Source organism: Marinobacter zhanjiangensis, assembly GCF_014651935.1.
GTDB lineage: Bacteria > Pseudomonadota > Gammaproteobacteria > Pseudomonadales > Oleiphilaceae > Marinobacter > Marinobacter zhanjiangensis.
Genome location: NZ_BMXV01000007.1, coordinates 115,343 through 172,308, shown reverse-complemented (window position 1 = coordinate 172,308; position 56,966 = coordinate 115,343). Strand labels below are relative to the sequence as shown.

Here is a 56,966-nt window from a genome sequence, read left to right as displayed (position 1 = left end):
TGCGAATTTGCACCTCCTGACTGACTTCCAGGGTTTCTGTACTGCCAGGAGTGGCCAGATCAAAGGAGAAACTCACCACTGCCGCCCGCCTGAGAGAAATCGGCTTTACGAAAAACTCAGCAGGCCCCTTAAGGTTCGCTGCCAGAACGTCACGGTTTCCACGGTCGTATGAAGCGCCAACGTTATACCCACGATAGAGAGCGAGTTCTTCAAACTCTCCATCGGGCTCCGAACACAGGGCTTGTGGCCGGGACACCACATATAGTCGGCGGGCCGGTGATTTCGCGGAGAAACGATGGGGAGCGTCCAGATTGATGGAAACCGGCACCGTGGAATTGTCGATAGGTTTGACAATCTCAGGTGAAATGGGGCCCGGATTCTGGAGCGCCGACTGATAGAATTTGGCTGCAACGTCATCCGCAGAACCGCCATAGCCATAGACGACGGCTCGCACACTATCGTCGTCTGGTGTCCGGCTAAAGGGTACAACCTCAATCGTACTGCCCCCGGCTTTAGGCAATTCGGTATAGCGGGTCGCGCCCACAATAGGCAGCCACTCGATGCAGTTATCTGTGGGACCTGTCACCCTGACCGACAACGGAAAGGCTTCCCGCAGCATGCGGGTAATCTGTTCACTGACCACCACTGCCTTGAGTGCACGTTGCTGGCGGTCACCGGTATCGATGGCACCCTGGGTGGACAGTGCCACAAACTGGACGGAGATGGTGGCCACAATAGCCAACAACACGATAACCATCACCAGTTCGACCAGCGTAAACCCTGCCGCGCGACGCATCAGAAATTCACCCGGTAAGCGGCAAAGACGTAGTCGTTATCCGAGGGGTCAGTAATGGTTACCCTGATCCTCTTGGCCTCTACATCGGCATTGAGTTCCGAGGATGGATTTGCCACGCAGTCCACATCGACGGTGACGGAGAACTGATCATACCCTTCCTCCGGGTTACCGGCGCCGGTCCAGTATTCGGACGGGGCTTCATCCACGATAGCGTCGTAGTCGTCTACATCTTCGTATTCGTCACGACTACGACCGTCGACCACCGTCTTGCGGCAGCCGCCGTCGTAACGCTGCCCGGGTCTCGCATCCTCATCAAACGGCTTTGCCAAAATCTCGTCCATGTAGCGCTGGGCCAAAGCAACCGCACGGGTCTGGTTCAGCGGGTCAGCGCTCCGCCCGGCAATCAGGGAAAAGGCGCCCACCACGCCGGCAATGGCGACACTGATAATGACGATGGTCATCACCAACTCAACCAAAGTGGCGCCTTGCTGGCCATCATCAAGCTTTCTCATCAACACCCACCCCTGTATATGGCTCCGAGGGGGCTGAGGCAAATCTGATAATTGCTATCTCCGGAGATACGAAATTGATATCCCATCATGGCAACAGGCGAATTTACACGACCGAAAGAGTCAAACCCTATTGTTAATCCGGAAGCACCGATTGCCTGGTAGGACGACTGATCTTCTCGTCGGTAAGTTATAGAGGCGCCTTCGCGACTGATGCCAAAACTGCTGCCCCCAGCCTGGAATTGAAAGTCTTTAGTCGTTTGGGAAATGGTTAGCGAGTTTGAGGAATTACCCGCCAGCGCTGCCTGTTGGGCAAGCAGCGTGGCGGATTCGAGTTGCTGGGTCGCCAGCAGGGGGGAGAAGGAGGAGCTTCTGGTTAAGAGGCCAACTCCCAGAGCGGAGAGTATTCCGATCAGGATTATGACCATTACCAGCTCGACCAGAGTAAAGCCCGATGAACTCGGGGTGGCCTGCATTATGATGCCCCTCTCCCGGACTTACGTCTATCCATTCAACGTGGGCTGATTAGGTAAGGCGCATTCCTATGTTACGCAGAACTAGTAATCGGCCTTATCGAATTAAGCCTTGTTGAACTAGCCTCCGAAACCAATTCTTATCTCTCAACATTCGCCGTCGGTATCTGTAATTGCAGTAATCTCAGGGGGAGCATCGGTCGTAGCTTCGGTGTAATCAAAGGAACAGCCGCCATTTGAAATGGTTAATGTAGAGCCCGTAAATGCAAGTCCAAAGTCATTTCCATCTAGTTGCGCCGCTTCAGCGATACCATTTGTTGTTGTCGCCTCAGTAGCAGTAGCTCCATCCGCCTGAGGATAGCCGTTCACCAAAGTGATATCTGTCCCTTCCAATGTAACGATGGTTGGCTCGTCACCATCAGCTAAAAAGGCAGCATGAGTTATAGCAGATGCTGACTTGACGCTCCCTCTCGCGCCTTCTAATGATGCACGTCTAGCATCACCGCCCAGATCCGCAAACCGCGGCAACGCAAACGCCGCCAGAATACCAAGAATCACAATTACCATAACCAGTTCGATCAGGGTGAAGCCTTTCTCTTTTCTTGATGTGATTGCATTTATAGCTGTCATGGTTTTACTCCAACTTTTAATTGACTGATCTATTCAAATTTTTAATTGATGGTTGTGTCGATTTCGCCAGTAGAAACGTCATAGGCGATGGTATTGGTCTCATTGTCAGGCTGATAAGTGTAGGTGCAGACTTCGCTATTGGTTCCGGTTACCGTAGCTATGTAGTCAACATCTGTCCCTGTGGTCGCTACGTCCGGTGCATTCGCCTGCAAAAGTGCATCCCAGACACTTACACAGCGATCACCTGTCATGGTTTCGTCAATGGCGGTTTGGCCCCCTGCAGATACGGGCCAGCCTTCAGCCGACATGTTCACGGTCCCGTCTCCAAAGCCTTCAAGGTCTTGAGTCGCAGTCGTGAACCCATTGCTGACCCATTGGGCACGTGTCAGAGCAACACCGGCGGAAAGAGCTCCCGCCGTCCCTTCGATACTTGCGTTATGCGCCTGCTCCGAAAGCGACGCAAACCGCGGCAAGGCAAATGCCGCCAGAATAGCCAGAATGGCAATTACCACCACCAGTTCAATCAGGGTGAAACCCTTCTGTTTTTGCTTACTGCTCATTTGTCGCTCCTCGCAATGTTGCGATATTTTAATGATTGTCTCATGCAGGCACTTTAACGCGATCTACTCATTTTCGCTTATTTGATGGCGATCCACCTCCACCAGTTTGAGACCCGTCGCGCGTTTGCCGTTGTTTTTGCCTTGTTTGACAGTTCCGGCATAGCTCACCCGAACTTGCCACGCGAAAGGTTCGCCCGCTTCCCTTTGGCGGCCCTCCATATCCAGCGGCTGGCCGGGCTGATACACCAGCCAGTGCCGCTCACTGTCGAAACACCAGCCCCGTTCATCCGGCGCCAGGGTCGTGCAATTCTCTTCCGTCAGGGGCTGCTCCCCTTCCCATCGCAACAGTGGCAATGGGTTGAGCCCCTGCAACGACTCCAGGGTCTCGTCCCGGGCCAGCATGGCCTCGGCGCCTCGCACCACCAGGGCGCTGCGCACCTGGTTCAGCATCAGCTTTACTGATTGCTGCTCCGCCCTTTCCACCGTGTCTTCCAGGGCATCCAGCAAGAACCACACCGCAAATGCCAGAACGGTCAATGCCACCAGCCAGCGGAACCGCCGGTGGCTGTCGGCCAACACAGGACCTTCCGCCCCCATGCGGTTCTAGCCCCGCCCCATGGCGGCCGCCCCCAGGTCCCAGATGGGCAGGAATACGCCCAGTGCAAGGATCAGGACCAGCACCCCCATGGCAACAATCAATATCGGCTCGATGGACTCCGCCAGTCGTTTGAGGCCGAAATCCACGTCCTCGTCGTAGAAGTCCGCCACGTTGTACAGCATCTCGTCCACGGCACCGGTCTCTTCGCCGACGGCAATCATCTGCAGGATCAGCGGCGTGAACATGCCGCTGTGGCGGGCGGTACGCAGCAGGCTTTCACCCCGCTCAATACCATGCCTCATCTCCCGGATATGGATGGCGATCCAGGCGTTGTCAGTAGCGTCAGACACTACGGTCAGGGCGTGGGTGACCGGCATACCGGCGGCCAGCATGGTGGCAAAGTTCCGCGAGAAACGGCTCAGGGTAATCAGCTCCAGTAGCGGGCCGATAATGGGAATCCTGAGTTTGTAACGGTCCCAGGTCTGCCGGCCCTGCTCGGTCTGCTTCCACTGGCGTATCAGCAGGCCGGCGGCGGCAATGGCAAACAGCATGATGTACCAGTAGTTCAGCAGGAAGTTGGAGGTGCCCACCAGCACCTGGGTGAGGAACGGCAGGTCCGCCCCCAGCTTGTTGAATACCGCCGAGAATTTGGGAATCACCAGGAAGTTCACCACCATCAGGGCCGCCAGCAATGCGACCACGACAAACGTGGGGTAGCGCATGGCCTGCTTGAGGCGACGTTTGGTGTCCCGCTCCAGCTCCAGGATGTTGGACAGGCGCTTGAAGGCATCGTCCAGCATACCGGTGTTCTCGCCCACGTGGATCATGGCGATGAACATGTCGGAAAACACCTTCGGGTGAGCCTGCATGGCCGTGGCCATATTGGCGCCCCCCTCCAGGCGGTCGGTGACATCGTCCAGGGTCTCCGCCAGTGCCGGTGACCGGGTGGTTTCCGCAAGCCCGCGCATGGTACGGATCAGCGGGATACCGGCCTTGGTCAGGGCGTACATCTGCCGGCAGAACACGATGAGTTCGTCCAGGGTGACGCGGCGACGGAACAGGGGTATCTGTTCGAACCGGTCCGACAGCGAGGTGGTCTCCTGCTGCTCCTCGATGGCCAGGGGCGTGATTCCCTGGCGCAACAGTTCGCCGGCGGCGGCATCCGCTGTCGGCGCTGCCAGGTTTCCCTGACGCACTGTGCCGGCGCTGTCCTTGCCTCGGTAGCGGAACTGCATCAGTACTCCTCCGCCTTGTCCGTGGCTTCCTGCAACGCCCGTTCAGCGATGGCGGCGTCCGTCTCGTCCAGGGAGACATCGGCCTCAGAGGTGGCCGCAACACGGGCCACTTCCGACAGGCTGGTGATGCCTCGCAGGGCATAGTCCATGGCGCATGAGCCCAGCGGGCGGTACAGCCGGCTTTCACGGGCAGCCCGAGTGAAGCCGGACACATCCTGCCGGCGCAGGGCATCCAGCATGGCCTCGTTCATTTCCAGCATCTCGTAGACGCCGATACGGCCCTTGTAGCCGGTATTGCTGCACTGGTAACAGCCGCGACCACGGACAAAGCCCGCCTCCAGGTCCAGCGGGTCCAGGTCAAAGGCTTTCAGCCAGACCCGCTCCTGTTCCGTTGGTTCGTAGGCTTCGCGGCAGTTGTCGCACACCTTACGCACCAGCCGCTGGGCCACGATGCCCAGCAATGAGCTGGCCACCAGAAAGGGTTCCGCCCCCATATCGATGAGGCGCATGGCGCTGGAAATGGAGTCGTTGGTGTGCAGGGTGGACAGCACCAGGTGGCCGGTCATGGCCGCGCGCAGGCCGATTTCCACGGTTTCGTTGTCCCGCATCTCACCCACCAGGATCACATCCGGGTCCTGCCGCAGGGCGGACCGCAACACATTGGCAAACTGCAGGCCGATGCGGGGGTTTACCTGCACCTGGGTGATGCGCGGCAGGCGGTATTCCACCGGGTCCTCGGCGGTGATGATCTTCACTTCCGGGCGGTTCAGCTCGGTCAGTGCACCATAGAGGGTGGTGGTCTTGCCGCTGCCCGTGGGGCCAGTGACCAGTATCATGCCATGGGGTTTGTGGATCAGGCGGCGGAAGTTGACCAGCAGGTGTTCCGGCATGCCGGTGCTTTCAAGGTCCAGGGTGCCGCTGCTCTGGTCCAGCAGACGCATGACCACCGACTCGCCGTACTGCACCGGCATGGTGGACACCCGCACGTCGATGCTGCGGCCCTTGACCCGCACGTTGAAGCGACCGTCCTGGGGCAGGCGCTTCTCGGAGATATTGAGCCCGGCCATCAGCTTCAGGCGCAGGACCAGCGCGGCGTTGACCCGCTTCTCCTTCATCACCTGTTCCTGCAGCACGCCGTCCACCCGCTGGCGAATGCGCACTACCGTCTCGTCAGGCTCGATATGGATATCGGAGCTGCGGGCCTGCACGGCATCCTCGAACAGGGTCTTGAGCAGCTTGACCACCGGGGCTTCCTCGCTCTCGGACTCGGCGGAAAGGTCCGCCAGGTCGAAGGCGTCGTCGCCCAGCTCGTCTTCCAGCTCCTCGGCAAGGGAGGCAATCTCCTCGGTGCGCCGGTAGACCAGGTCCAGGGTGTTGAGTAGCTCGCTCTCCCGCACCACCGCCTGCTTGACCGGCTGCTTGAGCACCCGCACCAGCTCGTCGTAGGCAAAGATATCCAGCGGGTCGGCCATGCCCACCAACAGCTCGCCGCCCTGCTCCGCCAGCACGATGGAGCGGAACCGCCGCGCCATGGCTTCCGGCAGTTTTTTCACCAGGTTCTGGTCGAACTGGTAGTTACGCAACTGAACGAAGGGCACGTCCAGTTGGCGGGAGAGGATATTGAGCAGGCTATCCTCTTCCACATAGCCCAGATCGATCAGCGTACGGCCCAGCTTGCGCCCGGTGTTCTTCTGCTCCTTCAGGGCGGTCTGGAGTTGCTGATCGGTGATGACCTCGTTCTGGACCAGCAGGTCACCAATCCGGATTTTGCGTTTCGGCTCGGCCATGGTCATCCGGCTCCCAGTATCTGAAGGCGCTGGCGCACGTAATCCGCCAGCGATGGTGCCAGCCCCGGCAGGGCAGCCGCCTGTTGATAGGCGCGGCGGGCCGCGGGCACATCACCACGGCCCTCGAGGGCAATAGCCAGACCCACCCACCAGGGGGCCCGGCTATCGTCCATGGCGATCAGCTCGGCCCAGTGGTTTGCGGCCTGGTCACTCTGCCCCTGTTGCTGAAGCAGCGTGGCCAGGGTCACCCGGTACTCCACGTTGTCCGCCACCGGCGGTACGCCGGAGCGGAGCGTGGCCACGGCCTGATCCAGGTCGCCACCGGCCAGCAGCGCGCGGGCACGAATCAGGCGCAGGTCCGGGTAGCGGGCGGCAAGGTTTTCGGGTACCCATTCCAGGGCACCGTCAACATCGCCACGGGCCAGCACCGCCCGCGCAAAGGCGTAGCGGCTTTTGGGTGCCGTCTGGGTATCCGTGAGCCGGGTGAGCGTTGCTTCCGCTGCTGCCAGCTCACCATTGGACACCTGTGTGCGGATCGCCTTGCTGGCATCCCGGTCCCGTTGTTCCGGCGACTGTCGGGCCTGTTTGATGTTGGCGTCCGTCGTGGCCTGCTCTGCCGGGGGCGTTTTACTGGTCTGGGTGGTCTCCGGTTCAGCCGGGGGCTGTGGCTCGTTCCCGGTCGAACTGGCTGTCTGCGCAGGCGGCTGCGGGCCTCTCGGCGCGGGCTGGGGTTCTGCCCCCTCCGACGCTGCCGTATTTTCGGTAGTGCCCGCCGACGCCGGCTCTGGTGCAGGGGCCGCGGCAGTCGTCACCTCCGGCTGCTCCATGGCTGGCTCCGCCTCTGGTTCCCGAGAGCTCTGCATCACAATGTCAGCGGCGCCCTGATCCCGGTCAGCCGGGGTGTCGATTACCTCGCCAATCTCCTGCTCCTCGATGGGCTGTTGAACGGTTTCCTCTGGTTCCGCAGCCGATGTCTCCGTTGTTTCCTCAGCAGACGAGGAAGCGGATTGGTTATTCCCGGCGTCCGGGACCACGGAAACCGGCTCTGTCTGACCGGCAGCCGTTGTGGTCGCCGGCGTTGCCCAGTACAGGTACAGGTAATAGGCGCCGGCCGCCAGAATCACCAACAATACGATACCCGCCAGCACCTTGCCGATGTTGCCGCGCCGGGCGGATGCGGCCATGCCCTGGCCGGTATAGGGCGACGGCGCGTGCCGGTCCTGGCGCTGTTCGGCGGCCTTGAGGGCATCATTGAGCAGGCTCATAACCACCTCGCCAGCAGCCCGGGCGAACGGGCGCTTTCGGTGTCTTTCACGGCGCTGAGCACATGCCCACGCTCCACCTGCCGGTCGCCATTGCCCCACGCCGCCAGCATGGACTTGTGGGCCAGCACGTTGACCAGGCGGGGGATACCGCCAGAGGCCCGGGTGATCACCTTCAGCGCACCCGGCCGGAACACATCGGCACCGTTGTAGCCGGCCAGGGCCAGCCGGTGGCGCAGGTACTGGGCGACCGACTCCCGGCCCAGGGGCTCGATACGGTAGTGGAAGGTGATGCGCTGCTTGAGCTGGCGCAGGCTGTCCCGGCTCAGCAAGGTGTCCAGCTCCGGCTGGCCGAACAGGACCACCTGCAGCAGCCGGGTGCTCTCGGTTTCCAGGTTGGTGAGCAGCCGCAGGGCCTCGATGGTGGCTTCCGGCATGGCCTGGGCTTCATCGATGACCAGTATCGCCGGCTTCTGATCCATGGCCAGGTCGATCAGTTTCTCGTTGAGAGACTTGAGCACCTGATGAGTGTTCGCGCCCGGCTGGACTTCTGCCCCCAGCTCTTCCGCCACGGCTTCATAGAGCGCTTCGGGGGACAGGTGAGGGTTGGGGATATAGGCGGTATGGGCCTCTTCCTCCAGCTCGTTCAGCAACAACCGGCACAGGAGTGTCTTGCCGGTACCCACCTCGCCGGTGATCTTGATGAAACCTTCGCGCTGCCGCAGCGCCACTACCAGCAACTCCAGAGCATCACCATGGCTGGGCGCCCGCAGGAAGTAGCGGGTGTTGGGCGTCAATGCAAACGGTGCTTCCTGCAGTCCGAAGTGGGCTTCGTACATGTCAGCGTGGCCCGCCCTCCGGCTCGGGCGTTGGTGATTCCGATGACTGCAGCAGTTCCCGCAGCACCTGCATGCGCTCACGGCTGGCGGAGATGTCAGCACTCATGGTTTCCACTCCCACCACAATCGGCCGGATCAGGATGACCAGCTCGCTCTTGCGGGACTGGAAGTTACGCTGGCGGAACGCCTCCCCCAGTATGGGAATCTCGCTGAAGAACGGGACTGCTGCATTGTCGTCTTCGCTGATGTTCTGGATCAGGCCGCCAATGACCACAATCTGCCCGCTCTCGGCGCGGATGACGCTGTCGGTTTCGCGCACGGTGCTCAGCGCCAGTGGCAGGGTCACATCCCGGTCGCCAACGGTAATGACCTTCTGCTGGTCGTCAACCTCGCTGACGGCCGGGTGCACGTGCAGGGTCACCGAACCGTCTTCCGCGATCTGTGGTGTCACATCCAGGGAGATGCCCGAAAAGAAAGGCGTCAGCTCGATCGACGTCGAGGTACTGTCCGAGGGGTTGAGCGAATTGTTATCCTCGTCGAAATCAATATCGGTCACGAAGAATTCGTCCGTCCCTACCTTGATTACCGCCTTCTGGTTATTCACCGTGGCGATACGCGGGCTGGAGAGGGTCTGCACATTGCCCTGTTCCCCCAGCAACTGGATCAGACCGCTGAAGTCCCCGGCGCTGACCGCGGCCGAGAAAACCCCGCCGATACCACCCGAACGAATAGTCTGACCATCCAGGGACTGCGAAGTAAAGTAGTCGGCGCGCCCGGCGGAGCTCTGTACATCGGACCAGTTGATACCCTGCTGATAACCTTCGTTTAGCGCGACCTCCAGTATCTTGGCCTCCAGTACGACCTGTCGCTGCATGATCAGCTCGGTACGCTCAAGGTAGTCCTGCACCTGGCGCAGGGTTTCGCCGTTGGCGCTTACCATCACCAGACCGGCACCGGGATTGGTAATTACCTGATGGTTGTCGCCAGTGCCGACAAGCATGGTCAACGCCTGTGACAGGTCGCGCCAGAAGTCGGACTCGGTTTCTGTGGAGATGCGTGTGCCCACCAGGTTGCGGCTGCTGCCGGAATCCTGGTCTGCCCTGTCACTGCCGCCATCGGAGTTACCGCTACTGCGGGTACTGCTCACCTGGCCCGAGCTGACACGGGTCTCGGAGCTACCGCTGCGCTTGAAGTCGAGGTAGTTGATAGGAAACAGGCGGGTCTGCACCCGGTCAGCATCCACCTGGAACAGCCGGCCCTTGCGCTGTATCGAGAGACCGTAAACATCCCGGGCGATATCCATGACCTCGGGCACGGTGACGTCGTTCAGCCGCAGATCGATGGTAGTGCTGACACCCGGATGCACCACCACGTTATAGCCGGTGCCTTCCACCAGTGCCTCGAAGAAACTCCTGGCCTCCACGCCCCGGGCGTTGACGTCGAAACGCTGTTCGGCCTCTTCAGGTTGCTCCAGCGGAGGCAACAGGGCGGCACTGACGTCAGCCGGCAGGTCTGGTGCGCTGCGCTGGCGTGCCTGCTCCTGGTCGGCCTCGGCCTGCTGCTCGGCCTCGCCCAGGGCCTCATCGATGGCGCGGGCAGACTCCGTGGAGGTCGCCTGCCCCGTTCGCATCGACGGGTTGCTGGCACAGGCTGTCAGCGTCAGTGCCAGTAGCGCCAGGGTACCGTATCTTGTCAGTGTCATAGCCACTCGCAACTCGGTTACTTGGAAGTCCGGATCGACGGCAGTGCCGTCAGGCGCACTTCACGCACCTGACCCTGCACCACCAGCTCTACCCGGGCCGGGTAAATCCGCCGCAGGCGAACCCCGTCGAACGTATCGCCTTCACTCCTTGGCACTCCATCAATGACTGCCACCCGGCGCTGCGGCCCATAGAGAATCGACGACAGCGCAAACTGCCGTGACTCTGCCGCCGCTGGCGCCGGTGTTGTCTGCTGGCCGGATGGCCGGGTCGGATCCTGCAGCGCCATAGCGGCGCCCGGCCCGACCAGTAAAAGAATCACAATCAGCAAACGCGCCATGTCATACCCCCAGCCAGGCCGGTTCGAGGCTCAGGGTCCGCACCCGGATCCGTGCCGATCCCGCGGGCCACTCGGCCGCCTCGTACTCCACCGTGACCCAGCCCAGGCGTTCGTCCATGGCTTCGAGGCGCTCCAGATACGTCATGGTTTCCAGGTAGCCCCCGGACACCACGATATCCACCTCGTGTGCATAAAGCAGGGCCTCCGGCTCAGCGTTGTCAGCCGAGGATCCGGACGGCTCCTGTGCGTATATCGGCCGCGGTGCCAGCAACTGAACGCCGTCCAGTGACAAGCCCTTTTCGGTGGCCAGCATGTCCTGCAGCATGACCACCATGTCCCGGGGCGGGATCAGCTGCCCGGTGGTTTCGGTGATCTGCTGATCAATACGGTCAAGGCGCCGCTGACGGGCCTCCAGTGTCTGTCTCAACTGGGCGGACGGATCCTGTGACAGCTGCTGCTCCAGCTCTGACTGTGTGGCAAGCAGTTGCGCCCGCTCCGAGCGGGCTTCCACCAACCGCGCCTCATGCCGCTCGGCCGCCGCCAACGACGGCGCCACCCAGAACTGCCAGCCGCCCAGCAATACCAGCACCAGCACGGTAACCAGAATCAGCCCGCGCTCCCGTACCGGGCGTTCGTCGTACCAGGCGGACACCCGGTTCCAGGGATTGCCGGTAATGTTCATTGGCTGGCCTCCTCGTCACGGCGAGTGGCCACCCGGAACTCGATCCAGGGGTGCTCGTCTGAACGGGTCAGCTCGAAACGGCCGAAGACCTGTCCGGCAAAGGCAGGTTCTTCCCCCAGGCGCTCCAGGTAAACCGGCACCAGGCTGCCCGCCCGGGTTTGACCCTGCAGGGATACGCGATCCTGCTGCAACCGCAGACCGGTAAGCCACAGGTCCTGCGGCACCTGTCTTGCCAGTGCGGCCATGGGGGCGGCAAAACCTTCGGAACGATTGTTCGCCAACCGCTCGACCCGCTCCAGCAGGCGCTGGCGCCGGGACAGGGTATCCGTCACCCGCTCTACCGCCTGCTCCAGCTGTGGATCCGGACGACGCCCGTCGATCTCTGTGTTCATACGCTCGATGGATTGCCGGACCTGATCGTTTCCCGCCTGTTCGGCCTGAACGGCCTGCTCCAGACCGGCGGCACGGTACTGGAACCAGCCACCCGCTACCAACATGACTACCAGCAGCACAACCGCCATCAGCGCCACATTGTTCGCTGTTATCCGCTGTTGACTGGGCCGGAACTCCGGTTTGTACAGGTTCACCTGCTGGATCACGAAGCGCCCTCCGACAGACTGAGCCCGGCGCTCCAGGCCACCAGGCAGCGGCTGTCCAGTTCCTCGTCCAGGCCCAGTGTGGACCAGTCCAGGTTGCGGGCACTGGCGGCCAGATAGGAGCCCAGCATGGAGCTCAGCGGCAGCATGCTGTCACGGGCCACCAGATTGATCACCGGCGGCGGCACCTGCCCGAGCTGGCTCTCGTAATAGTCCAGCGAACGCTGCATTTCCAGCGCCAGGGACTGGACCGCGGACTCCTGGCTGGCGACCTCCCTCAGGTCATCGGCTGTCACTTCCAGTTTCCGTGACAGGTACAGGGTCTCACCCTTGCAAACCACCATATGGCCATAGCGATCCCTGAGATGCACCAGCGCCGCCCCCCGGCCGGTCTCGTCAAGGCGGCTCACCAGCCGCCGCAGGGCCAGCTCGGCAATATCAATGCGCTGCAGGTTCAGATCGGCGTCCTTCGCCAGGGATACCAGCTCGGCAATCAGGGTGCGGCGCACCGCCACCACGTTGACCAGCTCGCCACGGCCCCGGGCAGCATCTGCGGGGAAGGGAAACACGTCACTGACCGCTTCGGAGGGACTGAAGTCGAGGAAATCCTTGAGCTTCCACTTGAGCGCATCCCCCAGCTCGGCATCGTCAACGCCTTCGGGGCGCTCCAGCTGGAATACCTGGTACTGGTCCAGGGGCAGCACCATGGTAGTGTCGGCATCCGCCAGCTGGTTGGACGAGACGATGTCCTGCAGCGTCGATAACCGTTTTGCCGGTGTGCACTCGGCAAACCCGGACAGTGAACCACTGGCCCAGGCAATACCGTCCGGCCGGACTTCCAGAGAAAGCCGCGAGCGTCTGGCGGATGATCGGAACAGACTTTTGAATCGGTTAACCAGAGACACACGCAGCCTTGTTGGTCATTATGGGGATTCGTCTCAATATGGCTGACATTCTAGTTAAAGAATACCCCGTAAAAATATGACTTCGTGTATCATTTCACAGCCTTTTGCAACTCGGTTACAAAAAAGCCTTCATATATGAAGGCTTTATGTACACATAATCGCTAATGCCATTTATTTGGCTCGATATCCGGGTTTTTCAGAACGGAATATCGTCATCAAAGTCATCCACCGGCTCCGGCATACTGCCCTGGCCACCACCGGGCTGGCTGTAACCGCCACCCTGATTGTTTCCGGCTCCGCCACCCCCGTAGTTACCCTGGGAACCGCCCTGGGAATTGCCCTGCGCGGCCGGCTGCTGTTGCGGCTGGGGACGACCCTGGGGCGCACCCTGATTGGCGTTGCTGTCGCCGGCGCCACGGCTGTCCAGCATCTGCATCTGGCCATTGATGTCCACGACCACCTCGGTGGTGTAGACGTCCTGCCCTTCCTTGTTGGTCCATTTCCGGGTCTGCAGCTTGCCCTCGATATAGACCTTGGAACCCTTTCGAAGGTACTGGCCCGCAATCTCGGCGATCTTGCCGAACATGACAATGCGGTGCCATTCGGTTTTGGGTACCAGCTGACCGGTCTGCCGGTCCTTGTAGCTTTCATCGGTAGCCAGGTTCAGGTTGACCACCGCGTTGCCATTGGGCGTGTAACGGGTCTCCGGATCCTGCCCCAGGTTGCCTATCAGTATGACCTTGTTAACACCTCGTGCCATGATTCACCCCTGTTCTGTCATTGTTCATCTGTGACGACTCATCGTCCGCATCGGATTCCTGCAACTCTACCACGAATTCATCCTCGCCCCGATCCCGATAACGCGGGGCCGGCATGGTGCCAGCGATGACCAGCCATGCCAGCAACACGATCGCCATCAGCCCGAACACGCCGTCGGCGCCGGCCCAGCCCGCCAGCACGCCGCCTGCGGCACCCCCCAGGAAGGCCCCGAAAAACTGAGACGTGGAATAGACCCCCATGGCGGTACCCTTGGCACCTGATGGCGACTCCTTGCTGATCAGCGATGGCAGGCTGGCCTCCAGCAGGTTGAAAGCCATGAAGAAGAAGAACAGCCCGAACCAGGCCGCAGCCAGGGTGGCCGACCACTGCCACAGGGCCAGGCTCGCCAGCAGCAGCATGGCAACGGCGCCGGACAGCACCGCCTTCATCTGCCGCTTTTTCTCGCCAATGATGATAAATGGCACCATCGCAAAGAAGGAGGTGATCATCACCGTGAGGTAGTACCACCACATGGAACCCATGGCGAGCCCCAGCTGATCAGACAACAACACCGGCACCTGAATAAACATTGCCGTCAGCGCCAGGTGCAGGGCAAAGATCCCGAAGTCGAGCCGTAACAGGCGCGGGTCCCGCAACACGTGCCCCAGCATGGCCCGGGCCGGCAGGTGTTCGCCTTTCGTTACCATGGCCGGAGGCTCCGGCACCAGTTTCCAGACCACGACAATCGCCGCCAGGGCCAGCACGGCGGTGAGGTAGAAAATGCCCGCGAGCCCGGCAACCTGGCTCAGCAGCGGCCCCAGGATCAGCGACAGCGAGAACGACAGCCCGATGGTGACACCAATGCTGGCCATGGCCTTGGTGCGCTGCTCGGCACGGGTAAGATCGCTGACCAGGGCCATCAGCACGCTGGCAATGGCACCCGCCCCCTGCAGCGCACGACCGGCGATCACGCCGTAAATGTGATCCGAGGCGGCGGCCAGCAGGCTGCCGGCGGCAAATATTATCAGGCCAATATAAATCAGCCGCTTGCGCCCCAGCCGGTCCGAAAGCGCGCCGAACGGTATCTGCAGGCTGGCCTGGCTGAGGCCGTAGATACCAATGGCCAGCCCGATCAGCGCCGGGGTGGCCCCTGTCAGATCCGGCCCCAGCAGGGCGAATACCGGCAGGACCATAAACAGGCCCAGCATGCGCATGGAATAGACGGAAGCAAGCGCGGCGACCGCCTGGCGTTCGGAATTGTTCATCGGGATGTCTGCAACGTCAAAGTGAAAGGGGCCAGTCTACCAGATGAGGCCCGGGATTTTGCGCATCCTGTCGTGCGGTGAATCAAGGTTACGGGCGCCTGATCATCTGCCTGCGCCATCACAGAGATTGCTTTTTAACCTGTTAATGACGATCCGCTCTGATTACAATTCGCCCACTTTTAACCGGACCGGGTAGTACGTTGTGGATCTAGCAACCCTGATAGGCCTCGTGGGAGGCGTTGTCATCATCGGCACGGCCATCGTTGTCGGCGCTTCCCCCGGGGTGTTCCTGAATGCACCCTCTGTGCTGATCGTGGTTCTCGGCAGTCTCTCGGTGGTTCTGGCCAAGTTCAGTTTCAGCCAGTACTTCGGGGCAATAAAGGCGGCGGGCCGTGCGTTCTCGTTCAAACTGCCCGATACCCAGTCGCTGATCGAGGAGCTGATCGATATCGCCAACGTGGCCCGCAAACAGGGCGTACTCAACCTGGAGGGCCGGGAAGCGAGTTCGGAATACCTGTCGCAGGGCATACAACACCTGGTGGACGGTCAATCCGCGGATGTCATCGATGACCTGCTGCGCAAGGAGCGCCTGCTCACCATGGACCGCAACCGCTGGGGGTCGAAGGTGTTCCGGGCGCTGGGGGACGTGGCCCCGGCCATGGGCATGATCGGCACGATTGTTGGCCTGGTGCAGATGCTGTCGAACATGGAGGACCCCGAGAGTATCGGCCCGGCCATGGCAGTGGCGCTGCTGACCACACTCTACGGCGCCATGATTGCCACCATGGTCGCCAACCCCATCGCCGACAAGCTGGAGCTGCGCCTGACCGAAGAAGCCCGGATGCAGTCACTGATCTCCGATGCCCTGGTCGCCATCCAGCATGGTCAGAACCCGCGGGTGATCGAACAGCTGCTGTCCAGCTATCTGCCACCGGCAAAACGCGAAGCCGCCACTGAAAGCGGGGCCTGAGCCCGATGGATGAGTTGCCGGAAGAGGAAAAGCCCGGAATTCCCGCGTGGGTGGTTACTTTTGCCGACCTGATGTCGCTGCTGATGTGCTTTTTCGTGCTGCTGCTCTCCTTCTCGGAGATCGACGCCATGAAGTTCAAGCAGATTGCCGAAGAGATGTCCAAAGCCTTTGGCGTTCAGCGGGAAGTGGCCTCCGTGGATATTCCCCAGGGCACCAGCCCGGTGTTCCGGCACTTCACCCCCGGCAAACCCGAGCCCACCGACCTGGATGAGGTGCGCCAGAGCACCACTGAAGTGGAGCCCTTCCTGGACCGCGAGCCGGGCACCCAGCCGGGACAGCAGGCCGCCGGCGAAGCTACCGCCGCGGCACTGGCCTATGCCCGAAGCCTGGAAGCAGTCCTGCAGGAGGAAATCACCGCCGGCCAGCTGGATGTTCAGGCGGACCCGGGTAAACGTCAGATCATCATGCGCATCGAGGAGCGCGGGTCCTTTTCCTCCGGCTCCGCCGAGCTGACCTATGCCATGGTCGACCTGCTCTACCGGATGAGCAAGGTACTGACGGATATCCCCGGCGACCTGACCGTGGAAGGCCATACCGACAATGTTCCCATCGGCAGCGGCAGCCGCTACGAGTCGAACTGGAACCTGTCGGCGGACCGGGCCGCAGCGGTCGCCAACGCCCTGATCGAGGCCGGGCCCCTGGATGAGGGGCGTTTCCGCGTTATGGGGCTGGCCTCCACCGAGCCCCGGCGGCCCAACGATTCCCGCGGGAACCGGGCCCTCAACCGCCGGGTGGAGATCATTGTGGATCTTTCCGACGACCCCGGTGAGACGCCCACCAGCCTTAAAGAGCTGCCCCCGGACATCCTGGTGGAGCCGGATAATACCCCTGCCCCGTCAGCAGATACCCTGACCTGGTAACCCCGGACCCTTGGCGACAGAGCCGAAGCCGTTATACTGCCGTATTACCCTTGCCGAATCGCTAACTGCCAGAGGAGCATTATGGAGTCCATCCAGGTCAAAGGCGCACGTACGCACAACCTGAAGAACATCGATGTGGAGCTGCCCCGTGACAAACTGATTGTTATCACCGGGCTCTCCGGCTCGGGCAAGTCCTCCCTGGCATTCGACACTCTCTACGCGGAAGGCCAGCGCCGGTATGTGGAATCGCTGTCCACCTACGCGCGGCAATTCCTGTCGATGATGGAAAAGCCCGATATGGACCATATCGAGGGGCTGTCGCCGGCCATTTCCATCGAGCAGAAGTCCACCTCCCACAACCCCCGCTCCACCGTGGGCACCATCACCGAGATCTACGACTACCTGCGCCTGCTGTTTGCCCGCGCCGGCGAGCCCCGCTGCCCCGACCATGGCCAGGCCCTGGAGGCCCAGACGGTCAGCCAGATGGTGGACCAGGTGCTGGCGATGCCCGAGGGCAGCAAGCTGATGGTGGTGGCGCCGGTGATCCGCGACCGCAAGGGTGAGCATCTGCAGGTGATCGACACCATGCGCAGCCAGGGCTTTATCCGCATGCGGGTGGACGGCTACGTCTATGACATCGACGACGTGCCGCCCCTGGACAAGAAAAAGAAACACGTTATTGACGTGGTGGTGGACCGCTTCAAGGTCAAGGAAGGCCTGGAGCAGCGCCTGGCGGAAAGCTTCGAGACCGCCCTGGAGCTGGCCGACGGCATCGCCCTGGTGGCGGATATGGACGGCAAGGAAGAGGACATCACCTTCTCCGCCCGTTATGCCTGTACCCAGTGCGGCTATTCCCTGAGCGAGCTGGAACCGAAAATCTTCTCCTTCAACAACCCGGCCGGCGCCTGCCCCACCTGCGATGGCCTGGGGGTGCGCCAGTTCTTCGATCCGGAGAAGGTAGTCTACAACCCTGCCGCCACCCTGGCCGCAGGCGCGATCCGCGGCTGGGACCGCCGCGCGGTCTACTATTTCCAGATGCTCTCCAGCGTGGCCGAGCACTATGGCATCGATATGGACACCCCCTTTGAGGATCTGCCGGAAGACTTCCAGAACGTGGTGCTGCACGGTTCCGGCAAGGAAGAGATCCCCTTTCGCTACGTGAACTCCCGGGGCCATATCATGCAGAAGGAGCACCCCTTCGAGGGGGTGCTGCCCAACCTGGAGCGCCGCTACCGGGAAACCGAATCCCAGAGCATGCGCGAGGAGCTGGCCCGCCACCTGAGCACCCAGCCCTGCAAGGACTGTGGTGGTTCGCGGTTGCGCCGGGGTGCCCGGCACGTGTTTATCGATGAACACAACCTGCCCGATATCGCCCACATGCCGGTAGGCGAGGCCCATGGCTACTTCGGTGACCTGGCACTGCCCGGTCGCCGGGGCGAAATTGCCGAGAAGATACTCAAGGAAGTCCGCGAACGGCTGCAGTTCCTGGTCAACGTGGGGCTGGAATACCTGACCCTGGAGCGCAGCGCCGACACCCTGTCCGGCGGCGAGGCCCAGCGCATCCGCCTGGCCAGCCAGATCGGTGCGGGTCTGGTGGGCGTCATGTACATTCTCGACGAGCCTTCCATCGGCCTGCACCAGCGGGACAATGACCGGCTGCTGGCCACCCTCACCCACCTGCGGGATCTGGGCAACACGGTGATTGTGGTGGAGCACGACGAAGACGCTATCCGCGCCGCCGACCACGTGCTGGACGTGGGCCCCGGTGCCGGCGTCCACGGCGGTCACATCGTGGCCCAGGGTACGCCGGCGGACATCATTGCCAACGAGAACTCCCTCACCGGGCAGTATCTCAGTGGCGCCCGGGAAATTCCCATCCCCGCCACCCGCAACGAAGGCAACGGCAAGACCCTGACCCTGTCCGGCGCCACCGGCAACAACCTGAAGGAGGTCACCCTGGATCTGCCACTTGGCGTGATGACCTGCATCACCGGCGTGTCCGGGTCCGGCAAGTCCAGCCTGATCAACAGCACCCTCTATCCGGTGGCTGCCGCCAAACTGAACAAGGCCACCAGCCTGACCCACGGCCCCTACAAGTCCCTCAAGGGACTGGATAACCTGGACAAGGTCATCGACATCGACCAGAGCCCCATCGGTCGTACACCGCGCTCCAACCCGGCCACATACACCGGTATTTTCACGCCGGTCAGGGAACTGTTCGCCGGCACCCAGGAAGCCCGCAGCCGGGGCTACAAGCCGGGACGCTTCAGCTTCAACGTCAAGGGTGGCCGCTGCGAGGCCTGCCAGGGCGACGGCATGATCAAGGTGGAGATGCACTTCCTGCCGGACATCTACGTGCCCTGCGATGTGTGCAAGGGCAAGCGCTACAACCGGGAAACCCTGGAGGTACGCTACAAGGGCAAGAACATCCACGAGGTGCTGGACATGACCGTGGAGGAAGCGCGGGAATTCTTCGACCCGGTGCCCTTCCTGGCCCGCAAGCTACAGACCCTGATGGATGTGGGCCTGTCCTACATCCGCCTGGGCCAGAGCGCCATCACCCTGTCCGGCGGCGAGGCCCAGCGGGTCAAGCTGTCGCGGGAACTGTCCAAGCGGGACACCGGCAAGACCCTGTACATCCTCGACGAACCCACCACCGGGCTGCATTTCTACGACATCCAGCAGTTGCTGACCGTACTGCAACGCCTGCGGGATCACGGTAATACCGTGGTGGTGATCGAACACAACCTGGACGTGATCAAGACCGCGGACTGGATTATCGATCTCGGGCCGGAAGGCGGCTCGGGCGGTGGTGAGATTATTGCCGAGGGTACACCGGAGAACGTGGCCAGGAACAAGCGGTCTCATACCGGGCGGTATCTGAAAAAACTGGTTGGTTGAGTGGCATTTTACCCCCTCTCCCTTGAGGGGAGAGGGTTGGGGTGAGGGTGGAGACTTCAACTCCGCAGTCCGGCCGCCTTTCACCCTCACCCTGGCCCTCTCCCCTCAAGGGAGAGGGGATGTCCGGCGCAAATTTCGGATAAACCCGCAATAAACCTCAGTGCATCAAGGTATAAAGCTTGCGCCGATACGTCCGCACATCCGGATTGTTATTGCCCAGCTTCTCGAACAGCTCCACCAGTGAAGTCTTGGCGATGCCATCCTTGTAGTCGGGATTGGTCTGCATCAGGCGGATCAGCAGGTCCATGGCTTCGGCGTTGCGGTCGTTCAGGGCGTACTGCATGGACAGCTGATGCAGGGCATCCGGATCTTTCGGGTCCTGCTCCAGGGCCATCTCCAGGTCCTTGATGGGCGGCAGTTCGCCGGCCTGGCGCAGAATCTTGAGCCGGGCCGCCAGCTGTTTGGCCTTGGGCTGCAGTTTCTCTTCCGGGGGCAGGCTTTCCAGTACCTGTTCTGCAGTGTCCAGGTCGCCCTGCTCCGCCTTGATCTGGGCCAGGTCAATCAGAACCTTCAGGTCGTCCGGGTTCTGCTGGTTGAGCTGGCTGAAAATCGCCAGGGCGCCATCCAGGTCACCCTCTTCCCACAGCCGGTGGGCCTTGTCGTAGGGGGTTTCCTGCTCCTCGGCCTTCTCCACGTGCGGCTCCAGAAGCTTGCGTACCTCGCCCTCGGGCAGGGCGCTGTTGAAACCATCCACGGCCTGACCGTCCTTCACCAGAATCACCGTCGGCAGGCTGCGGACACCCAGGCTGGCAGTCAGCTGCTCCTGCTCGTCGGCGTTGACCTTGGCCAGCAGGAAGCCGCCATTGTACTCATCCACCAGTTTTTCCAGGATCGGCATGATCTGCTTGCAGGGAGCACACCATTCCGCCCACACATCCACCAGAATCGGGGTGGACTTGGAGGCGTCCATCACCTTCTCCTGGAAATTGTCCATGGTGGCTTCAAAGATAAAGGGCGAATTACTCATGGGATGGGTCCTGTCTGATCCGGTAAATGATTGATTACGGAGAACTACGGACTACATGGTGCCATTGGCGCTGAATTCAAGCCACGACAGCCGCTGCCGGCGGCCACGCTGGCAACACGCCCGGGGCAACAACGGGCCGGAATCGCCCCGGCCTTGAATTCCCTGCCCCTGCCGCTACATACCAGTGAACACCTTTACTCAGAGCGGGCCTTCACCACTACCCGCCTGACACTCCATACCCCGTACATGAGGAAGACTATGGCCGACGACCAGCACAACGAGACGCCTGAAGAAGAGGAAGACATCACCGAATACATAGGCCGCGACGAACACACCGGCAAGAGCCTGGTGCTGCCGGGTGAGGCCCGGCCACGTCGCATGTACGTCATTCCGGTGTCCAACCGGCCTTTCTTCCCGGCCCAGGTACAGCCGGTGATGGTCAACCAGGATCCCTGGCAGGAAACCCTCAAAAGGGTAGGCGATACCGACCACCACATGATGGGCATCTGCTTCGTGGAGGATCCGGATCCCGAGCGCAACATCCCCGCCAGTGACGAAATGGAAACCATGGGCTGCGCTGTCCGTATTCACCATGTGCAGGAGGAAAGCGGCAAGGTCCAGTTCATCGCCCAGGGCCTGACCCGTTTCCGCATCACCCAGTGGCTGCGCCGCAAGCCTCCCTACCTGGTGGAAGTGGAGTATCCGGACGAGCCGGAAGAGGCCACCGACGAACTCAAGGCCTACACCCTGGCCATCATCAGCGCCATCAAGGAGTTGCTGCGCTCCAATCCGCTGTACGGTGAGGACGTCAAGCAGTACCTGTCCCGCTTCGGGCCGGATGACAGCTCGCCCCTGGCCGACTTTGGTGCGTCCATGACCAGCGCCCCGGGGCGTGAGCTGCAGGATGTACTGGATACCGTTCCGCTGCTGCGCCGCATGGAGAGGGTGCTGGTGCTGATGCGCAAGGAGCAGGAGGTGGCGCGCCTGCAGGCGGAGATCAACGAGGAAGTGAACGACAAGGTGCAGAAGCACCAGCGGGAATTCTTCCTGCGCGAGCAGCTCAAGGTTATCCAGCGGGAACTGGGCGTGTCCAAGGACGACAAGACGGCGGACATCGAGCGCTTCCAGGCCCGCATGGCGAAACTGGACCCCAACGAGGACGTGCAGGCCAGGTTCGAGGAAGAGCTGCAGAAACTGCAGGTGCTGGAACAGGGGTCACCGGAGTACGGGGTCACCCGCAACTATCTGGACTGGATCACCCGGGTGCCCTGGGGCATCACCTCGGAGGACCACTTCGACCTCACCCACGCCCGCAATGTGCTGGACCGGGATCACGATGGCCTCACCGATGTGAAGGACCGGATCGTGGAATTTCTCGCCGAGGGCACCTTCAAGGGGGAAATCTCCGGGTCCATCCTGCTACTGGTGGGCCCGCCGGGGGTCGGCAAGACCTCGATCGGCCGTTCGGTGGCCGATGCGCTGGGCCGGGAGTTCTACCGTTTCAGCCTGGGCGGTATGCGTGACGAGGCCGAAATCAAGGGCCACCGCCGTACCTACATCGGCGCCATGCCCGGCAAGTTCGTACAGGCCCTGAAGGACGCCAAGGTCTCCAACCCGGTGATCATGCTGGACGAGATCGACAAGGTCGGCTCCTCGTTCCAGGGCGACCCGGCGTCTGCCCTGCTGGAAACCCTGGACCCGGAGCAGAACAAGGATTTCCTGGACCACTATCTGGATGTCCGCCTGGACCTGTCGAAGGTGCTGTTCATCTGTACCGCCAACCAGCTGGATACCATTCCCCGGCCGCTGCTGGACCGCATGGATACCATCCGCCTGTCCGGCTACATCACCGAGGAAAAGCAGGCCATTGCCAAGCATCACCTGCTACCACGGCTGCTGAAGCGGGCCGGCCTGCTGAAGAAACAGCTCAATATCACCGATGCCGCCCTGCGTCAGGTGATCGAGGGCTATGCCCGTGAAGCCGGCGTCAGGACGCTGGAAAAGCAGCTGCACAAGATTATCCGCAAGGGCATCGTCCGGCTGCTGGACGAGCCGGAAAAACCGGTGCGCGTGGGCGTCTCCGACCTGGAGGACTTCCTGGGGCAACCCGCCTTCCGCAAGGAAAAGGCGCTCAAGGGCACCGGCGTGGTTACCGGCCTGGCATGGACGGCCATGGGTGGTGCCACCCTGAGCATCGAGGCCTCACGGATCCACACCAACCAGCGGGGCTTCAAGCTGACCGGCCAGTTGGGGGATGTGATGAGGGAGTCGGCGGACATCGCCTACAGTTATGTTTCGTCAAACCTGAAACGGCTGAAGGCAGACCCGGCGTTCTTCGACAAGTCCTTCGTGCATCTGCACGTGCCGGAGGGAGCCACTCCCAAGGATGGCCCCAGTGCCGGCGTGACCATGGCCACGGCCCTGCTGTCCATTGCCCGCCGGGAGTCGCCGGTGCAGAACATTGCCATGACCGGCGAACTGACCCTGACCGGCCAGGTACTGCCCGTGGGCGGTATTCGCGAGAAGGTGATTGCGGCCCGCCGGCAGAAGCTCAACACACTGATCCTGCCGGAGGCGAACCGGGGCGATTATGAGGAATTGCCGGACTATCTTCAGGAGGGCCTGACGGTGCATTTTGCCAAACACTATAACGATGTGTATCAGGTGTGCTTTGGCAATAAGCCGAAGAAAGGGGCCAGTGTGCACTGAGTTTCTGGAGCAAGACGCCCCGGGATGGGGGGGGGGAGGTCTTTCGCCGCCGCAAACAGGGGTCATCCGTGACTACCCGCCAGGAGCCCCTGACTCGGTCGGCGGCCTACAGAAGGATTACCAGATAATGGCGATATCACCCCTTTGAATGTTCTCGAGGGAACCGTACTGGGGAATCAGTCCGTTGGCGTATTCCGGGAACACGTTGTCCAGAGTCACTTCGATATCCGCTTCCAGCAGCTCGGGCGTCGCGTCGGGGCTGTCGAAGTGGGAGTAGCTACGGTATAGCGCAAGGCTATCCCCCGGACGCAAGCCGGCCGTGGCACCGGAGGCGATGGTGACCTTGGTGCCTTCCACCCGGGTAATCCGGGTCATGAAAGGCTGGCAGGCCAGGGCCTCCTGGATATCGTCCCGCATCTGGGTGACCACCCCGGTCACCGCCTGACCATAATCCGTTTCCAGAAAGCCGGCAGATCCAAAACCGCCGGACTGGCCCCTGCCCGCGTCCCAGCGACCGCGGGTCTGGTACCGCTTCTGGTAGACCGGAGAGCCACTGAAACCGTCGAAAATCATCATGTCCGCGATAAAACGACGCTCGGTATTGGTGGCGCCAAGCCCGCGACCGATCTTGTGAAGCACCGACGTGTTCCAGGCCGAGGGATTCTCCACCCCGATATCGCGAATCACCCCGGCCACCACGAACTGGGCACCCATTTCCCGGGCCACACCGATGACATTGGTCAGCCGGTTATCGAAGTGCTGGGTGGTGGGGGCATTGGCCACATCCGGATACAGCTGTGTCGAGGACGCCCGTAGTACCTGCAGGTTACCCTGGGCCTGCAACCCCACCTGCAACCGGTGCGGCAACATCTGGCCGGCGTCGTCAAGACTGCCCAGACGAGCCTGTTCGGGTTGCTGCAAGGTAAAACCGGTCACCGCGACCCGTTTGCGGAGCCCCGCCGCCTCGCCGCTCTGACAGCTACCCGGGTTGTCAGATACCTCGGCACTCACGGTGATGCGCAGGGCGCCACCCACCTGGCGTTCGTCGAGCACCTGGACATTGGACGCCCGTGCGCGGGATGACACCGTGAGCCGGGAGTCGGTAATCCTGCCGTCCCGGACCGTATCCTGACTGCTGATGCGGGCGTCATACTGCAGCGCCACATCCCGCAGCGCGGCCTTGCGCGCTTCCACTCGCGCGGCCTCTATATCGCCGCCACGAATGGTGGCAATGCCGGTGCCTTCCAGCCTCACGGCATGGGCGGAGGCGGTGAAGGAAACCAGCAGGATCAGCATCAGTGTCCGGATCATCAGTGTCATGGTCGTTGTCTTCAATCCAGTGGTCTCAAGCCAGGTGCTCTTAATCCAGGCACTCTCAGTCCAGATACTCTCAATCCAGGTACTCTCAATCCAGGTAATACAGGGAGTCAGTACCTTCGCGGCTGACCACATCACCGGCGGCGTCATTGCCCCGCGGCATGGGCATCGGGCACAGGCTGCCCACATCGCGGTCGCTTACCCGGGACACACACTCACGAAACCGTGGCTCCAGCTTCAGCTCCATCACCGTCTCGACGACGCCATCGCTGTGCTCGTTGACGGTCACCAGCTTGGCACCGCGAATATAGCTGTCCACGTAGGTGCGGAACATGTCATTGCGTGACACGAAATCGCTGACGGTGGAGCTGCCGTACACCACCGTGCCATAGACCCGCTCGGCCAGGTTGCGATAGGCATCCAGCTGCGACGCTCGCCGGGCCATCAGGCGCTTGCGGGTATTGGGCCGGTCAGTGGCAACGTTTTCATAGGTGCCGAAACCGCTGACCCGAACCACAATGGGCTCGAACTCCTGTTGGCGGGTCTGCAGCTCCCCTCGCTCCTCATAATGGTAGAGGCTGCTTTTGGTGCAGCCAGACAGCGCCACCAGCAGCAAAAGGGCAATACAGGATGACTTCATGCGGGACTCCGGTTGTCATTCCAGACGAAACAATACCCGCCCACATGAAAAATTCGGGCCAGGTTGCCCATGCCACTGAATTTCCGACATTTCATTCGGTTTACTCAGAAACCCGGGTGTTCAGACGGCAAAGTCTCGCCGCCACGGCTCCGGTTACATACCGCGACAATCCGTAACCGGGAAAACAGTGAACCCGGTCACGATATCCCCTAGCCTCATAACCCTGACCAATAGTTAATAATTCAGACTCCATCAGCCAACAAACGGTACCCAACCATGAAAGTCAGTCGTCTTGCCCTGGCGGTCGCGCTCTCTGCCAGCTCCACCGCTGCCATCGCCGCACCGCAGTCCTTCAATACCGCACGCTCCTTCGCCATGGGAGGGACCGGTGTTGCCATAGCTCATCCGGCCACCGCCAATAGTGCCAATCCGGCCATGCTGGCGTCGAAGCACCATGACTGGACCGACGACTTCGGTCTGATCATTCCGTCGATCAATGCTCGGTTCGCCGACGAAGAAGAGGTGATTAACCAGATCGACGATATTCAGGACACCATCGACTCGTACAACAATCTGGTGGGGTCAAACGTTAGTGCGGCGCAAGTACAGACTGAGGCCGAGAAGCTCTACGACCAGCTCGAAGCCCTGGACCGAGACACTATGCGGGTAGATGTGGGCGCAGGCCTGAGCCTGGCCATTCCCGGCGAAAAGCTGGCCGTTGGCGTGTTCACCAATGCCAACCTGCGGGCAACCGCTCGTGGTAATGTCGACGACAATGACCTCGCCCAACTGCAGGCCGTGATTGACGCGAATAATAGTACCAATCCCTCGTCACTCGATGGCAACCTGGACTCGTCTGCCCACGTACTGGCCGCCGCGGTCATCGAAGCCGGCGTCAGTTTCGGGCGTTCCTTTGAACTGGGACTGGAAAATCCGGTGCAACTGGGTGTTTCTCCCAAGTATGTGCAGCTGCGAACCTACCAGTACACGCAGTTTATTGACGATTTTGATGAAGACGAGTTCGACAACGGCGACTACGAGTCCTCCAAGAGCGGCTTCAACCTGGACCTGGGCGCAGCCTATGCCTTCGGCGAAGAAAAGCAGTGGAATGCCGGCATCGCGGTTAAAAACCTGATCCCCATGGAGCTGGACTCGGAATTCGATACCGCAAAGGGTGAAGAAGAGGTCACCCTGGAGCTGGACCCGATGGTGACCGCCGGTATCGCCCATAGTGGTGAATATCACGTCGTTACTGCTGAGGCCGAGCTGACGGAGCGCAAGGCCTTCGGGCATGGCGACGATACCCAGTGGGTAGCCGTCGGTGCCGAATTCGACGCCTTCCGTTTTGCCCAGTTGCGCGTGGGTGCACGCCAGAATATTGCCAGCAATGACGACAACAACGGCATCGAGGAAGACACCCAGTTCACCGCCGGTGTTGGTCTGTCACCCTTCGGTGCCCGGCTCGACATTGCCGCACTGGTTAGCGATGCCGACGTGGGTGGGTCGATTGAACTGGGCGTGGCCTTCTGAGCAACCCGCCTTCCCGTCTCTGCAAGCCCGCCTCCACGGCGGGCTTTCTTTTGCCTGATGGTCCGTCGGTCTTCATAATCACGCTCTGATCGAATCCATCGACAACGGGCCTTTTGCTTCATGAACATCTATCTGGTCGGCGGCGCAGTCCGGGACAAATTACTGAACCTTCCGGTGAAGGACCGGGACTGGGTCGTGGTGGGCGCCACGCCGGATGAGATGCTTTCCCGTGGCTACCGGCAGGTAGGGGCTGATTTCCCGGTATTCCTGCATCCGCAATCCCACGAGGAATATGCCCTGGCCCGTACCGAGCGCAAACAGGGGCGGGGTTACCACGGTTTCTCCGTTTACAGCGCCCCGGATGTGACTCTGGAGGACGATCTCAAACGCCGGGACCTGACGATTAACGCCATGGCCATGGCCGAAGACGGCACCCTGGTGGATCCGTTCAACGGACGGCAGGATCTTGAAGACCGTCAGCTTCGCCATGTATCGGAAGCGTTCGCGGAGGACCCGCTACGCATTCTGCGCACCGCTCGTTTTGCGGCGCGCTTCCATAACCTGGGCTTCCGGGTGGAAGACGATACCATGGCCCTGATGCGAAGCATGGTAGAGGACGGCGAGGTCCGGCATCTGGTGCCTGAGCGTGTGTGGCAGGAAATCCAGCGTGCCCTGCATGAAGTCACGCCTGTCACCTTCTTTGAGGTTCTCAGGACGTCCGGCGCCCTTCGCGACCTGATTCCGGAACTGGCGGACGACGAGGTGGCTTTCGGCAATGCCATGGCCGCACTGGCCAGTACCGCTGAGCAGAACCTGGCCACCGAATGCCGTTTTGCAGCCCTGCTCCATCCCTTGTCCCCGGCTCAGGTATCGGTCCGGGCCGCAGCGCTGAAGGCCCCCAATGACTGCCGGGACCTGTCGAGGCTTGTGGTGGAGGTGGCGCCGGCTGCCCGCGAACCGTCGCTGACGGCGGAACGGGTGTTCGAGCTGTTCAACCAGGCGGATGCCTGGCGGCGGCCTGAGCGGTTTGGTCTGTTGCTGGAGACGCTGAGTTGTCTCCCGGATGGGCTGGATCCTGAGACCCGTAGCAAGCTGGAACAGGCAATGGAGGAAGCCCGCTCGGTGGATGCCCGGTCGTTGATGGCGGAGGGTTTCAAAGGCAAGGAACTGGGTGAGGCTATTGGGCGGGAGCGGCTTCAGCTCATTCGTCGTTTGTTTTGCTGAATTTTTTTCCGGCAGATTCCAGAGTAAGAGGCGCCTGAATAATTAAGAAGTGCACCATTAGGTCGACTTCGTGAATTCAGATAGAATTGACCTCCCCGAATTCAGAAAGCGCAGTAATCAACAGGTATCCGGCGGGGTACCGCGCCCCCGGACTCGCAGTCCAGCGCGAAAGAACTCAAAACGGAGACACCCCCAAAATGCAAGACGTCGTCATAGCAGCAGCAAAACGCACCGCCATCGGAACCTTCGGTGGCTCCCTGTCCAGCCTGAAAGCGGACCAGCTTGGTACTGCAGTGATCAAGGCCCTGCTGGAAGAGACCGGCGTAGCCGCCGACCAGATCAATGAAGTTATTCTGGGGCAGGTTCTTACGGCCGGTTGCGGCCAGAACCCGGCCCGTCAGTCTTCCATCAATGCTGGCATTCCCGCCTCCGTGCCCGCCATGACCATCAACAAGGTCTGTGGTTCCGGCCTCAAGGCCGTGCACATGGCCGTGCAGGCCATCCAGTGTGGCGATGCCGAGATGATCCTCGCCGGCGGCCAGGAAAGCATGAGTCAGTCGCCCCACGTGGTACCCAACAGCCGTAATGGCCAGCGCATGGGCAACTGGACCATGATCGACACCATGATCAATGACGGCCTGATGGATGCTTTCAACGATTATCACATGGGCGTGACCGCCGAGAACATCGTCGAGAAATACGGCATCAGCCGCGAAGAGCAGGACGAGTTCGCCGCCGCGTCACAGCAGAAAGCCGCAGCCGCCCGCTCCGCAGGCTATTTTGACGGCCAGATTGTTCCCGTCACCATCCCCCAGCGCAAGGGTGACCCGGTAGTGGTCGACCAGGATGAAGGCCCTCGTGATGGTGTGACCGCTGAAGGTCTGGGCAAGCTGAAGGCCGCTTTCAAGAAGGACGGCACCGTCACCGCGGGCAACGCCTCCTCCCTGAACGATGGTGCAGCCGCCGTGCTGGTGTGCAGTGCCGCCAAGGCCAAAGAGCTGGGCCTGACCCCGCTGGCCGTGATCAAGGGCTACGCCAATGCCGGTGTCGACCCCAGCATCATGGGCACCGGCCCCATCCCCGCCAGCCAGCGCTGCCTGAAGCGCGCCGGCTGGACCGTGGACGACCTGGACCTGGTGGAAGCCAACGAAGCGTTTGCCGCCCAGGCCATCTCCGTCAACCGGGACCTCGGGTGGGATACCGGCAAGGTGAACGTCAATGGCGGCGCCATCGCCCTGGGTCACCCCATCGGTGCTTCCGGCTGTCGTATCCTGGTGTCCCTGCTCCACGAGATGCAGCGCCGTAACGTGAAGAAAGGCCTGGCTACCCTGTGCATTGGTGGTGGCATGGGCGTGGCGCTTGCCGTGGAACGTTAATGTTCCACATTGTGCTCTATGAGCCGGAGATACCGCCGAATACCGGCAATATCATCCGGCTCTGCGCCAATACCGGCTGTCAGCTGCATCTGATTGAACCCCTGGGCTTTTCCCTGGAGGACAAGCAGATGCGGCGGGCCGGACTGGATTACAACGAGTACGCCAGCGTGAGTGTCCACGCCAGCTATGAGGCATTCCTGGAGGCGGAGCAGCCGCAGCGGCTGTTTGGCCTGACCACCAAAGGCAGCCAGCCGTACCATGAAGTTCGCTTCCAGGCGGGCGACTACCTGATGTTCGGCCCGGAGACCCGTGGCCTGCCCGAGGGCGTGCGCAACGCCCTCGAACCGGACCGGCGCCTGAGGGTGCCCATGCTGCCCCGCAGCCGCAGCCTGAACCTGTCCAATGCCGCCGCCGTGGTGCTTTATGAGGCCTGGCGGCAGACCGGTTTTGAGGGGGCGGTCTGATAATCACCATGGGGCCCGTCCGACGGCACCACCATGGGATATCCCTCCGGCAACATCATGATCCGGGACGACAAGCCATACACCTCCTTCAGGGCATGTGCCGTCAGAACCTGTTCCGGACGATCGTCGCTGTAGGTCTGACCTTCCCTGAGCAATACCAGCCGGTCGCCATGGCGGGCTGCCAGGTTGAGGTCATGGGCGACCGCCAGGATGGCGAATCCGCGCTCACGGGAAAGTCGCTTCAGTAAGCCGAACACCTGCTGCTGATGGCTGGGGTCCAGGGCAGAGGTGCATTCATCCAGTAGCAGCACCACTGGTCCCGGACTGTCCCACACCTGCGCCAGCACCCGCGCCAGCTGCACCCGCTGCTGTTCACCGCCAGAAAGGCCCGGCACACGCCGGTACCGCAGGTGCCGGATATCCAGCCGTTGCAGCAGATCCTCCAGGATCGGCGCCGATCGCTCCGACGGTTCCGGCGGTCGACCGAGCTTCAGTACCTCTGCCACAGTCAGCGGAAAATTCACATCCACACGCTGGGGCATCACCGCCCGATGCCTTGCCAAATCGGCTGGAAGCCAGTCCGCGAGTGCCCGCCCCGCCATGGCAACCTGCCCGGAAGCAACCGCCCTTTCCCCCGCCAACGCGCTCAACAGGGTCGACTTCCCCGCGCCGTTGGGCCCAAGAAGAATCACCAGCTCGCCTTCGGCTACCTGCAGGCTGACATCTCGCACCACGGCATGGGTTCCCAGTTTCACGGAGACTTCGCTCGCTGTCAGGCTCATCAGATTATCCTTCGTTTCAGCAGCAGGGCCAGAAAGAACGGACCACCGATCAATGACATCATCAATCCGATAGGCAGCTCCGCCGGCGCCACGATAACCCTGGCCAGGCAATCCGCACCCACCAGCAGCGTCCCGCCAAGCAGGGCACTGAGCGGCAGCAACGTCCTGTGACTGGCCCCCAGAACCTGGCGCACCAGGTGAGGCACCACCAGACCCACGAACCCGATCAGACCGCTGACCGCCACCGCGGCACCAACCCCCAACCCGGCCACCAGTATGGCGGCCCGTTTTATCCAGTCCGTGCGGTAGCCCAGGTGGCCAACCACCTGCTCCCCCAACAGGAAGGCGTCGAGAGGCCGGGCCAGAAACGGCGAGGCAACCAATGCCAGCACAAGCCAGGGTCCGGCTACCATCAGATCATCCCAGCTGGCATGCCCGAGACTGCCCATGGTCCAGAAGGTCAGTGAACGCAGTTCCTCGTCGCTGGAATAGAAGGTCAACAGACCAGTGCCTGCCCCGGCGATGGCATTGATAGCGATGCCCGCCAGCAACAGGGTGGCAACGGACGTTTCGCCGGCTCGCCGTGCAATACGCCAGGCCAGAAAGACCGTGCCACTACCCCCGATAAAGGCGGCTATCGGCAGCGCCCACTCACCGGCAAACGCCACCCAGCGTCCCAGCCAGGTGCCGCCGAGCACGATTACCCCGATGGCGGCCAGGGAAGCGCCGGCGGACACGCCAATCAGCCCGGGATCCGCCAGCGGATTGCGGAACAATCCCTGCAGTATCGCCCCCGACACCGCCAGCACAGCCCCCACCAGGAAGCCCAGCAGGAACCTGGGCAGGCGTACATCCACCAGCACCATCCGGGCCACATGGTCGGCCTCCGCCGGCCGCACGATGACCGACAGGATATCGCTCAGGGACAACGGATAGGCGCCACTGGTTACCGATAGCCAGGCCACCGCCAGCGCAGCGGTGGCGATACCGGCAAGTGCAATACCGGGAGCGAGCCGCCCTGCCTCGTCACGAACCATGCTGGCTGACCTGCTCCCCCGCGGGCAGCGCCCGGACAATTGTGGCCAATGCATCCGCCAGCCGTGGGCCGAAGCCCAGCAACAGCATGCTGTCCGAGGTCACATGATGCCCCTGTTGCCACGCCGGCAGTGCTGCCAGCTCAGGCCAGTCGTCGATATCAAACTGACCGGGGCGGGTTTCCGCAATCACAATGGCGTCCGGTCGCGATGCCAGCAAGGCCTCGCGGCCGGCGGGCTTGTAACCCTGGATGCCGGTTACGGCATTCTCCGCGCCCAGCGTTTCGAGCATCGCCTGAGCTGCCGTGTTGTCACCGGCGATCATCACACCACGGGGGCCGGCTGCCAGCAGGAACAATACCCTTGGCGCGGGAGCCTCCGACCGCTTTGCAACCACCGAGGCGACCTGGTGTTCCAGCTCGGTTGCCAGGCGTTCCGCGGCAGCGGCTCTTCCCATCACGTCGCCGACCGCACGAACGCGCCCGACGGTGGCCTCCGGCGTACGGGCCACCGGCAACTGCCGAACGCTGACACCGGCCCGCGCAAGACGCTCCAGTGTTTCATCCGGAGCGGCTTCCTCGGTGGTGATCAGTACATCAGGATCCAGCGCCAACACCCCCTCGAAAGGCAGGGCCCGCAGGTAGCCAACCCTGGGCAGATCCGCCACCGACGCCGGATAGCGGCTGGTGGTATCCACCGCCACCAGTTGGTCCTGGGCACCGATGGCGTAGATGATCTCGGTGATGGCGCCGTCGGCACTCACCACCCGACGGTCATCCGCCTGCCCGACAACGGGCAGCAAAAGCGCACACAGGGCAGCGACAACCGTTAACCGCATAGCGTGGCCTCCAGGGTGTCCATCTCGCGCCGCCACAACGTCAGCTCCGGCTGCCCCGGCTTGCGCTCGCCAAATACCGTAAGGACGATGTCGCCCTGGCGGTTGTAGGCTTCCAGCGAGGTGATCACGCCATCAACCGTCGGCTTGCGCACCCGGAACCAGTCGCTGATGCCCGAGGTATTGGCGTGCAGGTTGAAGCCCTCGTCCAGTACATTCATCCAGGGGCCCATGCGCCTGGGGTTGCCCACCACACCGGTATGGATCTGGACGATGCCCGGGTTACCCACGAAGAACATCACCGGGCAACGACTTGCCCGGACATTCTCCAGCAGTATGTCGAGAATCGACGATTCATCCCCGCCGACATCGGGCAACCGCCTGGCCCACTGATCGCCTACCTGTTGCAGGGCGGTGAGACGGTCCACGCCGTGTCGCTTGAGCATGGCGCCGAAGTGGTGAACATCCCTGAGGGCCTCCCAGTCGATGCGAAGGGCTTTCACATCCACGGTATCCATATCAGCTCTGACCAGAGGGACGCGTCGTCCATACACCTCAACCGGAGGCGCGTCCGACGCCCGGTAGGCGGCCACCAGGGCTTTCCAGGCATCCTCGTCAGTGTCTTCCACACGGTAGATCTTCTGGATCGCCATGCCATGGCGGTCGAAGAACTGCAGGCTTTCCCGGTTGCCGGAGCGAACCTGTTCCTGCACATGAAAGCCATGGGCCCATTGCCGGAAGAACACACGTACATCGACATCGCCAACTGCCAGCCCCATGGCCCCCGAGCCACCAACCGTGAATTCGCCAAAGGCAGCGGTGACCTCGTGAACCACCTGATCGTTCCGCGCCAGGATCATCACCGGACCAACCGACTTCATATCCTGCATCAATGCGGCAAACTCCGGCCTCAGCGGCGCCAGCTCCTCCGCCGGGCGCAGGTGCACCAGATCCATCTCGCTGACCCCCAACTCGTCTGCCGCCTGGCGGATCCGGATCCCCGGATTGGCATCCAGCAGGGCCCGCCAGCGTTCACCGAGCTGCTGTTCCGGGGTCGCTCTTGCTGTTGCATTCATCAGTCGTCCTCCCCGGTCAGCGTCACTTCCTTCCACCGCAGGACCGGCTGCCCACTGTTGCCATCCTCTCCGTAATAGTTAATGACTTGCACGGCATAGACCGGCGCGGCATCATCGGTGGTATCCGTATTCACCAGGAAGACCCGGTAGTTGGGCCAGAGCTTGTGGGCACCCTGCAAGTTGTAGGCGTACCAACTGTTCTCGCCGAAGACACCGGCAGTCTGATCTGGAGTATAGGCTGGCGCGAGGGAGTCACCATTGGAGTCCAGGGTGGCGCTGGTATAGCCGGACAAATCAGCCCAGGCTACGGGGCCCATAACAGAGCCATCGCCCTCTCCGGACGGGCCACTGTTGCTGAGCAATGCCAGCGACCGGGAGCCGAAGCTGAGCTTCAGATCCCAGACAGTGCCCGCGCAAGCCACCGTCTGGCCGGCATCGAAATCGTAACAGGCATCGCCACCGGCGGCCGGCACCGAACCACTGAACGTGCGATCGGTGGTGAGCTGTGTGGTTCCCGCGGCCTGCACGGTCATCTCGACCTGGAAGGTGATCGGATCTGCCGTATAGTCCAGGCTGGTTACCCGGACGCGGGCGTAGCTGTCGCCTTCACCGGAGCGCACCAGCCAGCCATTATCCGGGTTGGCACTGACGGTATGCGTTTGGAAGTCATAGTTGTACCAGTCGCTGCCGAATGCCGTGGTGGCCGTGTCGGTCTGCCAGCTGTCCGGGGCCGGGAAGCTGTCGGCCAGATGTTCCAGCTCTGCATCGGCGGTGGCGTTCAGGAACAGGTTGTTGTCGGGAGTGCCCGGGCCGGTGTAGAAATTATCCTGTGCCACTGCCAGCGCGCCGGCCACATTGCCACTGCCTGATGCACCGCCGTTCAGCTGGATATTGGTGCGCCGGAATGCCATGTGCCAGTCACCGCTCTCCCCGACCATCTCGCCGGTGTCCAGGTTGAGGTATGCGTAGGCATCCTGTGACTGGGCGTTGATGACCTGTTCCTCAAAGGCCTCACCACCGTTGTTGCCGGAATCGTCATCAATGGAGTTGCTGCTGCCGCCGCCACAGGCGACCAGAGCCAGGGTCGCCGGCACCAGCCAGGTCGTGTGCTTCACATGGTTCATGAGTATTTCCTTGTCTCTTCTGAAAGGTTCAGTGGAATCGGTCCGCTCACATGCCATCGAAGGACATGGAGAAACCGAGGTAAACGTAACGGCCGCCCACCGGCCTGAAATCTTCGTCAGCGTTGTCAAAGTCCCGCTGAACATCGGTGATGTTGTCGACACCGCCGTAAAGAGTGAGCCAGTCGGAAGGCAGGTAGTTGAGCTTGAGATCGGCAGTGGTATAGCCGGGGGTTTTCATATCCAGCGCCGCGTCCACATATTCGGAGCCCTGCCCCCGCACCCGGACCAGCCAGGACAGGCCGTCCACACCGGTCTGCCCGTCCAGAGCCAGATTGGCCTGGTGTTGGGGGCGTCGGTTCAGGTCAAGCCCGGTCGCCCGGTCCTCGGTCTGTAGCCAGGTATAGCCGGCGGTCATCCGCCACCCTTCGGAAATCTCCCAGCCCGCCGTGGTTTCGAGCCCCCAGGTGCGGGCTTCGTTGACGTTGCCGTAGCGGTAGACCGAGACCCCGTTGTCCATCCCGGCGTATTCCGTCGCAATCAGGTCATCGATGTCGTTGAAGAAGGCATTGCCCTCAACCCAGAGTCGTTTCTCGTAGTGAGTGCCCAGACCAAGCTGATAGCTGACGGATTCTTCCGCCTCAACGTCCGGATTGCCTTTCACCACATATCCCAGCTGGCTGTGATCAAAGAGGTAGAAACGCTCCTTCAGGTTGGGCACCCGGTAGCCGGCCCCGACCCCGGCACGGACATAGCTGTCCAGACCTGTGCCGTCTCCGAAATCAAAGCGGGCATTGATCTTGGGCGCGACGTGATTGCCAAAATCGGAATCGTTCTGCCCCCGGATGCCGGTCACGATTTCCACCACGTCCGAAGGCATCCAGGTATGCTGGGTCCAGAGTTCGTAGCCTTCCCGCTCTCCGTCTACTTCCGGCGTACCATCCTTGACCTGGCTCAGGGTGTCCCGGCGAATATCGACACCGCCCTGCAGTCGCTGACTGGAGCCGAGCCAGGTGCCCAGCTCCCCGGAAAGCTGGGACAGCGACATGTCGGCATCGCGATCGTCGTAGTGGGCAGCAGCGGTGTATTTGTTGGTGTCGTCGGTAAGATCTTCATGGACGGCAAACCAGCTGCCTTCCAGTCGTCCGGTCAGGTCATGGTCGCCGGACAGGGAAACCCGCCAGCGATCCACATCCTCGTCCTTGCCATGCCGCTGGCCAGTGCTCATGAAACGGGCTTCGGAGGATTCCGTAAAAGTCTGGCCCTCCAGGGTAAGTCGATGGGCCTCGTTCGGTGTCCACTGGAGGCGGCCATGGACATCACGGCGATCGATCTCGTTGCCGGGCCGGGTCCAGCTCTCCGGTTCCGGGTCGATACCGTCGGTATGACGGACTTCCGCAGCAACACGAATGCCCCAGATCTCATTCCCGGTCTCCGCGCTGGCGGTGCCGGTGTGTCGGGATGGCTGGAAACGCTCGTCTGAAGGGTTGTCGGAGCCGTAGGAGCCCGCGTCTGCTCCCAGCCTGGCTCGCCAGCCCGGGGTTATCGGGCGCGTGATCACGTTGATAACGCCACCCATGCCAGAGCTGCCGTACTGGGCGGACACCGCACCCTTGACGATTTCGATCCGGTCTATTTCCAGGATGGAAAGCTGGCTGACATCCACCGACGACCCCGTAGTCGCATTCAGCGGCTTGCCGTCCACCAGCACCAGGGTCTGGTTTGCCTCCAGCCCCTGCAGCCAGACTTCGTAACCGGACTTGCCGTGAATTTTCTTGAGCTGCAGGCCGGCCACATTGGCCAGCGCCTCCCGCAGATCCCGGGCATGCGTCCTCTCGATTTCCTCCGATGTGACGACCTCGGTTCGAACGGGGGTATCCAGAACCGTTCGTTCGCTACGGGTCCCGGTGACGACCACCTCATCCAGGTACCGCGTCTGCGCTGCGACCTCTCCCACCACAGACCCCAGAACCGCTACCGCCAGCACACTTCGACTTACGACATTGACCACTCAGAATCTCCCGACAAGAAAAAGACGAGAACGATTCTCATTTTTATCTAGTCAAATGTCAATATTAATTATAATGATAGATATTCTGATTACGGAAATAGAATCATTCGCCAAGGATCCGGGGCGCAGGAGGATAGGGGTGCAGGAAGATAGATGGAAAAGTGGAGGAAACAGACACAAAAAAACCGGCCGAAGCCGGTTTTTTTGTTTTAGCGGGAAAGGCGCTCAGTGAGTCTGCTGACCTTCCGGCGCCTCTGCGCCCTGTTGCCCTTGCTCCTGCTGCTTGCGCTTCACCGCCTGGGCAAAGATGGCGTCGAAGTTCACCGGCGCCAGCATCAGGGCCGGGAAGCTGCCCTTGGTGACGATGTTGTCGATGGTTTCGCGGGCATAGGGGAACAGCAGGTTCGGGCAATAGGCGCCCAGCATCGGCGGCACCTGCTTTTCGGGAAAGCCGTTGAGCAGGAAGACGCCGGCCTGCTGGATCTCAACAATGTAGGCGACCTTCTCCTCAACCTTGGCGGTCAGCGTGATGGACAGCACCACTTCGTACTGGGTCTCGCTGACCTTGTTGTGGGAGGTGTTCAGGTCCATGTTGACGGACGGTTTCCACTGCTGCTGGAACATGTCCGGAGCATTCGGGGACTCGAACGACAGGTCCTTCACATAAATGCGCTGCAGTGCAAACTGCGGCTGGTTCTGGTTTGCGTTCTCGCCGCTGCCGGCGGCCTGCTGATCGTTCTCAGCCATGATCTTTCCTTATTTGTGTTCGGTAAGCGTTGTTTGGCCCCTGGGCAACGCCTGGCGCCCCAGGTGGCACTCAGAGACTTGTTATTTCTTCACCAGGGGAAGGCTCGCCGCCTTCCAGTCACCGATGCCGCCGTTCAGGCGAACCACGTTATCGTAGCCCTCGGCGTTCAACTGCTTCACGGCCATGGCGGCGTGCTGGCCCATCTTGTCGACCACGATAACGGTTTTGTCCTGATGTTTCTTCAGTTCACCGGCACGCTCCTTGATGGCATTCAGGGGAATGTGAATGGAGCCGGTAATACGCCCCTCATTGAATTCCTTACGCTCCCGAATGTCCACCACCACGGCCTCATCCCGGTTGATCAGGTTCACAGCCTCCTGAGCTGACACCTTCTTGCCCCCGCGCCGGCTTTCCAGCAGGAACAGCGCCGCCAGCAGAGCGACAAAAATGGATACCAGAATGTAATGATTTACAACGAAGTCAAACAACCGTTCCATGAACCTGTCCCGAAATAATAATTTGGGCGGATTATACACACCCTCTGCCGGGGACAGAAGGTGACCTCCATAGCCCGACCCACCCTATTCGGGTTAGAATTCAGCTTCAAATTCCCGGGAGCCGCTGACAATGGTCCCTGCCGGAGCTCGCAGGCCTGCCGGCGGCACCCATAACCACACCGGACAGAGTAATGACCAGCACTCGCAAGACGACGGCACTGATCATACTGGACGGCTGGGGTCACCGTGACCCGGCCGACGACAACGCCATCAGCAAGGCCAACACGCCATTCTGGGACAAGGCCTGGGCGGAATGCCCCAAAACGCTGATCAACACCTCAGGGATGTTTGTTGGGCTGCCCTCCGGGCAGATGGGCAACTCGGAAGTCGGCCATATGAACCTTGGTGCCGGCCGGGTGGTTTACCAGAGCCTGACCCGCATCGACAAGGACCTCAAAGACGGCACCTTCAACGAGAACCCGGTGCTGTGTGCCGCGATCGACAAGGCCGTGACCAACGATGGCGCCATCCACCTGATGGGCCTGATGTCGCCAGGTGGCGTACACGCCCATGAGGAGCACATTCTGGCCGCAGCCGAACTGGCTGCCAGCAAGGGAGCCAGGCGGGTTTATCTGCACGCCTTCCTCGACGGTCGCGACATGCCGCCGCGCAGTGCACGCCCGTCACTGGAGAAAGCTGCCAAAAAAATGAAGTCCCTTGGCGTTGGCCGCGTGGCCTCCATTGTCGGCCGCTACTTCGCCATGGACCGGGACAACCGCTGGGACCGTGTGGAGGAAGCCTATAACCTGCTGACCCTGGGTGAAGCCGGTTTCACCGCGCCAGACCCGCTGACCGCCATTGACGAGGCCTACGAACGGGGTGAGAACGACGAATTCGTCAAGGCGACGCGAATTCAGGGCGCCGGCGAGGACGACGCGACCATCAATGACGGCGACACCGTGCTATTCATGAACTTCCGCGCCGACCGGGCCCGTGAAATGACCCGCGCCTTCGTGGAGGACGACTTCGACGGTTTCGAGCGCCGCAAACACCCGAAGCTGGCGGATTTCGTGATGCTCACCGAGTACGCGGCAGACATTGATACGTCCTGCGCCTACCCGCCGGAGCAGCTCAAGAACGGCCTGGGCGAATACGTCTCCAATCTGGGCAAGACCCAGCTGCGCATCGCCGAGACCGAGAAGTACGCCCACGTGACCTTCTTCTTCAACGGTGGCCTGGAGCCCCCTTTCGAGGGTGAGGATCGTATCCTGGTACCTTCCCCCAAGGTCGCCACCTATGACCTGCAGCCGGAAATGAGCGCCCCCGAGGTGACCGACAAGCTGGTGGAAGCCATCAGGAGCGGCAAGTACGACCTGGTCATCTGCAACTACGCCAACGGCGACATGGTGGGCCATACCGGCAAGCTGGATGCCGCCATCGAGGCAGCAGAGTGTGTCGACCAGTGCATCGGTCGCATTGCGGAGGCTCTGGACGAGGTCGGCGGCGAAGCCCTGATCACCGCCGATCATGGCAACTGCGAACAGATGACCGACCCGGCCTCCGGCCAGGTGCATACGGCCCATACGACCGGGCCGGTGCCCCTGGTCTACGTCGGCAACCGCACGGTCAGCCTGAAGGATGATGGCAGTCTGAGCGATGTCGCCCCATCCCTGCTGACCCTGATGGGGCTGGAGCAGCCGGCGGAAATGACCGGGCACAGCCTGGTCGATATCAGCCAGGACTGATCGCACCCGGATGCTGCACACCATGGCCAGGAATGCCAGACAACAGCACGCCACAAGCGCCGCCGGGAAAGTCCGGCTGGTGCTCGTGGCGTTTTTGCTGGCCACCGGGGCCATGGCCAACGCCCAGGAACAGGTCACGCCGGCGCAGGTGGAAGCCCTCAGGGAAGAAATTGCCGAGATCGACCGCTGGCTGGAGGATGCCGAGGAAGACCGCAGCGAACTGGAGCAGACCCTGGCGAACGCCGAACGGGAAATCAGCCGCCTGACCCGTGAGCGCCGTGAACTCCGCGAGCAGCGCCAGCAGCAGGCCCGGGAACTGGAGCAACTGGAGCAGGCCGAAAAGGAACTGGACGACAACCTGCAACAGCAGCGCTCCGCGCTCAAGCAACAGCTCCGGGGTGCCTGGATGGAAGGCAGGGCACCCGCCGTCAAGGTACTGCTGAATGAGGCCAATCCGGAAGAAATTGCCCGCACCATGACCTACTACGAGTACCTGAGCGGCGACAATCTCCGGCGCCTGGAAACCTTCAACGAAACCCTTGCCGAACTCAAGGCCACACGACAGCAGAAACTCCAGGCGCAGGCAGAGGTCGTGCGCCTGCAAGAACAGGTAAACGAACGCCAGCAGGCCCTGAAAACCCAGAAAGCCAACCGGGAGCAGGCGCTGGCCGCGTTAGAGCAGGATATCAGTGAGCGGCGTGATGAACGCAGCACCCTGGAAGCCGACCGGGACCGGCTGGAAAAGCTTCTGCAGGAAGTGGAGGAAGCCATTGCCAGCATTCCCTCACCGACCGAGACCCAGCCTTTCAACCAGCGCCAGGGGCAGCTCGGCTGGCCCGCTCAGGGCAAGCTGGTCGCAGCCTTCGGTGGGTCCATGGCGCAAGGACACCTGCGCCGTAACGGCATATTGCTGAACACCGGCGAAGAAGCGGAAGTGCATGCCGTCCACTATGGTCGCGTGGTATTCGCCAACTGGTTGCGAGGCTTCGGCATGCTCACCATTATCGACCATGGTGAAGGCTACATGACCCTGTACGGTCACAGCTCAAGCCTGCTGACCAGCCCCGGGGACTGGGTACGCGCCGGGGAAACCATCGCCCTGGCTGGTCGCACCGGCGGCACCGAGGATCCGGCGGTGTATTTTGAACTGCGTCACAACGGCAAACCCCAGAACCCCATAGGCTGGCTGCAGCGGCGGTAGTACCCCCGCAACCGTTGCCAGCCCATGGCTGACAAAAGGTTCGGGGAACGCCATACTAGTGTGACTTAACAAAAGTTTGTCGATTGTCAGCGAGCCTGTGTGAACGTTGGGCAAGGCGCACGAGTGCAGGACTGGTGGGCCAATTCAAGCGAGTGCAACACAGCCCAACGTTCACACAGGCTCGCCCTTCGGGAGCCCGCCATGCCCCTCAGGCCGGTGTTGCGCCTCTTGGCAAGGGAACCACCCTTACCGGCGAGTCGCGCCTTGGCCTGAGGAGCATGGCGGGCTCTGACAGTCGACAAACTTTTGTTAAGGCACACTGACACCAGTACTCATGAATCCGAACAGGAACACTGAATGAAACGGGTTATCCATAGCTGTAAAACCACTTTCCTTGGCGGTTTGCTGGCACTCACCTGCCTCTACGGTGCGACCGCCACTGCCCAGGAACCACAGCCGACCGAGGCTGTATCGCCCCACGCCGGCCTGTCTGGTAGTGACGAAGGGGCACTGCCTCTGGATGACCTGCGCAAGTTCACGGAAGTGTTCAGCCGCATCAAGGATGCCTATGTGGAAGACGTATCCGACCGCGAGCTGCTGGAGAGCGCCATCAAGGGCATGCTTTCCGGCCTGGATCCGCACTCCGCCTACCTGGAGCCCGAAGCCTTTTCGGAGCTGGAGGAAACCACCACCGGGGAGTTTGGCGGCCTGGGCATTGAAGTCGGCATGGAAGATGGCTTCGTCAAGGTGATTGCCCCCATAGACGACACCCCGGCCGACCGTGCCGGCGTTCAGGCCGGCGATCTGATCATCAAACTGGGCGACGAGCCGGTCAAGGGCATGACGCTACAGGATGCCGTCACCCGCATGAGGGGCGAAGCCGGCACCACGCTGACCCTGACCATCATGCGAGACGGCGAAAGCGCCCCCATCGAGATTGACGTGGAGCGGGCCGTGATCAAGGTTACCAGCATCAAGTCCCGCATGCTGGAGCCCGGTTATGGCTATGTGCGCATCACCCAGTTCCAGGACGAAACCGGCGAGCAGTTCGTCAGCGCCATCGAGAACCTGATGGCAGAAAGCGATGGCGACCTGGACGGCCTGATCATTGATGTGCGCAACAACCCCGGGGGTATCCTGCAAGCTGCTGTTGCCACATCCGATGCCTTGCTGGACGACGGCCTGATTGTCTATACCGAGGGGCGCATCCAGAGCTCCCGGTTGCGATTCAATGCCAAGGCCGGGGATGTCTCCAACGGCACGCCGGTGGTAGTTCTGATTAACGGCGGCTCCGCATCGGCCTCGGAGATCCTGGCCGGCGCCCTGCAGGATCATGAACGCGCCGTGGTCATGGGTACCCGCTCGTTCGGCAAAGGCTCGGTGCAAACCGTGATCCCGCTGGATGAGACCCACGCCATCAAGATGACCACCGCCCGCTACTACACCCCGGATGGTCGTTCCATCCAGGCCCGGGGTATCGAGCCAGACATTGTCGTGCGCCCGGCCACCCTGACCGAGCTGGAAGGCGGCCCCTTCTTCAGCGAAGCCAGCCTGAGCGGCCACCTGGAAAATGGCGAGGGGGATATCCGCCCCGAGAACAGGGAAAGGCAGCGTAATACCGAAGTGGACCGTGATTACCAGCTTCGGTCAGCACTGAACCTGCTCAAGGGCATGGGCATCCTCAGCAAAAAGGACCAGAAACAGGGAGCCAATACGGAGTGAAGCCGGGCACCACGATAACCACACTCGTTTTTCTTTTGAGTGCCCCGTTTATGGCCCTGGGTGACCCGCCTGCCCCGGTCGGCCATGCCGGGGAAGGCCTTCAGCCCACCATTGCGATCATCATTGACGACATGGGCGCCAATGCGGTTGAAGGCAGGCGCCTGATCCAGCTGGAGCAGCCGCTTACCCTGGCCTTCCTGCCCTACCGCCGCCACACCACGGAGCTGGCCACCAGCGCCCACCGCAATCACAAGGAAGTGATGCTGCATGCGCCCATGGACAACACCCGTCACATCGGCCTGGGAGCCGGCGGCCTGACCGTTGATATGGACCGGCTGACCCTGACCAGCACCCTTCGCCGGGCCATCCGCGCCATCCCCCACGTAAAGGGTGTCAACAATCATATGGGCAGCCTGCTGACGCAAATGCCGGAGCCCATGACCTGGATCATGGAAGAACTGGAACACTATCCACTGTATTTCGTGGACAGCCGTACCATAGCCACCACCGTGGCCGGGCGGACGGCGGAAGAAAAGCAGGTACCCACGCTGACCCGCGATGTGTTCCTGGACCACGAACAAACGGAAGAATATTTACACCAGCAGTTCCGGCAACTGATCCGTAAGGCCAGGGAAAACGGCACCGCTATCGCTATCGGCCATCCCCATACGATCACCGTCGACTACCTCGAGAAAGCCCTGCCCGAGCTGGATGAGCAGGGCATCGCCGTAGCCACCGTCAGCGCGGTCTGGGCCATGCGAAATGGTAACCGGAGGATGTTTGCGGAAGGAGAAAAGCGGGAGATTTCGCCGGCGGTGGCCCGTAACGCCGAAGACTGACTGGCTGTCGGCTGCTGGTCGGTAAGATCGTCCAAAAGATGATTGGCCACGGAAGACACGGAAGCACACGGAATAAAAACATTGCCACGAAATCCACTAAACCCACGAAAAGAAAAATTGAAAACTTCTACTCTCTTTAACAGGCCCGCCAAGGGCTGTCCGTTCAGGTCCGTAAGTGTCCGTAAACAAGTATCTTTTATTAAGTAATTTTAGTGGATTTCGTGGCTAAAAATGTCTTTTCCGTGTCCTTCCGTGGATTCCGTGGCTAAAAACCTCTTACTCACGAACTTCAATCCCCTGCGCCTTCATGAAGGCCTTGGCTTCGGGAATGGTGTGCTGACCGAAGTGGAAAATGGAGGCTGCCAGAACCGCGTCGGCTCCACCTTCCGTCACCCCGTCGGCCAGATGCTGAAGCTCCCCCACCCCGCCTGAGGCGATTACTGGCACCACCACAGCATCACTGATCGCACGGGTCAGGCCCAGGTCAAAGCCGACCTTGGTGCCGTCCCGGTCCATACTGGTGACCAGCAGTTCCCCGGCACCCATGGCGACCATCTTGCGGGCCCACTCCACGGCATCCAGACCGGTGGGCTTACGGCCACCGTGGGTGAAGATTTCCCAGCGGGGCGCCTCGCCTTCGGCATTCGCCTGCTTGGCGTCGATGGCCACCACGATGCACTGGCTGCCGAAGCGTTCGGCGGCTTCTTTCACGAATTCAGGATTGAATACCGCGGCGGTGTTGATGGAGACCTTGTCCGCGCCGGCATTAAGCAGTTTGCGGATATCGTCGACGGTGCGCACACCACCGCCTACGGTCAGGGGAATAAACACCTCTGCCGCCATGCGTTCCACGGTTTCATAGGTGGTGTCACGGCTTTCATGGCTGGCGGTGATGTCCAGGAAGGTGATTTCGTCAGCACCCTGCTCGTTATATTTTCGGGCCACTTCCACCGGGTCACCGGCATCCCGGATATCAACAAAGTTGACGCCCTTGACCACGCGGCCCTTGTCCACATCGAGGCAGGGGATGATGCGTTTTGCCAGTGCCATACTAGTGTCCCTTAACATAAGTTTTTCGATTGTCAGCGAGCCTGTGCGAGCGTTGAGCCAGGAGTCTGCGCGGTAGAAATCGCGCCAAGCGAGAGCGTCCCACTTTGAGTCCATTTTGACGGTCATTTGAGGCGCATAGTGGTTCTACGTAACGAAAATGAGCGATCAAAAGGGGCCAAAGTGGGACGGTCGCAGCGGTGCGACTTTCTGCCGCGCAGACTCCCAGTGCAGGACTGGCCTTAGCCAATTCAAGCGAGTGCAACGACGCACAACGCTCGCACAGGCCCGCCCTGCGGGAGCCCGCCATGCCCCTCGGGCCGGTGTTGCGTCTCTTGGCAAGGGAGCCACCCTTACCGGCGAGCCGCGCCTTGGCCTGAGGGGCATGGCGGGCTCTGACAGTCGACAAACTTGTGTTAAGGGACACTGGGCCTCCTCAGGCTTTGTTCAGGTTGTCGCAATAGGCCTGGGCTTCGGATACATCCAGCGTACCTTCGTAGATGGCACGACCGGTGATGGCACCGAGTATGCCTTGGTCGGCCACGGCGGCCAGGCGCTTGAGGTCGTCCATGTTGGTAACGCCGCCGGAGGCGATCACAGGTATGCCACCCGCTTCCGCTACGGCGGCGGTGGCCTCTACGTTGACGCCCTGCATCATGCCATCACGGCTGATGTCGGTGTAGACGATGGCTTCAACGCCGTCGCTGGCGAAGCGTTTGGCCAGATCGGTTGCCATGACTTCGGAGACTTCGGCCCAGCCGTCGGTGGCTACGCGGCCGTCTTTGGCATCGAGGCCAACGATGATGTGGCCGGGGAACTGTTTGCACATGTCGGTGACGAAATCGGGTTCCTTGACGGCTTTGGTGCCGATGATGACCCATTCCACGCCGGCCTTGAGGTAGGCTTCGATGGTTTCCGCGGAGCGGATGCCGCCGCCGATCTGGATCGGCAGGTTGGGGTATTTGGTGGCGATGGCGCGGACGATTTCGCCGTTGACGGGTTCGCCGGCGAAGGCGCCATTGAGGTCAACCAGGTGCAGGCGGCGGGCGCCGGCGTCGACCCAGCGGTCGGCCATGGCGACGGGGTCGTCACCGTATTCGGTGGAGTCGTCCATCTTGCCCTGGCGCAGGCGTACGCATTTGCCGTCTTTGAGGTCGATAGCGGGGATAATTAGCATCGGTTTCGTGTCCTTTTTGCTCTGGCTGGTTAATCCTGGTGCCTGCCGCCCGTGCTCTGGCAGGTGGTAGCCCTTTCCGGGACACGCCGTGGATACATCCCTGTAGGCTCTTCAAAAACGTCCCTGTTTTTGAAGAGCCCGGAAAGGGCTACCACCCACCAGATCACTACCTTTGACGGTGCCCGCCTGGCGACCGGATCAGCTTCCAGACCAGTTGGTAAAGTTTTTCAGCAGCTGCAGTCCCGCCCGGGCACTTTTCTCCGGGTGGAACTGGACAGCAAAGATATTATCTCTGGCAACCGCAGCTGCAAGGTCGACACCGTAATGGGTGCGGCCCGCGATAGCTTCATTGCCAGCGGATTCGGCATAGTAACTGTGCACGAAGTAGAAGCGGTCACCGTCGTCGATGTCGTGCCACAGAGGATGATCGACGGTCTGCCAGACCTGGTTCCAGCCCATGTGGGGGACTTTCAGGCGTTCACCGTTTTCAGTGAGGTTGTCGCCGAAGAAGCGTACCTGTGAGCCGAACAGGTTGATGCAGTCGACGCCGCCGTTTTCTTCACTGCGGGACATCAGTGCCTGCATGCCCACGCAGATGCCCAGGAACGGGCGGTCAACAGAGACTTCGCGAACCAGTTCATCCACGCCCAGGCGTTGCATTTCGGCCATGCAGTCGCGGATGGCGCCCACGCCAGGGAGGATGACCCGGTCCGCCTCGCGGATCTGGTCGGCGTTGTCGGTGACCAGCACCCGGGTATCCGGGGCAACATGCTCCACGGCCTTGCGGGCGGAATGGAGGTTTCCCATGCCGTAGTCAATGATGGCAACGGTATTCATGATGGGGAGCTGTCCTGCAAATAGTCAGGGCCGCTTACAGCGACCCTTTGGTAGACGGTGTAATGCCTGCCATGCGCTCGTCCATTTCGATGGCCATGCGCAGGGCGCGACCGAAGGCCTTGAACACGGTTTCGATCTGGTGGTGGGTGTTCTTGCCCTTCAGGTTGTCGATGTGCAGCGTGACCATGGAGTGGTTGACGAAGCCCTGGAAGAATTCCGCGAACAGGTCGACGTCGAAACCGCCCACGGAGGCGCGGGTGTAGGGTACATCCATGATCAGGCCCGGGCGGCCGGACAGGTCGATTACAACACGTGACAGGGCCTCATCCAGGGGCACGTAGGCATGGCCGTAGCGGCGGATGCCTTTCTTGTCGCCCACGGCCTGTTTGAAAGCCTGACCCAGGGTGATGCCAACATCTTCCACGGTGTGGTGGTCGTCGATGTGGAGATCGCCGGTGGACTTGATGGTCAGGTCTACCAGGCCATGGCGGGCGATCTGGTCCATCATGTGTTCCAGGAAGGGCACTCCAGTGTCGAAACTGGATTTGCCGGTACCGTCCAGGTCGATCTCGACGGTAATCTGGGTTTCGAGGGTGTTGCGCTCTACCCGAGCCTTGCGATTGGCCATGAAAACTCCGGAAATTGACAAGCAAGCGTTAAAATCGGGTGATGATTATACCTGTTCGTCACCGTCGCGTCCTGTTTTCAGGGCTATGGTGGCGATAGCAGCCATCGTTTCAGAACGCCTTTTTCAGATTGTTCATGTAGGTGTCCACCAGCCCGTTGAACTCGTGCTTCACCACCGGGCTGATGGCCAGCTTGAGCAGCCCCGGCAGTGGCAATGTCAGTTCCGCCGAGGTATGGAACCGGGCGCGAGTGGTGTTGTCGTCCACGGCGGTCAGCGTCCAGCTGCCCCGGACCAGGCCATTGCCCTCACCTTTCACCGGCTCCCAGGTCACTTTGCCGGTTTCCTTGTCCGCGTGGTATTTGCAGGCGTAGGCAGTCTGGATGGAGTACTTGTCGACGCCGATCTTGTCCATTTCCCAGCGGTAGGCGTTGTCACCCAGGTCCACCAGCTTGTCGACCTTGGGGAAATGGCTGACGGAACGCGGCACGTCAGACAGCAGCGCAAAAGCCTCGTCATAGGAAGCGGCCAGCTCGATCTCTCGATTCATTTCAATGGATACGGTAAAAGCCACGCCTGTCTCCTTCAATCAGCGGTCTTCCGGCCATTTGTTATAGGCTGCCGGTAAGCACTCTATTGTGGCGAAACCCTGCCATTTTGTCATACTTGGGGCGCTTTTATTTTGTAATCTGTGCGTTAGGCTTGGATAGTAGGCTGGCCGAGCAGGCACCGCCTCTTTCGGAAAAGGTTGTAACCTGAAAGGACCCTCTTGTCATGAAAGCTGTTCGCTACGTTATTTTCACCGTAATCGGCCTGATCGTTCTGGCGGCGGCTGCTGTCGCGATCGCCATCTTCGCGATTGATCCGAACACCTACAAACCGCAAATTGAACGGGTAGTCGAACAGAAGACAAACCTGGACCTCGAGTTGTCCGGTGACATCAGCTGGTCCATCTTCCCCCTCGGGCTGGAGCTGAATGAGGTGGAAGCAACTCTCGAGGGCGAGCGCTTTGTCGCCCTCCGACAGCTGGTCGCCCGGGTCGACTTCTGGTCGCTGATCAGCATGTCGCCGCAGGTGCATACCTTTGTGCTCGATGGACTTGATGCCCGCCTTGTCGTGTCCGAGGACGGTACCGGCAACTGGACCCGCATCCTGCCCGAAGGGGAGACGCCGACAGCCGATGACGCGGCCGAGCAGCAGACTGACGAAGACGGTGAGCCTGCCAGCGATGTGCTCGCCTTTGCCGTGGAGGAAGTCCGGATCACCGATGCCAGTGTGCAGTATGAGGATCAGGCCACCGGGCAGTCCATTGTGCTCCAGAACTTCCGCGTACTGGCCAGCCAGATTGCTCTGGGCTCCGAGTTCCCGCTGGAGGTGGGCTTCCTGGTGAACACCAGTCAGCCAAACATGGGTGTGGACGGCGATATCACCATGCGCCTGACCGCTAACGAGGCCCTCAACCAGTTCGCCGTCAGTGGGCTGGATGCCAAGTTCGGGCTATCAGGCGAACCCTTTGACGACAAAACCATTCAGGCCCGCATTAATGGTAGTGCAACCGCCAACCTTGAAAACGAGACTGCCAGCCTGGAAGACTTCCGGGCCACACTGGCCAACCTGGAGATCACCACCAACCTGAACGTGGAAGGTTTCGGTGCGCAACCCCAGGTCTCCGGCAACCTTGAAGTGGCAGAGTTTTCACTACGGGAGCTGATGAGCACCCTGGGGGCGGAAGAAATCCAGACCACCGATCCGGAGGTGCTCAACAGCCTGTCGCTGAGCACCAAGCTGACCGGTCCGGCCGGTGTGGCAGAGTTGTCCGAACTGAAGATGGTGCTGGATGACACCACATTCACCGGCGGAGCGCGGTACAACATCGAGAGCGGCGCCTTCTCCTTCCAGCTTGATGGCGATGCACTGAATGCCGACCGCTATCTGCCGCCGCCCGCAGAGGAAGGCAGCCAGGAATCCTCCGGCGATGCACCGGCAACGGCTGGCGCAGAGGGCGACCTTCTGCCCCTGGAGACGTTGCGCGGCCTCGATCTGGACATCGATCTGGGTCTGGGCGAGCTGATTATCAGCAACCTGACCATCACCAACATCAATACGGCCATTGATGCGTCCGGTGGACAGTTAAGCCTCAGTAATTTCAGCGGCAACCTTTACGGCGGCGGCTTCCAGTCCGACGTCAATATCGACGCACGTTCCGACGACCCCACCTGGCGCCTGCAAGCCCGGGTTTCCGATGTCGAAACCCAGCCCCTGCTGCAGGACCTGGCGGAACTGGACATGCTGGCCGGTGCCGCAAACGTCAATATCAACGCCAACACCCGGGGCAACCGTATCTCGATACTGCGCGAGAGCGCCGACGGCGAAGTCACCTTCAACCTGGCGGAAGGCCAGTTCACCCGCATGAACCTTACGCGCATGGCCTGCCGGGGAATTGCACTGGTCAATCAGGAGGAGTTGACAACCGACGACTGGGGGCAGACAACGCCGTTCAACGACATGCAGGGCACCCTCGACATCAACGGCAACACCCTGAACAACACCAGCCTGGTGGCAGCTCTGGCCGGCATGCGCCTGGAAGGCAATGGCACCGTGGACATGGCCGCCTCTGAAATCGACTACGAGGCTGGCCTGCGCATCGTCGGCGAGATCCATCGCGATGAAGCCTGCCGGGTGACGGAATACGTGGAGAATGTCGTTATTCCCGTGGAATGCCGGGGCAATTTTGCCGAGGATCCTGCGGGAATCTGCTCCTTCGATGGCTCCCGCTTCCGCGACACGCTCAAGGACATTGCCGCAAACGCAGCCCGCGCCAAGGTGCAGGAAGAAACCGACCGTGCACGTGAGAGGGTTGAAGAGAAGGCCCGCGAGAAAATCGATGAACGCCTGCAGGGAGAAGACGGCGACAAGGTGAAGGACGCCCTTCGCGGCCTGCTCAACCGATGAGCGACCGCTTCGCCGACCGTCTTCTGCAATGGTACGACCGTCACGGCAGGCATGACCTGCCGTGGCACCAGGATCGTTCACCCTACCGTGTCTGGGTTTCGGAGATCATGCTTCAGCAGACCCAGGTGACGACCGTCATCCCCTATTTCCGGGCCTTCATGGAGCGGTTTCCCACCGTCAGGGAGCTGGCGGAAGCGCCGGTGGATGACGTGCTCGGACACTGGTCCGGGCTTGGTTACTACGCCCGGGCACGCAATCTGCAAAAGGCGGCCATCCGGGTGATGGAAGACCATGGCGGCGAATTCCCTCGGCAACAGGATGCCCTGGAATCCCTGCCGGGTATCGGTCGATCGACCGCCGCTGCCATCATCGCCCAGGCATGGGATTGCCGTGCGGCCATTCTCGACGGCAACGTCAAGCGGGTACTGGCGCGCTACCACGCCATCCCCGGCTGGCCGGGACAGACCGCCACGCTGAACGCCTTATGGCAGCGTGCCGAGGAACACACGCCGGATGCACGGGCACGGGACTACACCCAGGCGATCATGGACCTGGGCGCCATGGTCTGCACCCGTAGCCGCCCGGACTGCGAGCATTGCCCGGTCAGGGATGGCTGCACGGCCTATGCCAACGGCGAAATTCACCTCTATCCCGGTCGCAAGCCCAAAAAGGAAAAACCGGAAAAAACCACCTGGATGGTCATCCTGGAAGACCACGACGGCCGTATCCTGCTGGAACGGCGGCCACCCAGCGGCATCTGGGGCGGCTTGTGGAGCCTGCCGGAACTGGACCCGGCCTTTGGCCCCGATGAGCTACAGGATGCCTGCGAACAACAGTTCGGACTCGACTGCAGCGAACCGGACCTGATCAGCGGTTTTCGCCACACCTTCAGCCATTACCATCTGCACATCCAGCCCGCCCGGCTCCATGTTGCGGACACCAACATGGTCCGGGACGACGCCGACCAGCGCTGGCTGCACCGGGAGACCGCTCTCGACCTTGGCCTGCCGGCGCCGATCCGCACGCTACTCAGCAGTCCCGGGCAGGCTGCCCTGCTCTGATCTGTTATCATCCCGGTCAATTGAGACATTCAGGCACCCATACCGCATAGGAGCCCCCATGAGCCGCACCGTTTTCTGCCGCAAGTACCAGAAAGAAATGGAAGGCCTCCAGTTCCCCCCGATGCCCGGCGCGAAAGGCCAGGACATCTACGAGAACATCTCGAAACAGGCCTGGGAGGAATGGCAGGCCCAGCAGACCATGCTGATCAACGAAAAGCACCTGAGCCTGATGGACCCGAACACCCGCAAGTATCTGCAGGCGCAGATGGAACGCTTCTTCAACAACGAGCCGTTCGACAAGGCCGAAGGCTACGTACCCCCGGAGAAATAACGCTGGCTGATCAAGGTTTAACCACACGGAAAGCCCCCGGCAATTTTTTCCGTGGCGGCCTTGACTCAACCACCCTAAACCGGTTTAATAGCGCCCCGTTGCAGAGCAGTACCGCAACTTGCCCGGATAGCTCAGTCGGTAGAGCAACGGATTGAAAATCCGTGTGTCGGTGGTTCGATTCCGCCTCCGGGCACCATCAGATTCAATGACAAAGCCCGCCCTTGTGCGGGCTTTGTTGTTTCAGGCCGGCGGGAAAATCAGTTCCTCAAACACTCGCGGGCTCGCTGACCAAACAGCTCCCTTCGCTCGGCGCGCAGTCGATTGCCCGTGCTGCTGGAATAACCCCCGGCACGCAGCCTGCTGTCGATATGATCAATTCGCTCAACGTAGCGATCACACCGTTCAGCTAACTCCCGGGCCTCTCTTTTCGCAGATGACCGCTGACGCCCGCCCTCATGTGTCTCCTGCTCGGCTTGCCTCGCAGCCTGAGCACGTTCACGCTCCATGGTTTCCATAGAGCTTCTTACCCGGGCATTGCCACTGCTCTCGATTTCGTTATAGCCCTGGAAGCGGAATTGCTGGTGCCGGGCATCTGGTTTGTCTTCATCGTAATGAACCACGCCATTCTCATCGGTCCACTTATAGACCTGGGCAGCAGCGACGGAGGAAAAGCAAATGGCAACGACAATGAAAAACAGCCTGACCGGCATGGGATGCACTCCTTTGCAACTTGTAAATCATGGGGGGTGGTTCACGACATCAGGGATTCCGACCAAGGCCACCTTGTGCGGGCCTTGTTGGTTCTGGTACCCGCTTGCTGGCGCCATAGGCCGGCTTTACCACCAAGTGCCAATGGCAGGACAGCCCTCCAATCAATCAGGAGCAGCTTCGACAATCGGGGGGTGTCGGCGTCGGTCAGAGTGGCAATTTCCCTGTGGCGGCCAGGATCCCTCAATGACCTTTTCCCTGCTTATTGCGCACCCGGTAAGGCCAAGGGCCCACCAAGGATTTCCGTAAGACCACCCTTCAGGCAGCCTTGCGGAAATCCTCGGCCCGGAGCTTCTTGTTCCGCTGGCGCTTATACTTCGTTTTGTCTTCAACCACCCGCATCTGGTATTTCGGGGTTTTCAGTTCCCGTTTGACCGCGCTTTCCTGTGTGGGCATCGCCCGTTTTCTGGCCATGATATTGCCTCCTTCCGGCGTTTTCATGAAATTACTATCGCAGTTTATCAGGTTCTGTTAACTCTGCGGCCCGCTCGGTATAAGGAATATCACAGACGCTGGCAGGCCTGGAGCCACATACCTGAAAGCCCCTGGCGACGACTGGCCAGCAGGGAACACCGTAATATCAGCGCTCCAGCGCCGCCTCACGGGTCACTGCCCCCGGGGCGCCTACAGCCAGCATGACTGCCCCGAGGGAGCAGATAGCCATGATCAGCGTAATGGGTAACAGCGTATCGCCGGCGTAGGTGGCAGACAGGGCACTGATAATACCGGCACCGGTAAACTGGGTAGCCCCCAGCATTGCAGAGGCCGTGCCTCCCAGGTGAGGAAAGTACTCCAGGGCATTGGCCATGTTGTTGGGGATGATCGCCCCCATGCAGCCCACCGCCACAACGATGCAGGCAGCTACCGCCCAGTAGGGGACAGCCAGCCAGGCACAAATAACCAGTGCTACCATGGCCGCAAACTGCGCCAGAACCCCGATACGAAGCAGTAACGTGGAGGAGAAGGTTAACAGCAAGCGGCGGTTCAGCAGATTGAGCAGGGCCATCATGCCGACATTGGCGGCGAACAACGCGGAGAAATGGGCGTTGGAAAGCCCGAACCACTGCTGGTAAATAAACGAAGCGTGGGTGATAAACACCAGCATGGCACTGAAGCACAATACCTGGATGCCCACGAAGCGCATGGTAGTCCGGTGCCTGAGCACCCTACCGTAATTGGTTACCAGACTGCTGACCGGTGTGGTGACAGGCTGGTGAGGCGGTAGCCGACGAAACAGCAGCATCTTCAGAACAATGCCAAGGAATACCGCGTAGCCGGTCAGCATCAGGAAGATGGCATGCCAGTCACCCATTGACAGCAACAGGACCCCGATGGAGGGTGCGGCGGCCGGGGCAATAAACATGATCAGGCCAATGAGCCCGAACAGTCTTGCCGCCTCCTGGCCATTGGTATTGTCGCGCACGATGGCCGGTACCGAGACGGCGCAGAAGGCCCCGCCGATACCCTGGATGACACGCCACAACAACATGTTATCCAGGGTGCTGGCGCGGGCCACCATGAAAGCAGCCACACCGAAAACCAGCAGGCCACCGAGCAGGATAATCTGACGACCATAGCGATCCGACAGAGGGCCACCGACCAGTTGCGCAAGGCCCAGGGCCCCCACATAGGCGCTCAGGGTAAGCCCCACATCCCCAAGTTCCACACCCAGGTTGGCAGCAATATCGGGAAACGCAGGCAGGTAGGCATCCAGGGCAAGCGGCCCCAGAGCGACGGTCATACCAAGTAACAATGCCAGGCGAAAATGCGACAAGGACCACCTCCCAAAAGGTAGACAGCTAACCTTATTCCGCCAAAAAGCGCAATGCCACTTTTTACTTACCAGTTACCCTGAAGCCCTGCTCGCAAGCCGGGTCTGGACACCCTTCCGCGGAGCTGTCGAGAACCCTTGCGCCCAATCTCGGACGCACGATTTCAGATCAGGATGACGCCCCAGCAGACAGCAATGATGACCAGCCCCATGAACTGCGCTGCGCTGCCCATGTCCTTGGCCGATTTGGATAACGGATGCAGCTCCAGGGAAATACGATCCACCACGTGCTCAATGGATGAATTGATCAACTCGATTGTCAGGGACAGCAGCGGCGTGACCATCAGAATGGCACGTTCGGCAGGCGAGACATCCACCCACAGTGCTATTGGCAGGAGCACCATGTTCAACAACGCCAGTTGACGGAATGCCGGCTCGGTGCGGAAAGCAGCCCGAAAGCCTTGCACGGAATAGCCAACCGCATTAATCATGCGGCGAAGGCCGGTACCACCCTTGAGTTCACGAGCTGTTTTGGGGTCAGAAAGGTCAGTCATGGAAAATCTGATCAGAGGGAACAATGCGGCATTATGTCAGGCAAAGTGGGCCCTTGTCCTGCATGTTGCCCGAACGGCTATTGTGTCTGATCGGAGTTCTCCGACTCATCGCTGCCCTCACGCTCCGGCCGGAGCTCAGACTCCACCCACTGCCGGACCTCTGAGCGATCCTTGCGCCGGGTAAGCTGCTCACTGTAGATGTTGCGGGGAAATACCCGGGCCCCCTGGCCACTGTGCTCCAGCACGAAATGACGGCGAACGCCCACCGGCGACCAGCTGGGGCCGTGAATGAAGGCAGCGCGAAGCTCGATATCGGTAATGTCCTCGAACAGGTGCCCGGCTTCGTCATCTTCACTACGGCGCCCCAGCACGATATTGCGGAATGACCCCAGCACCAGGTAACCACCGGGGCTCAGGGGCCCCTGGCGCAGTATCTGATGGATGCTGCGGTCATCCGCGCCAACCCGGCGGTACTCGGTAACGGTCATCACACGCTCTTCTCCTGCCCGGGTGAAGATCACCACCTGGACACATTGCACATGCACCGTTTCCTTTCCCATATTGACCAACAGGCAAAGGGCATCCGGGTTTTCGTTCTGGGCATGGTGGATGACGAGATAGGGACGGTTATTACGCTTGTACTGAATGTAGAAAACCTGAAAATAGATAATCCAGACAATCGCCATTACAGCAGTGCTGATTGGCCCAATGTAGTCCATATCCCCTCTCGACAAGGCTTCAGATGCCAGAATAATGTCAGACGCCAGCCTGAAACATTACCATACCGGCGTCCAGGTTAACTGGCCAGATAGCAGCAACTTCACGCGGGGGGGGCTGTCAGGTTGACACCAATTCATGACCTCACTGACGACACAGCGTTTGCACCCCCTTCGAATCTCCTGCAAGCGTTTCCATACGGGTGGCTCCGGGTTAACATCTGACCTCGTCAAAATTATCGACACCACATCGGATACACCATGAAGACTTGTCTACGAATTCTCCCGGCCACGCTTTTGCTGTCACTGTTGCTGAGCGGCTGCAGTGGCCCGGAAACACCCCAGGAAGTGACCCGGGAATTCTGGTCCGCAGTGATGGAAGGCGACGCACAAAAAGCCGCAGAACTCTCCACCCTGGTTGACGAGAGCGGCTTCGACGCTTATACGCTGAACTGGGAAGGCGCGGAGGTCAGCTGGGGCCGGGTAACGATGGATGACCAGGAGGCCAGCATAGAGACCGTATTCAGCGACCTGCCCGAACTGAACGGGGAAAATCTGGAGACCACCACCCATCTGGTCCGCATCAACGAACAGTGGCAGGTGGACTATCACCAGACCGGTGATGACATTGCCACCGACGCCCGGATTGGCGGCCTCATGGGCAGCGTCCTGGAGCTGGGCGAGAGGCTTCGTTCACGCCTGGCCGACGAGTCGGACAGGGCCAGTCAGGAACTCGATCGCCTGGTGGATGAGCTGTCTGCCTATTCCGAGCAAACCCGCGAGGACATGTCCGCCCTGATCGAGCAGTACGGTGAGAACCTGAAGCAACGCATGGACAAGCTGTCTCGGTCCCTGGACGAAGCGCTGGAGCAGAACCCGTCCGCCAGCAAGGAGGAGCGCAGCACCCTTGAGCAGGCCCGGAAAGACCTGCAGCGCCAGCAGCAGGCGCTCGACGAGGACGAACCCGATTCTATCGCCGAAGTCAGCAAGGAACTGGCCCGTATCCAACAGCAGTTATCGGACCTGTCCGGCCAGACTTTCGAGCATCTCAGGGACCAGCTTCAGCGGTGGTCCCGTGAGCTGAACCGGGAGCTGGAGCAGCTGAATCAGGAAGCCCGCATGAATGAACAGCACAGCATCTGACGGGCTGGTGTCTCGCCCGGGTAGTTTATAAAAACAGGAGCCATACTTGACGTTCAGGATCACCCTCACCACTTTACTGATGCTTCCTGGTTTGTTCGGCGGCACGGCTCTTGCGACCAGCATCCCGCCGGTCGACCTGACGGTATCCGGCCAGGCCTCCCCGGAACTGCTTGCCGATTTCCGCCAGGCCCTCGAACGCATGGCGCAGCGCCAGCCCGAGGACAACCAGAGCCCGGCAGCGTCAGATACGCGCATTGATCTGGACCAGTTCTGGAAGGTCGAGCGGGACATCTCCTACACCCTGAGCCAGGAAAGCCCCCGGCAACAGCTCAATATTGTCTATCCGTTCGAGGGAGAGC

55 protein-coding genes and 1 tRNA gene (2 of these 56 running past the window's edge) are annotated in these 56,966 nt (G+C 61.0%); 18 read left to right on the top strand and 38 right to left on the bottom strand.

The window, feature by feature from the left end; genetic code table 11:
* The 17 genes from IE079_RS15210 to IE079_RS15130 form a co-directional block, all read right to left on the bottom strand.
* Positions 1–796: the 5' portion of a type II secretion system protein gene (locus IE079_RS15210; protein ID WP_189577640.1), read on the bottom strand. Its footprint begins 11 nt before the window's first position; only the first 796 of its 807 coding nucleotides appear in the window; it begins with the start codon at positions 794–796; its stop codon lies beyond the left edge, outside the window.
* The gene (locus IE079_RS15205; RefSeq protein ID WP_189577639.1) at positions 796–1,308 is read right to left on the bottom strand and encodes a type IV pilus modification PilV family protein; all 513 of its coding nucleotides are present in this window, start codon (positions 1,306–1,308) and stop codon (positions 796–798) included. The genes IE079_RS15210 and IE079_RS15205 overlap by 1 nt, the downstream gene beginning before the upstream one ends.
* Positions 1,308–1,733 carry a type II secretion system protein gene (locus IE079_RS15200; protein ID WP_373296218.1) on the bottom strand — a complete coding sequence of 142 codons (426 nt, stop codon included), beginning with the start codon at positions 1,731–1,733 and terminating at the stop codon, positions 1,308–1,310. The genes IE079_RS15205 and IE079_RS15200 overlap by 1 nt, the downstream gene beginning before the upstream one ends.
* Positions 1,734–1,925: 192 nt before the next feature.
* Positions 1,926–2,408 carry a type II secretion system protein gene (locus IE079_RS19045; RefSeq protein WP_189577637.1) on the bottom strand — a complete coding sequence of 161 codons (483 nt, stop codon included), beginning with the start codon at positions 2,406–2,408 and terminating at the stop codon, positions 1,926–1,928.
* A gap of 41 nt (positions 2,409–2,449) precedes the next feature.
* Positions 2,450–2,968 carry a prepilin-type N-terminal cleavage/methylation domain-containing protein gene (locus IE079_RS18985; protein ID WP_189577636.1) on the bottom strand — a complete coding sequence of 173 codons (519 nt, stop codon included), beginning with the start codon at positions 2,966–2,968 and terminating at the stop codon, positions 2,450–2,452.
* A 63-nt stretch (positions 2,969–3,031) separates the two neighbouring features.
* Positions 3,032–3,547, bottom strand: coding sequence for a hypothetical protein (locus tag IE079_RS15185; protein ID WP_189577635.1), 516 nt, complete (start codon positions 3,545–3,547; stop codon positions 3,032–3,034).
* A gap of 24 nt (positions 3,548–3,571) precedes the next feature.
* Complete coding sequence (locus IE079_RS15180) at positions 3,572–4,801, bottom strand: type II secretion system F family protein (RefSeq protein WP_189577634.1); 1,230 nt, start codon at positions 4,799–4,801, stop codon at positions 3,572–3,574.
* Complete coding sequence (locus IE079_RS15175) at positions 4,801–6,588, bottom strand: GspE/PulE family protein (RefSeq protein WP_189577633.1); 1,788 nt, start codon at positions 6,586–6,588, stop codon at positions 4,801–4,803. Before IE079_RS15175 ends, IE079_RS15180 begins: the two co-directional genes overlap by 1 nt.
* 2 nt (positions 6,589–6,590) lie before the next feature.
* On the bottom strand, positions 6,591–7,853 hold the full coding sequence (locus IE079_RS15170; protein ID WP_189577632.1) for a tetratricopeptide repeat protein: 1,263 nt from the start codon (positions 7,851–7,853) through the stop codon (positions 6,591–6,593).
* Positions 7,850–8,689, bottom strand: coding sequence for an ExeA family protein (locus IE079_RS15165; RefSeq protein ID WP_189577631.1), 840 nt, complete (start codon positions 8,687–8,689; stop codon positions 7,850–7,852). Before IE079_RS15165 ends, IE079_RS15170 begins: the two co-directional genes overlap by 4 nt.
* A 1-nt stretch (position 8,690) precedes the next feature.
* Positions 8,691–10,391 (bottom strand): pilus (MSHA type) biogenesis protein MshL, encoded by a 1,701-nt coding sequence (mshL, locus tag IE079_RS15160; protein WP_189577630.1) that lies wholly within the window; start codon positions 10,389–10,391, stop codon positions 8,691–8,693.
* A gap of 17 nt (positions 10,392–10,408) precedes the next feature.
* On the bottom strand, positions 10,409–10,729 hold the full coding sequence (locus tag IE079_RS15155; protein WP_189577629.1) for a hypothetical protein: 321 nt from the start codon (positions 10,727–10,729) through the stop codon (positions 10,409–10,411).
* A gap of 1 nt (position 10,730) precedes the next feature.
* Entirely contained in the window at positions 10,731–11,411 is a 681-nt protein-coding gene (locus IE079_RS15150; RefSeq protein WP_189577628.1) for a type II secretion system protein GspM, read from the bottom strand.
* Positions 11,408–12,010, bottom strand: a complete 603-nt coding sequence (locus IE079_RS15145; RefSeq protein ID WP_189577627.1) for a PilN domain-containing protein — start codon at positions 12,008–12,010, stop codon at positions 11,408–11,410. Before IE079_RS15145 ends, IE079_RS15150 begins: the two co-directional genes overlap by 4 nt.
* A complete protein-coding gene (locus IE079_RS15140) occupies positions 12,007–12,912 on the bottom strand; it encodes a type IV pilus biogenesis protein PilM (RefSeq protein ID WP_227712534.1) in 906 nt (301 codons plus the stop codon). The genes IE079_RS15145 and IE079_RS15140 overlap by 4 nt, the downstream gene beginning before the upstream one ends.
* A gap of 196 nt (positions 12,913–13,108) precedes the next feature.
* Positions 13,109–13,672, bottom strand: a complete 564-nt coding sequence (ssb, locus tag IE079_RS15135; protein WP_308427781.1) for a single-stranded DNA-binding protein — start codon at positions 13,670–13,672, stop codon at positions 13,109–13,111.
* Complete coding sequence (locus IE079_RS15130; protein WP_189577626.1) at positions 13,656–14,936, bottom strand: MFS transporter; 1,281 nt, start codon at positions 14,934–14,936, stop codon at positions 13,656–13,658. Before IE079_RS15130 ends, ssb begins: the two co-directional genes overlap by 17 nt.
* Before the next feature lie 202 nt (positions 14,937–15,138).
* Between IE079_RS15130 and pomA the strand changes: the two genes are divergently transcribed.
* From pomA to uvrA, 3 genes are all read left to right on the top strand, one after another.
* Complete coding sequence (gene pomA, locus IE079_RS15125) at positions 15,139–15,906, top strand: flagellar motor protein PomA (RefSeq protein ID WP_189577625.1); 768 nt, start codon at positions 15,139–15,141, stop codon at positions 15,904–15,906.
* A 5-nt stretch (positions 15,907–15,911) separates the two neighbouring features.
* Positions 15,912–16,826: a MotB family protein gene (locus tag IE079_RS15120; RefSeq protein WP_189577624.1), complete on the top strand. Its 915-nt coding sequence runs from the start codon at positions 15,912–15,914 to the stop codon at positions 16,824–16,826.
* Positions 16,827–16,907: 81 nt separating this feature from the next.
* Complete coding sequence (gene uvrA, locus IE079_RS15115; RefSeq protein WP_189577623.1) at positions 16,908–19,727, top strand: excinuclease ABC subunit UvrA; 2,820 nt, start codon at positions 16,908–16,910, stop codon at positions 19,725–19,727.
* A gap of 157 nt (positions 19,728–19,884) precedes the next feature.
* On the opposite strand, the gene IE079_RS15110 is transcribed toward uvrA, so the two are convergent.
* Complete coding sequence (locus tag IE079_RS15110) at positions 19,885–20,754, bottom strand: thioredoxin family protein (RefSeq protein WP_189577622.1); 870 nt, start codon at positions 20,752–20,754, stop codon at positions 19,885–19,887.
* A 258-nt stretch (positions 20,755–21,012) separates the two neighbouring features.
* On the opposite strand from IE079_RS15110, the gene lon reads away from it, so the two are divergent.
* Positions 21,013–23,463, top strand: a complete 2,451-nt coding sequence (gene lon / locus IE079_RS15105; RefSeq protein ID WP_189577718.1) for an endopeptidase La — start codon at positions 21,013–21,015, stop codon at positions 23,461–23,463.
* Positions 23,464–23,580: 117 nt separating this feature from the next.
* Here lon and IE079_RS15100 read toward each other — a convergent pair whose 3' ends face one another.
* On the bottom strand, positions 23,581–24,783 hold the full coding sequence (locus IE079_RS15100; protein WP_227712533.1) for a flagellar assembly protein T N-terminal domain-containing protein: 1,203 nt from the start codon (positions 24,781–24,783) through the stop codon (positions 23,581–23,583).
* Positions 24,784–24,868: 85 nt separating this feature from the next.
* A complete protein-coding gene (locus IE079_RS15095; RefSeq protein ID WP_189577621.1) occupies positions 24,869–25,420 on the bottom strand; it encodes an LPP20 family lipoprotein in 552 nt (183 codons plus the stop codon).
* Positions 25,421–25,696: 276 nt separating this feature from the next.
* Here IE079_RS15095 and traF point away from each other — a divergent pair, with 276 nt between their 5' ends.
* The 4 genes from traF (at position 25,697) to trmL (ending at position 30,014) form a co-directional block, all read left to right on the top strand.
* The gene (gene traF / locus IE079_RS15090) at positions 25,697–26,950 is read left to right on the top strand and encodes a conjugal transfer protein TraF (RefSeq protein WP_189577620.1); all 1,254 of its coding nucleotides are present in this window, start codon (positions 25,697–25,699) and stop codon (positions 26,948–26,950) included.
* Between the two features lie 120 nt (positions 26,951–27,070).
* Positions 27,071–28,174 (top strand): tRNA nucleotidyltransferase/poly(A) polymerase-related protein, encoded by a 1,104-nt coding sequence (locus IE079_RS15085; RefSeq protein ID WP_189577619.1) that lies wholly within the window; start codon positions 27,071–27,073, stop codon positions 28,172–28,174.
* A 197-nt stretch (positions 28,175–28,371) separates the two neighbouring features.
* Positions 28,372–29,550 carry an acetyl-CoA C-acetyltransferase gene (locus tag IE079_RS15080; RefSeq protein ID WP_189577618.1) on the top strand — a complete coding sequence of 393 codons (1,179 nt, stop codon included), beginning with the start codon at positions 28,372–28,374 and terminating at the stop codon, positions 29,548–29,550.
* Positions 29,550–30,014, top strand: a complete 465-nt coding sequence (gene trmL, locus IE079_RS15075) for a tRNA (uridine(34)/cytosine(34)/5-carboxymethylaminomethyluridine(34)-2'-O)-methyltransferase TrmL (RefSeq protein WP_189577617.1) — start codon at positions 29,550–29,552, stop codon at positions 30,012–30,014. The genes IE079_RS15080 and trmL overlap by 1 nt, the downstream gene beginning before the upstream one ends.
* Here trmL and IE079_RS15070 read toward each other — a convergent pair.
* From IE079_RS15070 to IE079_RS15035, 8 genes are all read right to left on the bottom strand, one after another.
* The gene (locus tag IE079_RS15070; protein WP_189577616.1) at positions 29,972–30,796 is read right to left on the bottom strand and encodes a heme ABC transporter ATP-binding protein; all 825 of its coding nucleotides are present in this window, start codon (positions 30,794–30,796) and stop codon (positions 29,972–29,974) included. The two genes, trmL and IE079_RS15070, sit on opposite strands and share 43 nt — an antisense overlap.
* A complete protein-coding gene (locus IE079_RS15065) occupies positions 30,796–31,833 on the bottom strand; it encodes a FecCD family ABC transporter permease (RefSeq protein WP_189577615.1) in 1,038 nt (345 codons plus the stop codon). Before IE079_RS15065 ends, IE079_RS15070 begins: the two co-directional genes overlap by 1 nt.
* Positions 31,823–32,668 (bottom strand): heme/hemin ABC transporter substrate-binding protein, encoded by an 846-nt coding sequence (locus IE079_RS15060; RefSeq protein WP_189577614.1) that lies wholly within the window; start codon positions 32,666–32,668, stop codon positions 31,823–31,825. Before IE079_RS15060 ends, IE079_RS15065 begins: the two co-directional genes overlap by 11 nt.
* On the bottom strand, positions 32,659–33,741 hold the full coding sequence (locus IE079_RS15055; protein WP_189577613.1) for a hemin-degrading factor: 1,083 nt from the start codon (positions 33,739–33,741) through the stop codon (positions 32,659–32,661). The genes IE079_RS15060 and IE079_RS15055 overlap by 10 nt, the downstream gene beginning before the upstream one ends.
* Positions 33,741–34,865, bottom strand: a complete 1,125-nt coding sequence (locus tag IE079_RS15050; RefSeq protein ID WP_189577612.1) for an HmuY family protein — start codon at positions 34,863–34,865, stop codon at positions 33,741–33,743. The genes IE079_RS15055 and IE079_RS15050 overlap by 1 nt, the downstream gene beginning before the upstream one ends.
* A 46-nt stretch (positions 34,866–34,911) precedes the next feature.
* Entirely contained in the window at positions 34,912–36,873 is a 1,962-nt protein-coding gene (locus IE079_RS15045; protein WP_189577611.1) for a TonB-dependent receptor plug domain-containing protein, read from the bottom strand.
* A 225-nt stretch (positions 36,874–37,098) separates the two neighbouring features.
* Positions 37,099–37,620 (bottom strand): protein-export chaperone SecB, encoded by a 522-nt coding sequence (gene secB, locus IE079_RS15040; RefSeq protein ID WP_189577610.1) that lies wholly within the window; start codon positions 37,618–37,620, stop codon positions 37,099–37,101.
* Between the two features lie 81 nt (positions 37,621–37,701).
* Entirely contained in the window at positions 37,702–38,118 is a 417-nt protein-coding gene (locus IE079_RS15035; protein ID WP_189577609.1) for a rhodanese-like domain-containing protein, read from the bottom strand.
* 191 nt (positions 38,119–38,309) lie between these two features.
* Here IE079_RS15035 and gpmI point away from each other — a divergent pair, with 191 nt between their 5' ends.
* From gpmI to IE079_RS15015, 4 genes are all read left to right on the top strand, one after another.
* The gene (gene gpmI / locus IE079_RS15030) at positions 38,310–39,863 is read left to right on the top strand and encodes a 2,3-bisphosphoglycerate-independent phosphoglycerate mutase (protein ID WP_189577608.1); all 1,554 of its coding nucleotides are present in this window, start codon (positions 38,310–38,312) and stop codon (positions 39,861–39,863) included.
* 10 nt (positions 39,864–39,873) lie between these two features.
* Entirely contained in the window at positions 39,874–41,064 is a 1,191-nt protein-coding gene (locus IE079_RS15025) for a murein hydrolase activator EnvC family protein (protein WP_227712532.1), read from the top strand.
* A 357-nt stretch (positions 41,065–41,421) separates the two neighbouring features.
* Entirely contained in the window at positions 41,422–42,786 is a 1,365-nt protein-coding gene (locus IE079_RS15020) for a S41 family peptidase (RefSeq protein WP_189577607.1), read from the top strand.
* 50 nt (positions 42,787–42,836) lie between these two features.
* On the top strand, positions 42,837–43,625 hold the full coding sequence (locus tag IE079_RS15015; RefSeq protein WP_189577715.1) for a divergent polysaccharide deacetylase family protein: 789 nt from the start codon (positions 42,837–42,839) through the stop codon (positions 43,623–43,625).
* A 276-nt stretch (positions 43,626–43,901) separates the two neighbouring features.
* On the opposite strand, the gene hisF is transcribed toward IE079_RS15015, so the two are convergent.
* From hisF to IE079_RS14990, 5 genes are all read right to left on the bottom strand, one after another.
* Positions 43,902–44,675 carry an imidazole glycerol phosphate synthase subunit HisF gene (gene hisF / locus IE079_RS15010; protein WP_189577606.1) on the bottom strand — a complete coding sequence of 258 codons (774 nt, stop codon included), beginning with the start codon at positions 44,673–44,675 and terminating at the stop codon, positions 43,902–43,904.
* A 433-nt stretch (positions 44,676–45,108) separates the two neighbouring features.
* Positions 45,109–45,849, bottom strand: a complete 741-nt coding sequence (hisA, locus tag IE079_RS15005) for a 1-(5-phosphoribosyl)-5-[(5-phosphoribosylamino)methylideneamino]imidazole-4-carboxamide isomerase (RefSeq protein ID WP_189577605.1) — start codon at positions 45,847–45,849, stop codon at positions 45,109–45,111.
* Between the two features lie 198 nt (positions 45,850–46,047).
* Positions 46,048–46,686, bottom strand: coding sequence for an imidazole glycerol phosphate synthase subunit HisH (gene hisH / locus IE079_RS15000; protein ID WP_189577604.1), 639 nt, complete (start codon positions 46,684–46,686; stop codon positions 46,048–46,050).
* A gap of 34 nt (positions 46,687–46,720) precedes the next feature.
* The gene (gene hisB / locus IE079_RS14995; RefSeq protein WP_189577603.1) at positions 46,721–47,314 is read right to left on the bottom strand and encodes an imidazoleglycerol-phosphate dehydratase HisB; all 594 of its coding nucleotides are present in this window, start codon (positions 47,312–47,314) and stop codon (positions 46,721–46,723) included.
* A 109-nt stretch (positions 47,315–47,423) separates the two neighbouring features.
* On the bottom strand, positions 47,424–47,885 hold the full coding sequence (locus IE079_RS14990; protein WP_189577602.1) for an SRPBCC family protein: 462 nt from the start codon (positions 47,883–47,885) through the stop codon (positions 47,424–47,426).
* 200 nt (positions 47,886–48,085) lie between these two features.
* Between IE079_RS14990 and IE079_RS14985 the strand changes: the two genes are divergently transcribed.
* The 4 genes from IE079_RS14985 to IE079_RS14970 all read left to right on the top strand — a co-directional run bounded on the left by IE079_RS14985 (position 48,086) and on the right by IE079_RS14970 (position 51,851).
* On the top strand, positions 48,086–50,263 hold the full coding sequence (locus IE079_RS14985; RefSeq protein WP_189577601.1) for an AsmA family protein: 2,178 nt from the start codon (positions 48,086–48,088) through the stop codon (positions 50,261–50,263).
* The gene (gene mutY / locus IE079_RS14980) at positions 50,260–51,324 is read left to right on the top strand and encodes an A/G-specific adenine glycosylase (protein WP_189577600.1); all 1,065 of its coding nucleotides are present in this window, start codon (positions 50,260–50,262) and stop codon (positions 51,322–51,324) included. Before IE079_RS14985 ends, mutY begins: the two co-directional genes overlap by 4 nt.
* Positions 51,325–51,382: 58 nt before the next feature.
* Complete coding sequence (locus IE079_RS14975; protein WP_189577599.1) at positions 51,383–51,655, top strand: oxidative damage protection protein; 273 nt, start codon at positions 51,383–51,385, stop codon at positions 51,653–51,655.
* 120 nt (positions 51,656–51,775) lie between these two features.
* Positions 51,776–51,851: transfer RNA gene (locus IE079_RS14970), tRNA-Phe, on the top strand.
* A 61-nt stretch (positions 51,852–51,912) separates the two neighbouring features.
* On the opposite strand, the gene IE079_RS14965 is transcribed toward IE079_RS14970, so the two are convergent.
* From IE079_RS14965 to IE079_RS14945, 5 genes are all read right to left on the bottom strand, one after another.
* Complete coding sequence (locus tag IE079_RS14965) at positions 51,913–52,365, bottom strand: DUF4124 domain-containing protein (RefSeq protein ID WP_189577598.1); 453 nt, start codon at positions 52,363–52,365, stop codon at positions 51,913–51,915.
* 316 nt (positions 52,366–52,681) lie between these two features.
* Positions 52,682–52,837, bottom strand: a complete 156-nt coding sequence (locus IE079_RS14960; RefSeq protein ID WP_189577597.1) for a hypothetical protein — start codon at positions 52,835–52,837, stop codon at positions 52,682–52,684.
* A gap of 166 nt (positions 52,838–53,003) precedes the next feature.
* Positions 53,004–54,197 carry a multidrug effflux MFS transporter gene (locus IE079_RS14955; RefSeq protein ID WP_189577596.1) on the bottom strand — a complete coding sequence of 398 codons (1,194 nt, stop codon included), beginning with the start codon at positions 54,195–54,197 and terminating at the stop codon, positions 53,004–53,006.
* Positions 54,198–54,358: 161 nt separating this feature from the next.
* On the bottom strand, positions 54,359–54,748 hold the full coding sequence (locus IE079_RS14950) for a diacylglycerol kinase (RefSeq protein ID WP_189577595.1): 390 nt from the start codon (positions 54,746–54,748) through the stop codon (positions 54,359–54,361).
* Between the two features lie 77 nt (positions 54,749–54,825).
* Positions 54,826–55,467, bottom strand: a complete 642-nt coding sequence (locus IE079_RS14945; RefSeq protein ID WP_189577594.1) for a hypothetical protein — start codon at positions 55,465–55,467, stop codon at positions 54,826–54,828.
* A 258-nt stretch (positions 55,468–55,725) separates the two neighbouring features.
* Here IE079_RS14945 and IE079_RS14940 point away from each other — a divergent pair, with 258 nt between their 5' ends.
* Both IE079_RS14940 and IE079_RS14935 read left to right on the top strand, forming a co-directional pair.
* Positions 55,726–56,607 (top strand): hypothetical protein, encoded by an 882-nt coding sequence (locus IE079_RS14940; RefSeq protein ID WP_189577593.1) that lies wholly within the window; start codon positions 55,726–55,728, stop codon positions 56,605–56,607.
* A 46-nt stretch (positions 56,608–56,653) separates the two neighbouring features.
* Positions 56,654–56,966, top strand: partial view of an alpha/beta hydrolase gene (locus IE079_RS14935; protein ID WP_189577592.1) — the 5' end (the start) only. The gene runs 779 nt beyond the window's last position; only the first 313 of its 1,092 coding nucleotides appear in the window; its start codon is at positions 56,654–56,656; the stop codon falls past the right edge of the window.

Bases quoted from the DNA above. Each gene is read 5' to 3' on its own strand.
- IE079_RS15055 (WP_189577613.1), bottom strand. From the start codon at position 33,741: ATGAATGCAACAGCAAGAGCGACCCCGGAACAGCAGCTCGGTGAACGC.
- IE079_RS15070 (WP_189577616.1), bottom strand. From the start codon at position 30,796: ATGAGCCTGACAGCGAGCGAAGTCTCCGTGAAACTGGGAACCCATGCC.
- IE079_RS18985 (WP_189577636.1), bottom strand. From the start codon at position 2,968: ATGAGCAGTAAGCAAAAACAGAAGGGTTTCACCCTGATTGAACTGGTG.
- trmL (WP_189577617.1), top strand. From the start codon at position 29,550: ATGTTCCACATTGTGCTCTATGAGCCGGAGATACCGCCGAATACCGGC.
- lon (WP_189577718.1), top strand. From the start codon at position 21,013: ATGGCCGACGACCAGCACAACGAGACGCCTGAAGAAGAGGAAGACATC.
- mshL (WP_189577630.1), bottom strand. From the start codon at position 10,391: ATGACACTGACAAGATACGGTACCCTGGCGCTACTGGCACTGACGCTG.
- IE079_RS15065 (WP_189577615.1), bottom strand. From the start codon at position 31,833: ATGGTTCGTGACGAGGCAGGGCGGCTCGCTCCCGGTATTGCACTTGCC.
- IE079_RS15130 (WP_189577626.1), bottom strand. From the start codon at position 14,936: ATGAACAATTCCGAACGCCAGGCGGTCGCCGCGCTTGCTTCCGTCTAT.
- hisF (WP_189577606.1), bottom strand. From the start codon at position 44,675: ATGGCACTGGCAAAACGCATCATCCCCTGCCTCGATGTGGACAAGGGC.
- IE079_RS15120 (WP_189577624.1), top strand. From the start codon at position 15,912: ATGGATGAGTTGCCGGAAGAGGAAAAGCCCGGAATTCCCGCGTGGGTG.
- IE079_RS14940 (WP_189577593.1), top strand. From the start codon at position 55,726: ATGAAGACTTGTCTACGAATTCTCCCGGCCACGCTTTTGCTGTCACTG.
- IE079_RS14985 (WP_189577601.1), top strand. From the start codon at position 48,086: ATGAAAGCTGTTCGCTACGTTATTTTCACCGTAATCGGCCTGATCGTT.
- IE079_RS14945 (WP_189577594.1), bottom strand. From the start codon at position 55,467: ATGGACTACATTGGGCCAATCAGCACTGCTGTAATGGCGATTGTCTGG.
- secB (WP_189577610.1), bottom strand. From the start codon at position 37,620: ATGGCTGAGAACGATCAGCAGGCCGCCGGCAGCGGCGAGAACGCAAAC.
- IE079_RS19045 (WP_189577637.1), bottom strand. From the start codon at position 2,408: ATGACAGCTATAAATGCAATCACATCAAGAAAAGAGAAAGGCTTCACC.
- mutY (WP_189577600.1), top strand. From the start codon at position 50,260: ATGAGCGACCGCTTCGCCGACCGTCTTCTGCAATGGTACGACCGTCAC.
- IE079_RS15080 (WP_189577618.1), top strand. From the start codon at position 28,372: ATGCAAGACGTCGTCATAGCAGCAGCAAAACGCACCGCCATCGGAACC.
- IE079_RS15020 (WP_189577607.1), top strand. From the start codon at position 41,422: ATGAAACGGGTTATCCATAGCTGTAAAACCACTTTCCTTGGCGGTTTG.
- IE079_RS15170 (WP_189577632.1), bottom strand. From the start codon at position 7,853: ATGAGCCTGCTCAATGATGCCCTCAAGGCCGCCGAACAGCGCCAGGAC.
- hisA (WP_189577605.1), bottom strand. From the start codon at position 45,849: ATGCTAATTATCCCCGCTATCGACCTCAAAGACGGCAAATGCGTACGC.
- IE079_RS15110 (WP_189577622.1), bottom strand. From the start codon at position 20,754: ATGAGTAATTCGCCCTTTATCTTTGAAGCCACCATGGACAATTTCCAG.
- IE079_RS15200 (WP_373296218.1), bottom strand. From the start codon at position 1,733: ATGGTCATAATCCTGATCGGAATACTCTCCGCTCTGGGAGTTGGCCTC.
- gpmI (WP_189577608.1), top strand. From the start codon at position 38,310: ATGACCAGCACTCGCAAGACGACGGCACTGATCATACTGGACGGCTGG.
- IE079_RS15060 (WP_189577614.1), bottom strand. From the start codon at position 32,668: ATGCGGTTAACGGTTGTCGCTGCCCTGTGTGCGCTTTTGCTGCCCGTT.
- IE079_RS15150 (WP_189577628.1), bottom strand. From the start codon at position 11,411: ATGAACATTACCGGCAATCCCTGGAACCGGGTGTCCGCCTGGTACGAC.
- IE079_RS15155 (WP_189577629.1), bottom strand. From the start codon at position 10,729: ATGGCGCGTTTGCTGATTGTGATTCTTTTACTGGTCGGGCCGGGCGCC.
- IE079_RS14975 (WP_189577599.1), top strand. From the start codon at position 51,383: ATGAGCCGCACCGTTTTCTGCCGCAAGTACCAGAAAGAAATGGAAGGC.
- ssb (WP_308427781.1), bottom strand. From the start codon at position 13,672: ATGGCACGAGGTGTTAACAAGGTCATACTGATAGGCAACCTGGGGCAG.
- IE079_RS15025 (WP_227712532.1), top strand. From the start codon at position 39,874: ATGCTGCACACCATGGCCAGGAATGCCAGACAACAGCACGCCACAAGC.
- IE079_RS15100 (WP_227712533.1), bottom strand. From the start codon at position 24,783: ATGACACTGATGATCCGGACACTGATGCTGATCCTGCTGGTTTCCTTC.
- IE079_RS14960 (WP_189577597.1), bottom strand. From the start codon at position 52,837: ATGGCCAGAAAACGGGCGATGCCCACACAGGAAAGCGCGGTCAAACGG.
- IE079_RS15180 (WP_189577634.1), bottom strand. From the start codon at position 4,801: ATGCAGTTCCGCTACCGAGGCAAGGACAGCGCCGGCACAGTGCGTCAG.
- IE079_RS14965 (WP_189577598.1), bottom strand. From the start codon at position 52,365: ATGCCGGTCAGGCTGTTTTTCATTGTCGTTGCCATTTGCTTTTCCTCC.
- IE079_RS15205 (WP_189577639.1), bottom strand. From the start codon at position 1,308: ATGAGAAAGCTTGATGATGGCCAGCAAGGCGCCACTTTGGTTGAGTTG.
- IE079_RS14950 (WP_189577595.1), bottom strand. From the start codon at position 54,748: ATGACTGACCTTTCTGACCCCAAAACAGCTCGTGAACTCAAGGGTGGT.
- uvrA (WP_189577623.1), top strand. From the start codon at position 16,908: ATGGAGTCCATCCAGGTCAAAGGCGCACGTACGCACAACCTGAAGAAC.
- IE079_RS15015 (WP_189577715.1), top strand. From the start codon at position 42,837: ATGGCCCTGGGTGACCCGCCTGCCCCGGTCGGCCATGCCGGGGAAGGC.
- IE079_RS15095 (WP_189577621.1), bottom strand. From the start codon at position 25,420: ATGAAGTCATCCTGTATTGCCCTTTTGCTGCTGGTGGCGCTGTCTGGC.
- hisH (WP_189577604.1), bottom strand. From the start codon at position 46,686: ATGAATACCGTTGCCATCATTGACTACGGCATGGGAAACCTCCATTCC.
- IE079_RS15165 (WP_189577631.1), bottom strand. From the start codon at position 8,689: ATGTACGAAGCCCACTTCGGACTGCAGGAAGCACCGTTTGCATTGACG.
- hisB (WP_189577603.1), bottom strand. From the start codon at position 47,314: ATGGCCAATCGCAAGGCTCGGGTAGAGCGCAACACCCTCGAAACCCAG.
- IE079_RS15175 (WP_189577633.1), bottom strand. From the start codon at position 6,588: ATGGCCGAGCCGAAACGCAAAATCCGGATTGGTGACCTGCTGGTCCAG.
- traF (WP_189577620.1), top strand. From the start codon at position 25,697: ATGAAAGTCAGTCGTCTTGCCCTGGCGGTCGCGCTCTCTGCCAGCTCC.
- IE079_RS15035 (WP_189577609.1), bottom strand. From the start codon at position 38,118: ATGGAACGGTTGTTTGACTTCGTTGTAAATCATTACATTCTGGTATCC.
- IE079_RS15050 (WP_189577612.1), bottom strand. From the start codon at position 34,865: ATGAACCATGTGAAGCACACGACCTGGCTGGTGCCGGCGACCCTGGCT.
- IE079_RS15085 (WP_189577619.1), top strand. From the start codon at position 27,071: ATGAACATCTATCTGGTCGGCGGCGCAGTCCGGGACAAATTACTGAAC.